Here is a 55,406-nt window from a genome sequence, read left to right as displayed (position 1 = left end):
CAGGCGAACGACCGCAGGCGTAGTAAAGCGGCATACCCCGCACCAGCTGGCCCAAAAATAGAGCAGTACGGGGCGTTCTTCGCTCAATGTCGCCAGAGTTGTCGACTCTCCCGTCAGCGTACGTAACGGTGTCGTGGCAAACGCCGGAGGCGCCTGCGGCGCGCGCCAGACGTCCATGACCACCATTATCGCGATGAGGAGCGCCAGAAAAACCGCGGCTTCACGCAGCCAACGCCGCAGTTTACCCGCCATTGGCAGCCGCCAGTTTTTCTTTCACCACCGCTTCCAGCGTATCCCAGGGCACTGCGCCCGGAATCAGCTCGTCGCCAATGATCGTCGCTGGCGTTCCTTGCACGCCGACCAGCCTTGCCAACTGCAAATTAGTGCGTATCGTTTCCATGCTTTTTTCATCCAGCGTCACTGGCGTAGCCCCTGCTTTCTGCTGGGCCTGTTTAATACTGTCATCCGTATGGTAACCGCGCTTTTGCATGAGTTTTTCATGTAGCGCGAGGAACTGTTGCGGATGCTCGCGCCAGGTGGTCAGCGCAATACGCGCCGCCAGTACGGAGCTCTCTCCTTTGAATGGCAGCGGTTTAATAATGACCGCAACGTCAGGATATTTCTGCACAATCTTTTCCAGCATCGGATCGAGCTGTTTGCAGTACGGGCAGTTGTAATCCGTAAAGTTCACCAGCGTCAGCTTAGGGTGTTTAGTGCCTATCCGCGGGCTGGCAGGATCGTTAAACAACGCCGCATGGATCAGATTTTCAATCTGCTTTTCCTGATCCGGCGTAAAAGGAGCAGTTTCTTGCGCGATGCTCAGCGTCGAAAACAGCGCCAGCAGTAAAACAATCATGTATTTCATTGGGTTATTCCTTTCGCTTTTTTCAACGTTTGTAATACCGCATCGCGGGTCAGCAAAGTGGGCAGTGCCTCCCCTTCCGGCAAGCCGGGGCCATATACCTGATTAAACGGCACGGCGACCTGACCACGCGTTTTCAGAAAATCTGTAATGGCATCGGACGGCAGCGTCCAGTCTCCCCGCAGCGCCACAACATCCGGCTGTTGCAAGGCGTCCTGCACATCCTCTTTTTGCAGGACGTTGTATTTATTCACTTTACAGGTAATACACCAGTCCGCAGTGACATCGACAAATACCCGCTTATGCTGCGCCAGCGCCGACTGGATTGCCTGTTCACTCAACGGTTGCCACTGAACCGTGTCTTGCGCGCTCTTTGACGCAGTGAAGCCGAAATGCGGCAGGAGTAACGTCGCCAGCCAGATAGCCGATCCCAGCATCATCAGACCGAGGATCCTGCGCAGGACATTCATCCAACGCCCGGGGCGCGGTAAACGTAGCGCAAGCCCTGGTCGTATCGCGACCAGTAGCCACGGCGCGCTCATTCCCAGGCCAAGCGCAAGGAACAGCCCCCATAGCGTCGGCAACGACGCCGTGAGCGCCACCGCCACCGCCGTACCCAGAAACGGCGCGCTACAAGGCGTCGCCAGCAGCGTGGCGAACGCCCCCTGCCAGAAATGTCCCGACATACCGTTACCGCCGTAAGTGGCCAGTTTCGTGGTCATAGATGAGGGAAGCCTGAACTCAAAAAGCCCGAACAGGCTGGCGCTAAACAACAACATCACCAGAGCCATAAAACCAATAAACCATGCATTCTGGAACTGGACTCCCCAGGCCAGCGCATGGTTTGACAGGCGAAGGAGGGTCATAAACGCCGCCAGCGCCATAAATGACGCAATGATACCGGCGACCGAAGCCAAAAATTGTCGCCTGATGTGAGAGCGGCTTTTTTCCTCTACCAATAAAATAGAGCCAAGTTTCATGCCCAGAACCGGCAGCACGCAGGGCATTAAATTAAGAATCAGTCCGCCGATCAGCGCCATCATTACAACTTGCCAGAAAGGTAGCGCCGCATTGTCCGGCGTTTGCGCTGGCGCAGCGCCAATGGTTTGCGTGCTCTCCTGGGCGATAGCGCCATCGGCTAACACGAGGGTCAGCGATTTGTTGCGCAAATCGGGCGCCTTTTCGCCCCAACTGTCCGTCACCGGCACCGTCGCCTGTAACCTGTCGCCCTCTACGCGCAGGCGAGGCTTCGCAAAATCGACGTCATCTATGGTGTCAAGATAGAGCCCGGGCGATGACCAGCCCGCCGCTCGCGCAGCAGTGACCACCAGTTCTCCCGGGCGATAGCCGACGTCAAGCGAGTCCGTTAGCCCACTGCGGAGCGGAACTTTACCCATCGCCCGCGCATAGTCATGGGCAAAATCGGCATTCTGCACAGTGGGCGTCACGGAAAAGGGGTAATCGGTCAACAGACAAACATTGCTGCAGGTTGATAACGTCAACACGCCGCTCAAGGTCGCCGGCGGCGTACCGCGCACGATCATCGGAAAGGTCACCTCGTCGTGATATCCCTGGGTGGTGATATTCGCCACATCAAAGCGCGAGGGGGTTGGCCAGAACCAGCTTACCTCAGGCATGTCGCCTTTCCAGGCGATAGAGGGTGCCACGCCCCCTTCCCCCGGCGCGCGCCAGTAGGTTTTCCAGCCGTTTTCCAGTTTGACATCCAGCAACAGCCGGGTCTCACCGTTAGCGGACGTATCGGCACGTAGCCGTATGCTGGCATGGTCGTTATCGGGCGAACGCAGCCAGCCGCTTTCCGCCGCCCAGGAGACGGGCAGCCAAAGCCATAACAGGCAGAACAGTATCCGCCTGAACAAAATCATCATATTTTTTCTCCGTGAATGAGTAAGTAACCGTTAGCAATAACCGGTCTGTCATTCACGGAAGACACAAAATCGTAGATGTACCCGTAATGTGGGCGGCGAAATAGCCCGTGGAGGCGAAAACGGCAGGCGCATGACCCGGACAGGCGCCAGTAAGGAAAGCAGTAGACAAAGCGCAAGGATAGCGCCTTCAAAGAGTACCGGAGGCGCCGCCAGCAGCGACTTGGCGCTTAATTCACAGGGAGTGACCGGCGAGCCGTCATCTGTCGAAGAGGGAGCGCTGACCACCGCAGCAGAGGCCGTCGCCTGCATCTGCAAGGCGTGCAGGCCCGCCATGCGTTGCGCGGTACAAACCATTACCACGACACATGCAAGGCAAAGAAACCACCAGCCCATCCGTTGTTGTTTCGCCATTGCGCCCTCACTGTTTAACGCGAGTTATCTTAGCCACTGGCGCGGTTTTGGCAACCTTTCCCCTGTAAAGTTATGTCGGCGCGCTGCGCAACCTTCTGATAGTCGAACAACGTAATTTATTCTTACTAATGATATAACTGGTGTTTTCATACGCACTTTTCAGGTTTACCCTACACTTAGTGGAGAAACCTTTTTGGGGTCCCTTCTGTATGTATTGATTTAGCGAGATGATGCTATGGAACTTAAGGATTATTACGCCATTATGGGCGTGAAACCGACGGACGATCTCAAGACGATTAAGACCGCCTATCGCCGACTGGCCCGCAAGTACCATCCAGATGTCAGCAAAGAACCCGATGCCGAAGCCCGTTTCAAAGAGGTTGCTGAAGCATGGGAAGTGCTGAGTGATGAGCAACGGCGCGCCGAGTATGACCAGTTATGGCAACACCGTAACGATCCACAATTTAATCGCCAGTTCCAGCAACACGAAGGCCAACCGTATAACGCCGAAGATTTTGATGATATTTTCTCGTCTATTTTTGGTCAGCACGGTCGCCATTCGCACCACCGCCACGCCGCACGCGGTCATGATATCGAAATTGAAGTGGCGGTATTCCTGGAAGAAACGCTGGAAGAGCACCAGCGTACGATTAGCTATTCCGTCCCCGTTTATAACGCGTTCGGTCTGGTGGAGCGGGAAATTCCCAAAACATTGAATGTGAAAATCCCGGCTGGCGTCAGCAACGGGCAACGAATCAGACTGAAAGGCCAGGGCACGCCGGGGGAAAACGGCGGACCTAATGGCGATTTATGGCTCGTTATCCATATTGCCCCGCATCCGCTCTTTGATATCGTCAATCAGGATCTGGAAGTCGTCCTTCCGCTTGCCCCATGGGAGGCGGCGCTCGGCGCGAAGGTGTCTGTGCCAACGCTTAAAGAGCGTATTTTGCTGACCATTCCCCCCGGCAGCCAGGCAGGTCAGCGGCTGCGTATCAAAGGAAAAGGATTAGCCAGTAAAAAGCACACTGGCGATCTCTATGCCATCATCAAAATCGTTATGCCGCCGAAACCTGACGAGAAAACAGCTGCCCTGTGGCAACAACTGGCGGACGCGCAGTCGTCCTTTGACCCACGCCAGCAATGGGGGAAAGCATAATGGCTAACATCACTGTCACCTTTACCATCACCGAATTTTGTTTGCACACCGGCGTGACGGAAGAGGAGCTAAACGAAATCGTCGGACTTGGGGTAATTGAGCCTTACGAAGACGATAACGCCGACTGGCAATTCGACGATCGCGCAGCGAGCGTGGTACAACGCGCGCTACGCTTACGCGAGGAGCTGGCGCTCGACTGGCCTGGGATCGCGGTCGCGTTAACGCTGCTGGAAGAGAATTCACGGCTGCGCGAAGAAAACCGGTTACTGCTGCAACGCCTTTCTCGCTTTATCTCGCATCCCTAATCCACGATAAAGGCAATAAACCGAGGGTGGGCTTTCTGCCCACCCCGGATTTACATGCACCCGGTATAATACCAGAATGCCTCTGACATACTTCCCCCAACGGAAGAAATATAGCCTTTCACCGCGCACAACCCGATCAACGAACCGCCAATGTCAGCCATTAATGCGCCATTGCGAAGATCATCGTTTAAATAAAGACCAGCCACAAGTTCACATTTTTTAGATACGTCGGTTATTTTTACACGTTAGCGATCATTTATTGCCTGAAGAATATATTCTTTCACTGTTTTGTACTCTCTGGTTGATACGTACCTTCTCCCTGTCAATGCCGGGTAAAATGAACCGCTGCGCTTACAGGTTGCAGTATTTATAAATAAGAAATACAACAGTCACTTACAGTTTAATAATTGAGCGTTATAACATCCACTGCCGCCCAATATTTACACCACGTATAAAATACAAAAATGTAATAGAATGTAAACAAAATAAGAGCATAAAATAAATAACTTATTAAAAAATCAATATAAATAGAGTGGTCAATAAAAAACGATCGTTTTCAACGAGTTATGTTTCTCAGATTTTCATCTATCCTGAATAGGCTTGCGGAAAATGTAATTTACACCATTGACTATTTCACTTAAAAGGTTTCTGTAATGGAATGGAAGGTCGTTGATACAGTTATAAGTCCCTCTACCGGAGTATCGTTCTCATGCATACATAGCCTAAAAAATCTTAGATTGACCTTATGGTATCAGGCAGACGTTTACATGCCTCCAGGTAGCATTATCATCCCCTTTAATAAGGGGGTCTTAATAAACGATAAACTTTATCCCGTTACTGTTTACAACGTTACCAGGTTTAATCCTGCTCTATGGAAATCGCTTAAAGAAAATAGCCACTGTCCTGGTAACTGCAATCCTAAACCAGAAGCCTGCAGTTATCCTTTCGAGTGTCTGGTATCCGTTTGTCCATTTGGTTTAACCAGAAATATTCAAATAGATAATAAGAAAGTTTAGGAAATAAAGTATGCATTAGCCATACTACTGATTAAGTGTATTCGCGCACGTTTGCAGTATTTTGCAGTTAAATATGTTTGATATAAAAATTGTACAGTTCGGATATTTTTTGATTCGTTTAATCTAACCTTCACTTTGGCAACGAGGAGCCGGTACAGAGGATATTACTGATGGCCGGCAGACAAAGAAACGCATTGCTTTTAACACTGTATAAATTCCATCCGTGACATTCTTATTTAGTAATATTTCACCAGAGCAATCATCTTACCTTTATTGTGCATAAAAATCAGCAAGTAGTGTTTAGAAAAAATAATGTTTTAGACAAAAGCTCTGCGTGTCATGCTGATCGCCAAAAGCATAACGGGCTGACATCATGTCAGCCCGTGGGTTTACCCCTGCCCTGATACTTACGGTACGCTTATCGTCATATTGTCATGACCGACAATGACAGGGCCCGGGTAATTTTTCATGGCTTCCTGTTGCCAGACGTCATCCGCAACCGTCGCAGGCACCAGATGACTTAACACCAGTTTTTTCACGTGGGCCTCGCGAGCAATCTTACCGACATCTTCAATCGTGGTGTGATGCGACGCAATCGCTTCAGCCAGCGTTTTTCCGTTGCCAATACTATTAGCCAGTTTTGCTACCGAAGGGACATGTACCGCCTCATGTACCAGGATATCCGCCCCTTGGGCAAACGTTGCAAGCGGCGGAAACCAGGACGTATCGCCAGAGAAGACGATTCGCTTACCTTGGGTATCAAAACGGTAAGCAAACGCTTCACCGTCCGGGAAAGGGGAATGAGGCACTTTCAGCGCGCTTATTGTAACCAGTTCATCTTTATAGATGACGCCCTGGCTAATATCGGTCGCCTTAACCAGGTTGCGCGGATCGGGTTTCCCCTCTTCTTCCATGCGTAGCGTGATATCCCTGTCAAAGACCTTCCAGCTAGCCTTCGTCATCGCCTGGGTTCCCGGCGGGCCATACACCTGTATGGTATGGTCTTTCAGACCACTTGCCCAGGCATTCATCAGCAAGGAAGGATAATCCAGTATGTGGTCGCTGTGCAGATGGGTGAGCAAAATAGTATTGATGTTGCGCAGTGGAATGCCGTTTTTCACCAGTTGCAGACTGGCGCCGTAGCCGGCATCTATCAGCCATATTTTATCGCCGATAGTGAGCGCCGTCGCTTGCGGTAGTCTGGCTGTATTGAGCAAAGAAGGCCCGCCTTTGGTGCCCAGTAAAACAATGTTGATCTCTTGAGGCGCAGGAGCACCAGCAGCAATAGCAAGGTGGCTTTGCGCCAGCATACAAACCGCCAGCATAGCGACGCTTTTTTTCATCATGTTTTTACTCTTCTTAGTTGAGAAAAGAGGGAACTTCACGTTGGCGAAACTGCGAAGGAGAACAGCCAGCAAGGCGATTAAAGAAACGGGCGAAATAAGCCGGATCTTTAAAACCTAATTGCCAGGCGATCTCGTTGACAGCATTGTCGGAAAAAAGCAGCAGTCGTTTCGCCTCGCGTAATTGCCGATCAAAAATCAGGCGTTTAGGCGGGCGATTAGCAAAACGTCGGCAAATATCGGTCAAACGAGATTCGGTAATATGCAACTCGCAGGCATAATCGGGCACCGTCCAGTGCTGATGGAAGTGGTTGTCAATTAACAGGGTAAAGCGCTGAAAAAGTTTCAGTTCACCGCGCATCCCGGTTGCGGCGTGATCGTCCAGCTTCGCATTACGCAACAGCAAGGTAAATACCGCCTGCGCCAGTAGCACCAGGGTATGTTCGCAGCCAGCCAGTTGTTCCGTGGACTCCCGCTCAATTAGCTGCCAGTAATGTTTGAGCGCCGCCAGCTCGTTGGGTTTATCCGCCAGCGACAGACAGATTCCCGGCAGGCCGAAGGCCTCTCTGGTGCCGGGATAAAGCACTTCCAGCAGCGGCCAAACCAGCTCTTCGCGTACCGTCAGAACATGACCATCGCTATCCGATTCGGTAATAAAAGCATGCGGCACCGAGGGCGGCGTAAGCACAAATAGCGGCGCCTGCACCGAATAGCGATGATCGTCGAGCTGTAGCTCAATCTGCCCGGTATCAAGAAAGTGCATTTGAAAAAACTGGTCGTGGCGATGCGCCTGCATATCACGACCAAAGAAATCCGCCATACGAGCAAACGACTGATAATGCACATCGTTACTGCCCATGCTTTCGTCATACTCTTTGCTGATATCAATATTGGCGATCGCACGTTGGCACATAGTTTCTCCTCAAGGGGTGGCGCGCGGACGCGATGCTTTCATGGGAATAAGCCAGATAATGGCGGCGCCGACGACTAACAGAGAAGCGACAAACCAGAGTCCGCTATTGAAGCTACCGGTGATATCTTTTAGCCAGCCAATCATAAACGGGCTGAGCGCGGAGCCAATATTGCCGGTGGCATTGATGACCGCAATGCCTATCGCCCTGGCGCGTAAACTGATCGACTGATCCGGCGTGGTCCAGAAGATCGCCATCGCGCTAAAGGAACCCGTGGATGCCATCACGATCCCCAGGAGCTGGATCAGGTTATGGTCGGTCGCCGACGCCAGCAGCCAGCCCGCGGCGGCAAACAGGAACGGCAACGCCGTGTGATGTTTACGTTCCTGATGTTTGTCCGAATGGCGGCTCCAGTAAATCATGCCCAGAATAGTACAAATCTGCGGGATCGCCGCCAGCAGGCCGATGGTGATATTGCTGCTGCCTTCATTAAAACTTTTCAGGATTTGCGGCGTCCAGATACTAATGGCGCTAAGCGTATTGGTAAGGCAAAAATAGGCCAGCGTATACATCAGTACAATTGGCGTGAATACTTCGCGCCACAGACTACGCTGCTGCATGGCGTTATGGCTGATGGCCCCCTCCGGCTGAACCAGCGTCAGGCGGTCATTATCCATCATCTCCTGCAAACATTTTTTATCCTCTGCCGTCAGCCATTTGGCTTTTGCCGGGGTATCATCCAGGTAAAACCAGACCATAATGCCTAACAAAACTGACGGAAATCCTTCCAACAGGAATAACCACTGCCATCCATGCAGATTGAATATGCCGTCCAGCGATAAAATATAGCCGGAGACAATCGACCCCAACGCGGTAGTGGCCGGCATGGCAATCATAAATAATGCGTTGGCGCGGGCGCGGAAAAATGCCGGGAACCAGTAGGTTAAATAGAGCAATATTCCTGGCAAAAAGCCCGCTTCGGTAATGCCCACCAGCATTCGCAGCACATACAGGCTTTTCGGTCCCACCGCGAACATCGTGGCGGTAGATGCAATGCCCCATAGCACCATAATGGTCGCAATCCAGCGGCGGGCGCCGACGATGCTCAACATCACGTTGCTGGGAATGCCGAAAATGACGTAGGTGGCGTAAAACAGCGTCGTGGCAAGGCCAAACATGGTGGCGCTTAACCCCAGATCCTGCCCCATCGTCAACCCGGCAAAACCGATGTTGATACGGTCTAAAAACGAGAAGATAAACAACACGAATAAAAATACGATCAGTCGGCGGAACAGTTTATTTATGACGGTTTGTTGACCCGTGCTGAGCGCGTTGTGCGAACTGACAGACTCGGGGCTTTCCGGAAGTGCAGATGATGTGTCGCTCATTTTTTTTCCTCTGATGGGAATTTTTGTAGGGTACTACGGTTGCCCGGTAGCGCTGCGCTTACCGGGCCAGGCTTAATAGACGCCGAACGCACCGGACAGCTTTTTTTCTGCGCCAAAGCGCGCCGCCAGCGCCTCCGCGCCGCGCGCCAGCAGCGTGGTGTCAACGCCGACGGCGACAAATAGCGCCCCCAGTTCCAGATAACGTTTCGCCAGTGCTTCATTGGCCATCAGAATCCCCGGCGCTTTCCCCGCCGCGCGTATCTGCACGATGGCGTTCTCAATCGCCGCCTGCACTTCCGGGTGCTGCGGATTGCCGGCAAAGCCCATATCGGCGCTGAGATCCGCCGGGCCAATAAACACGCCGTCAATGCCATCCACGTCGAGAATTGACGCCAGATTGCTCATCGCCTCACGCGTTTCAATCTGCACCAGTACGCACATAGCGTCGTTGGCCTGGTGGAGATAGTCCGGAATGCGATTCCAGCGCGATGCCCGCGCCAGCGCGCTGCCCACGCCGCGAATACCGGCAGGCGGATAACGCGTAGCCGCCACGGCGTTTCGCGCTTCATCGGCATTCTGCACCATCGGTATCAGCAGCGTTTGCGCGCCGACGTCGAGCAGTTGCTTAATCTGTACCGGATCGTTCCATGACGGACGCACCACCGGCTGGCTGGGATAAGGCGCAATCGCCTGCAACTGGGTCAACACCGTCTGCACGTTGTTTGGCGCGTGTTCACCGTCAATCAGTAGCCAGTCGAAGCCGGCGCCCGCTAACAGTTCAGCGCTGTAACTGTTGGCAAGCCCCAGCCACAAACCGATTTGCGGGCGCCCCGCTTTTAACGCGTCTTTGAAAGCATTTTTCATCGTTTTTTCCTTACACAAACCGGCAACTGATCGCGCCCATGTTGCCGTAATCGACATGGAAGGTGTCGCCCTTGCGCGCCGGCACCGGGCGGGTGAACGAGCCGCCGAGGATGATCTGCCCGGCTTCAAGCTGGACATCGTAGGGGGCAAGCTTGTTCGCCAGCCACGCTACGCCGTTGGCCGGATGATTCAGCACGCCTGCGGCGACGCCGGTTTCTTCGATCACGCCGTTGCGATAGAGCAGCGCGGAGATCCAGCGCAGATCCAGCTCGTCTGGTTTGATGGGACGACCACCGAGGATCACCCCGGCGTTGGCGGCGTTGTCGGAAATGGTGTCGAACACTTTGCGCGGACGCTGGGTTTCCGGGTCGATGTTGTGGCTGCGGGCGTCAATCAGTTCCAGCGCCGGAATCACATAATCCGTGGCGTTGTAGACGTCGAACAGCGTGCAGTGAGGGCCGCGCAGCGGTTTCGCCAGCACGAACGCCAGCTCCACTTCAATACGCGGGACGATAAAACGGTCGGTGGGGATATCGCCGCCGTCATGGAAGAACATATCGTCAAGCAGCGCGCCGTAATCCGGTTCGCTGATTTGCGAGCTGGCCTGCATCGCTTTTGAGGTCAGGCCGATTTTGTGGCCTTTGAGCGTGCGCCCTTCGGCGATCTTGATATTGACCCATTCACGCTGTACAGCATAGGCATCTTCAATAGTGATGTTGGGGTAATCCAGCGACACTGCGCGGATCTGTTCACGCTGTTTTTCAGCCTGATTAAGTCGCTGGGCGATCAGGGTATGGGTCTGTTTATCGAGCATAGTTGCTTCCTGTTACGTCATTCGGTGCTGCTGCGCCGGGTGGCGACGCGGGTGCGTCTTACCCGGCCTACGGTTCGGTATTGCTTCGTGCATCGTTTTTTTTGTAGGCCCGGTAAACGCAGCGCCACCGGGCGAAAGAGTGTGCTATTTAAATAACGCGTGTACGTTGTTTTGTTTGTAATTGAGCGTCGGATGTAACTCGGCAATCTCAAACGACAGCGCCAGATAGCGGTTCTCCATCAGGTCGGCGAAGTGGGCTTTAATCAGCCCAAACAGCATTTCGCCAACTTCCTGACGGCTCTCCAGGCTGCGCCCGGCGCCGATTTTCAGCGTCATATGCACAAACGCGTAATCATGCTTACCGTCAGCCATCTGCCAGGTATCCAGCCAGTGGGCGCGACTGCGGATACCGCCGATGGGGAAAATCCCGCTGGCGGCCAGCGCCTCGTTTACCTTGCTGAACAGGCCGGGTAAATCAGCCTGCTCGCGAATATTTTCAGTACATTCAGCAATAAAGTGCGGCATAAACACCCCTTACGCAGGCAGCGGGAAAACAGCGTTCACCTGGCCGGTACCGGAGCTGGCGAACAGATCGGTGATGAACTCCACCTTGCCGTCGTATTTGTCCCAACCCAGCATTCCCAGCAGCATGACCGTGTCGTGCATGTTGCCTTCGCCGTAGCAGTAGTCGGCGTACTCCGGCAACATGGTGCAAAACTCCTTGAATTTGCCTTCGCGCCACAGCTTGACCACGCGCTCGTCCATTTGATGATCGAACTCGCGGGTGTAGCTGTTCATCCCCTCTTCCGCCCGTTGGTCGTCAATAAAACGGTGCGACAGAGAACCACTGGCGAATACCGCTACGGTACCGTCATATTTCTCAATCGCCTTGAGAATGGCTTCGCCCAGTCTGCGGCTGTCGGCAAAATCATGCACAGTGCAGAACGCCGAAATGGAGACCACTTTGAAGTGCTTGTCGCTGTTCATGTAGCGCATCGGCACCAGCGTGCCATACTCCAGCTTCAGGCTCGGGATGTTATGCGCTTTAGCGCGCACGCCCAGTTTGACCGCCTCGTCGGCGATCAGGTGGCCGAGCTCCGGATTGCCGTCATAGTCATAGGTCATGTCGCGAATAAAGTGTGGCAATTCGTTGCTGGTATAGACGCCCTGGAAATGGTCGGCACAATTAATGTGGTAAGCGCTATTCACCAGCCAGTGGGTGTCGAATACGATAATGGTGTCAACGCCCATTTCGCGGCAACGCTTGCCAATTTCAATATGCCCATCAATGGCTGCCTGACGACAACCGTGATTTTTTCCCGGCAGTTCAGAAAGATACATCGACGGCACGTGGGTAATTTTTGCTGCTAACGCTAACTTGCCCATATCAAACTCCCCATTTTGGGATAGGATGGTCGCCCATTGAGATGCAGACGTTTTTCATTTCCGCAAACACTTCGAAGCTATATTCGCCGCCTTCGCGCCCGGTACCGGAGGCTTTCACGCCGCCGAACGGCTGGCGCAGGTCGCGGACGTTCTGGGTGTTGACGAAGACCATGCCGGCTTCAATCCCACGCGCCAGGCGCAACACTTTGCTCACGTCCTGGGTCCAGATATAAGAGGCCAGACCGTATTCCACGTCGTTCGCCAAACGTAACCCTTCCGCTTCGTCTTTGAATGGCAGCAGGCAGGCGACCGGCCCAAAGATCTCTTCCTGCGCGACGCGCATACGGTTGTCGACATCGGCCAGCACGGTTGGGCGCAGGAAGTTACCGCCTTTCAGATGCGCAGGCAGGTCAGTGGGTTTTTCCGCACCGCCCGCCAGCAGCGTTGCGCCCTCTTCAATGCCGAGGCGAATATAACCGGAGACTTTCTCCCAGTGCTGTTGGCTAATCAGCGCGCCGACCTGGGTATTCGGGTCGGTCGGATCGCCGACACGCAGGCGATTCGCGCGTTCGGCAAAGCGCTTCACGAACTCAGGGTAAATGCTCTGCTGGATAAAGATGCGCGACCCGGCGGTGCAGCGTTCGCCGTTGATCGAGAAGATGGTGAACAGCGCGGCGTCCAGCGCGCGCTCAATGTCGGCATCTTCAAAAATCAGCACCGGCGATTTGCCGCCCAGCTCCATCGAGTATTTTTTCAGGCCAGCATTTTTCATGATATTGCGACCGGTGGCGGTCCCGCCGGTAAACGACACCGCACGCACGTCATGGTGGCGTACCAGCGCATCGCCCGCCGTCGCGCCATAGCCCTGCACCACGTTCAGCACGCCTGCCGGAATTCCTGCCTCCAGCGCCAGCTCGCCCAGCCTGTCGGCAGTCAACGGCGACAGCTCGGACATTTTGAGCACCGCGGTGTTACCCAGCGCCAGGCACGGCGCGACTTTCCAGGTCGCGGTCATAAACGGCACGTTCCACGGCGACACCAGCGCGCAGACGCCGACGGGCTGCACCAGCGTATAATTGAGCATTTTATCGTCAACCGGATAGGTCTTGCCGTTCATCTGCTGGCACACTTCGGCGAAGAATTCGAAGTTATGCGAGGCGCGCGGAATCAGCACGTTTTTAGTCTGGTGAATAGGCAGGCCGGTGTCGGCGGTTTCCATCGCCGCGATTTCCGGCACATGCTGGTCAATCAGGTCGCCAAGGCGGCGCATCAGGCGCGCACGCTCTTTCATCGGCAGGTTGGCCCATTTCGGGAACGCCTCTTTGGCCGCCGCGACAGCCTGGTTCACTTCTGCTTCACCGCCGGAGGCCACTTCCGCCAGCACGTCACCAGTCGCCGGGTTAGTGGTTTGGAAGTAGTCGTTACCTGCAACATTTTTGCCGTTAATCCAATGATTTATTTTCTTCATTTTGCGCTCTCCTCACTGACGATTCGGTTAACCAGGCGACCCACGCCTTCTACTTCCACGACAACTTCATCCCCCGGCACCACATCGGACAACCCTTTCGGCGTACCGGTGGCAATCATGTCGCCCGGTTGCAACGTCATAAATTCGCTCAGATAAGAAATCAGGAACGGGATGCTGAAGATCAGATCGGCGGTCGTCCCTTCCTGCCGCAGCTCACCGTTGACAAAGGTGCGTAACGTCAGGTTATGCGGATCAGAAACCGCCTCTTTATCCACAATCCACGGGCCTATCGGCGTCAGGCCGTCGCGGCTTTTTACCCGCAGATTTGGACGGTAGTAGTTTTCCAGATAGTCGCGGATCGCGTAGTCGTTACAGACGGTGTAACCGGCCACATACTCCATGGCTTCGGCTTCGCTCACCTTACGCGCCGTTTTGCCAATTACCACGACCAGTTCGGCTTCATAGTGCATATATTCGACGTTGTTCGGGCGCACCGACGTTTGATGATGTTCGGTAAAGGTGTTTGGCGCTTTGATAAATACCAGCGGCTCTTTCGGCGGCGTAAATGCCAGCTCGCTGGCGTGATCGGCGTAGTTCAACCCCAGCGCAAATAGCGTTCCCGTTGCTGACAACGGCCACGTAAACGTCTGGTGGCGGGCGAATTCATCTTCTGCGACAACCGGATTTTCCAGAGCGGGTAAACCTTTCGCCAGAATACGCACCCGATCGCCGGGACGCAGCGCAACGCGATTCTGCGGCGTACCGAGTAAGATCGCATCGCCAGGGTTAAGCGTAGCGAACTCACTTAACGCGCTAAGCAGCTGTGCGGCGCTACGCTGTAAATCGGCAGTATTCCAGTGGTCCGCTTCTCGTCCGTTGATTTCAGTGATAATGGTGAGGTTATCCACATCACTCAGCGGCGCCATTTCACCCAGAGGGCAAAAGCCATCGCGACATTTCGCTTTAATCGCCGGGCGATAAAAGCTCTCTTCCGGCAGGCTGACCTCGTTAGCCAACGCATACCCGGCGATATAGTCCGCCGCCGCTTCAGGGCGTATCCGGCTGGCGGTTTTCCCCACAATGAGCGCCACTGTCGCGCCGCTCAGTACCTTTTCTCCCTGCGGATAAGGAATGGGTTCGCCGTGACGAATCACCGTATTACGCGGCTTGATGAACCACACTGCGGTTTTAGGCGGCGCATTATAGGGAGGCTGAGAGAAAGCCTCTTGCCAGGCATCAAGCTGGCTGCGATGGTTTAACGCAACGGCGAAAACAGTACCCTTCATACATAAACTCCTCAGGCCGATTTAACGGGCTGTGATTTCATTAATATATTAATGATTAGATTTATGCTTTCGCTGTACATTTAGCAAGCTGAAGTAAAGTATTTGTGATGTGATTAACAATATTTTCACAAATTTATTATCAAATACATATATATCAAAGAGTTAAATAAAACCCCTTGTTTCTGTTAAACTTTGGACATAAAACAGATGTCATAGCTCACATCGGTAAACACGATTATTCAGGTATTAATAATTCTGCAAAAGAGAAACGCTTATGCATGATTCATTAACCATCGCATTGCTTCAGGCGCGCGAAGCGGCAATGACCTATTTCCGCCCCATCGTTAAAAGCCACAATCTGACCGACCAGCAATGGCGCATTGTGCGAATCCTGGCCGATAGCCCCTCTATGGATTTTCACGAGCTGGCATTTCGTACCTGTATTTTGCGTCCAAGTCTGACCGGAATATTGACGCGCATGGAGCGAGACGGACTGGTGTTGCGACTCAAGCCGGTTAACGATCAGCGTAAGTTATATGTCATGTTGACGGAGCAGGGACAAACGTTGTACTCCCGTGCCCGGAGCCAGGTAGAAGAGGCTTATCGAAAAATTGAGGCCGATTTCACGCCCGAAAAAACACAGCAATTGATGCTGCTGCTGGACGATCTTATTGCCCTGGGGCGCCAGCATCCTGATAGCGAAGCGGAAGCATAGTATTATTACCTTCCCACGCCGCCGACACGGGAATCCCCTCCCGCTTACAACGTTGACGGCGATCGCATTTTACTCTTCTTCTTCGACGTTCATCTGAAAAGTACCCGCCGTTGTCCTGAAAGTCTCTTCACAGTTTACGCTTCTGCCTATTCAATTAAACAACAAATAAGAAACATATTATTAACAAAACATTCCGATTAACGAGGAAGAGGCCGCAATGAAACCTGAAGATTTTCGTACTGATAACAAGCGTCCGTTAACGGGCGAAGAGTATTTAAAAAGCCTGCAGGACGGGCGGGAAATTTATATTTACGGTGAACGCGTTAAAGATGTTACGACACATCCGGCATTCCGCAATGCCGCAGCCTCTGTCGCACAACTGTATGACGCATTACATAAACCATCGATGCAAGATACCCTGTGCTGGAATACCGATACCGGCAGCGGCGGTTATACACATAAATTTTTCCGCGTGGCGAAAAGCGCAGACGATCTGCGCCAACAGCGTGATGCTATCGCCGAGTGGTCACGCCTGAGTTACGGCTGGATGGGACGCACACCGGATTACAAAGCCGCCTTTGGCTGCGCTCTGGGCGCTAACCCAGCTTTCTACGGCCAGTTTGAGCAGAACGCCCGTAACTGGTACACCCGTATTCAGGAGACCGGCCTGTACTTTAACCATGCTATCGTCAACCCGCCCATTGACCGCCACAAACCTGCCGACGAAGTGAAAGACGTCTATATCAAGCTGGAGAAAGAGACGGACGCCGGGATTATTGTCAGCGGGGCGAAAGTTGTCGCCACTAACTCCGCCCTGACTCACTACAACATGATTGGTTTCGGCTCAGCCCAGGTGATGGGCGAAAACCCGGATTTTGCTCTGATGTTTGTCGCGCCAATGGATGCCGAAGGCGTAAAACTTATTTCGCGCGCCTCGTATGAAATGGTCGCGGGCGCGACGGGCTCGCCGTTTGATTATCCACTCTCCAGCCGCTTTGATGAAAACGATGCCATTCTGGTGATGGACAAGGTGCTGATCCCGTGGGAAAACGTGTTGATTTACCGTGATTTCGATCGTTGCCGTCGCTGGACGATGGAAGGCGGCTTTGCCCGTATGTATCCACTGCAAGCCTGTGTTCGTCTGGCGGTTAAACTTGATTTCATTACCGCGCTGCTGAAAAAATCGCTCGAATGTACGGGTACCGTAGAGTTCCGTGGCGTGCAGGCCGATCTCGGCGAAGTCGTGGCCTGGCGCAATATGTTCTGGGCATTGAGCGATTCTATGTGTTCTGAAGCAACCCCGTGGGTAAACGGCGCCTGGCTACCGGACCACGCCGCGCTGCAAACCTATCGTGTGATGGCCCCAATGGCCTACGCGAAAATTAAAAATATTATTGAACGTAACGTTACCAGCGGCCTGATTTACCTGCCTTCCAGCGCCCGCGATCTGAATAATCCGCAAATCGACCAGTACCTGGCGAAATACGTACGCGGCTCTAACGGAATGGACCATGTTGAACGTATCAAAATTCTTAAATTGATGTGGGATGCCATCGGCAGCGAGTTCGGCGGTCGCCATGAGCTGTACGAGATTAACTACTCGGGCAGCCAGGATGAAATTCGTCTGCAGTGCCTGCGTCAGGCCCAGAGCTCCGGCAATATGGATAAGATGATGGCAATGGTCGATCGCTGCCTCTCCGAATACGATCAGAATGGCTGGACGGTTTCGCATTTGCACAATAACGACGACATCAATCAACTGGATAAGCTGCTGAAATAACGCGGCAGGAGGTTCTCATGCAAGTAGATGAACAACGTCTGCGTTTTCGCGATGCGATGGCAAGTCTGGCGGCAGCGGTCAACATCGTAACCACGGCGGGTCACGCCGGACGCTGCGGTATCACCGCAACAGCGGTCTGCTCCGTCACCGATACGCCGCCCTCCGTAATGGTATGTATTAATGCCAATAGCGCCATGAACCCCGTTTTTCAGGGTAACGGCAGGCTGTGCATTAATGTACTTAACCATGAGCAGGAGCTGATGGCGCGCCACTTTGCCGGTATGACGGGGATGGCGATGGAGGAGCGTTTTCACCAGCCATGTTGGCAAAACGGACCGCTGGGCCAGCCGGTACTTAACGGCGCGCTGGCCGGTCTTGAAGGCGAGATCAGCGAGGTACAAACCATTGGCACGCATCTGGTGTATCTGGTGGCGATCAAAAATATTATCCTTAGCCAGGATGGGCATGGCCTGATTTATTTCAAACGCCGTTTTCATCCGGTCAGACTTGAGATGGAAGCGCCTGTTTAACCGTCACTCATGCCCACAAGCGGGATAACCACCGCTTGTGGGAGAAGAGTCGATACGCTGAAGATTTTTATTCCCGCCGCGATGTTTGATCGCCATAAATCGCGGCGATTAATACAATCTAAGAGCCTATCCCACCAGGCGTTATTGGCGCAGCCAGTTTGGACACGGACAGCGCGCAAAAACCGGAGCGTACACGTAGTACGTGAGGTTTGACTCGCTACGCTCGCCCTTCGGGCCGCCGCTAGCGGCGTTCAAAACGCTAACGCGTTTTGGCGAGCACTGCCCAGGTCCAAAATGGCAAGTAAAATAGCCCTAATGGGATAGGCTCTAAATTAGCTCCCGCGATAGGTTGAATAACCATACTGACTTAATAACAGCGGCACATGATAGTGCTCATTCGTTTTGCTGATATGAAACTCGACGGGAATCTCCGGGAAAAACGTATCCAGTTTTTTACTTTCAAAATACTGGCCGGTTTTAAAAATAACGCGATAATCCCCCGGCGCGGCAGCTTTTTCGGGCCACAGTGCTTTAATACGTCCGTCCTGGTCGGTATGCCCGGTATTTAATTGCGTCCATCCGTTATCCTTTTTCTGCTCCAGTACCACCTCCACGCCGGGCGCCGGTTTGCCTGTTTGCTGATCGAGAATATGTACGCTGAGAATATTGTTGCCAGCGGCCAGCGCCATTGCAGGGGCTGCAACAAGAGATGCTATCGCGGTAGCCAGTATATATCGTTTCATGCTTCACTCCTTTACGGTATTGATGCAGGAAAATATATCTGGCGCGTCCAGGATTAACCTTACACGGACATGACAATTATGTCATCTTGTTGGAGATTTACGGATTCGCTACCAAGCCTATGGCATACTGCGTTGATGAAGATTTTATTGATTGAAGATAACCAGAAAACCATTCAGTGGGTACGTCAGGGACTCACGGAGGCAGGCTATGTGGTTGATTATGCCTGTGATGGACGAGACGGATTACACCTGGCCCTTCAGGAACATTATTCATTGATTATTCTTGATATTATGCTGCCGGGGCTTGATGGATGGCAGGTTTTACGCGCGTTACGCACTGCGCATCAGTCCCCCGTTATTTGCCTGACGGCGCGCGACTCGGTTGAGGATCGCGTCAAAGGTCTTGAGGCAGGCGCTAATGATTACCTTGTTAAGCCTTTTTCCTTCGCCGAACTGCTGGCCCGGGTGAGAGCTCAACTCAGACAGCATGTCCCGGTCTTTACCCGACTGACGATCAATGGTCTGGACATGGATGCCACAAAGCAATCGGTGTCACGAAATGGCAAACCGATTTCCCTGACCCGCAAAGAATTCCTGCTCCTCTGGTTACTGGCCTCCCGGGCAGGAGAAATCGTGCCCCGAACCGCGATCGCCAGCGAGGTTTGGGGAATTAACTTTGATAGTGAAACCAACACCGTTGATGTCGCGATTCGTCGGCTGCGCGCCAAAGTAGACGATCCATTTGAAAAGAAGCTCATTATGACCGTCCGGGGGATGGGTTATCGATTACAGGCGGAAACGTCGCAGAATGGTTAAGTTATCAATGACGCTGCGCCTGACAATTTCTTTTATCGCCATACTTATCCTCGCCTGTACCGGCATTAGCTGGACGCTCTATAACGCGCTGAGCAAAGAATTAACGTATCGGGATGATATGACGCTAATAAATCGGGCGGCGCAAATGCAGCAACTGTTACTGGATGGCGCCAGGCCGGAAAATCTGCCGCTCTATTTCAATCGGATGGTGGATACGAAGCAGGATATCTTATTGATTCATTCAGCAACAGGCCACAAGGTTGCGATTAATCATAGCGGCATCCCCGACCAACGCTTTAACGAGATTCCGCTGGCTAAAAACATCACCCGCGAAACCTTATTTCGCCAGGCGGTACAAGGCACGGAACTGACCGCGGTACGAGTAAACGCCAGAAGCGGCGATGACCCGCTGACCCTTACTATTGCCAGGCTGGCGACGGAAAGACGGCAAATGCTGGCGCAATATCGCCGCAACAGTTTGCTGATTAGCCTTATCGCGATCCTCGTCTGTTCGGCGCTCAGTCCATTAGTCATCAGAAACGGGCTGCGGGCCATTACGTCGCTCAGCCGACTCACCGCGGCGACAGATAGCGGCACACTTCGCCAGCCGTTGGCGGAACAGGCGTTACCCGTCGAGCTCAGGCCGCTTGGACAAGCGCTAAATACCATGCGCCAGAAGCTTTCCGACGATTTTGAACGCCTGAACCAATTTGCCGACGATCTGGCGCATGAGCTGCGCACGCCTGTTAATATTTTACTGGGGAAGAATCAGGTGATGCTGAGTCAGGAACGCAGCGCCGAAGAGTATCAACAAGCCCTTGTCGATAATATTGAAGAGCTGGAGGGACTGTCGCGACTGACAGAAAATATTCTCTTTCTGGCACGCGCGGAGCACCAGAATATAGCGGTAAAAAAACAGCCTGTTTCGCTCAATGCGCTGGTCGAAAATATGCTGGATTATCTTAGCCCCCTTGCCGAGGAGAAGCGCATCTGTTTTATAAATCAATGTCAGGGAACGGTATGGGCTGACGAAATATTATTACAAAGAGTGCTCTCAAACCTGCTGACGAATGCCATCCGTTATTCTGATGAAAACGCCGTGATACGTATTGAAAGCGCTTATGATGATAACGTTGCAGAAATTCGGGTCGCTAATCCGGGCAGCCACCCCGCCGATGCGGATAAGCTTTTCCGGCGTTTTTGGCGAGGAGATAATGCCCGCCACACTGCCGGTTTCGGCCTGGGGTTATCGTTAGTTAACGCGATTGCTCTATTACACGGTGGTTCGGCATCTTACCGCTATGCCGATGAACATAATATCTTTTCGGTTCGTCTGCCTGATAGCGGTGATAGCTAAGGTCAGTACAGGTTCTGTTCCCCTTCCCTGCCACAGGGCTGTGGTTATCAATACAACCTCAATAAAGAGAAAATAAAGGATGCCGGCAAAGAATATTGCTGGCTCGATCACTTTCTCGGTTTCCAATCCAGGGTCAATTCATCCCATAACGCGTTATTCAGTGGGAACCTTTATGAAAAAGTATCTTGCATTCGCCGTTACGCTGCTGGGTATGGGTAAAGTCATCGCCTGTACTACCCTTTTGGTAGGCAATCAGGCTTCGGCTGACGGCTCCTTTATTATCGCGCGCAACGAGGATGGCTCGGCAAATAACGCCAAGCATAAGGTTATTCATCCCGTCGCGTTTCATCAACAAGGCGAGTATAAAGCACATCGGAACAATTTTAGCTGGCCGCTTCCGGAGACAGCGATGCGCTATACGGCGATTCATGACTTTGATACTAACGATAACGCCATGGGTGAAGCCGGTTTCAATTCGGCGGGCGTCGGAATGAGCGCAACGGAAACCATTTATAACGGCAGAGCGGCGCTGGCTGCCGATCCTTACGTGACAAAAACGGGAATCACGGAAGACGCCATTGAGTCCGTGATCCTGCCAGTGGCGCAATCGGCGCGTCAGGGCGCCAAATTACTGGGAGACATTATTGAACAAAAAGGCGCGGGCGAAGGTTTCGGCGTCGCGTTTATTGATAGCAAAGAGATATGGTATCTGGAGACGGGAAGCGGTCATCAATGGCTGGCAGTAAGACTTCCGGCAGATAGCTATTTCGTTTCCGCCAATCAGGGACGTTTACGGCATTACGATCCGAATGATAACGCGAATTATATGGCGTCACCAACGTTAGTAAGCTTTGCGAAAAAGCAGGGATTATATGATCCGGCCCGCGGCGAATTCGACTTTCATCAAGCCTATTCGCAGGATAACAAAAACGATACCACCTATAATTATCCGCGCGTCTGGACGCTACAACACCAGTTTAATCCGCATCTGGATACGGTCGTTAGCGAAGGGGAAACATTTCCTGTTTTTTTAACGCCAATAACGAAGATCAGCGTGGCGGCAGTAAAAAACGCGTTACGCAATCACTATCAGGGTACGTCGCACGACCCTTATGCCAGTCATAATCCACAAGAACCATGGCGACCTATATCCGTTTTTCGTACCCAGGAGTCACATATTTTACAGGTCAGACCGAAATTACCGCAGGCTATCGGCAACGTAGAATACATCGCCTATGGAATGCCATCTCTTAGCGTCTATCTCCCCTATTATCAGGGGATGCGTCATTATCAACCCGGAGATGATAAAGGAACCGATCGGGCGAGCAACGACTCTACCTACTGGACATTCCGCACGCTGCAAACGCTGGTTATGCAGGACTACAATGCGTTTGCGCCAGATGTGCAACACGCCTGGAAAACATTTGAACAGCAAACAGCTAAGCAGCAGTATAAGATGGAACAGAGCTATCTGAGATTATATGCGTCGCATCCGAAAGAAGCGCAACGCTTACTGCAAAATTTTGAAGATAAAACGATGCAAAATGCGCAGACGCTCGCCCGTCGCCTGACCAATAATATTATTACGACAATGACTTACCGCACAGATATGAAATATCACTTTTCAAGTACGCAACCATAAATTTAATGACAATCTATTAGCCACTCATACACAATAAGATAAAGCGGCACCAGAATTAGCCAGATATAAAAGACAATAATTATTATGGATTCATAGAGAGGATAGTTTATGACACTCCAGGCAAATATCAGCAGAGAGACAAAAGCGGCAAAAACCCAGGAGGTATATAAGCACGTTGTTCTTTTCAAAATGGCCGCCTCCTCTCGCATAAAACGATAACTACAACTTATGTCCCGTGTTACATAACTTTTCCCGACAGGCCTCTTTTACCCACGCTGAAAAATTCCGCGTCTTTTCAGATTTCAACGCGAATTCTATCTGTTCAAGCATGGAATAGGAAAAACGAATATTCTTCGTCACGGTCTTACTTGTCCGGGGCTTTGCTGGCATACACACACCTGTATAACATTTGATGTAACGCCGTTACTTTACGCAGGAGTAAATCGGTGAATTTGATCTGAGTCAAGAAGGTGGGTTTTCAATAAAAGTTGTGCCCTAAATTGTGAAGTTTGTAGATTTTATGAACATTTGATGCGCCGTTCCCCCCCATGATCGCCACTACGTATGCACGTCAGGACACCTCCCCGCCTGATCAGAAGCGTTTCCTCATTAAAAAGGACATTTTTTTAAAGTTCCTGGCGCATAAAAGTCACATTCTTTTAAAGGGTTGTTAACCCTGTTGAATGTTCCCACTCCCCTATTCAGGAATATTAAAAACGCTATGCAAATACAGAGCTTCTATCACTCAGCTTCACTAAAAACCCAGGAGGCTTTTAAAAGCCTACAAAAAACCTTATACAACGGAATGCAGATTCTCTCAGGCCAGGGCAAAGCGCCGGCTAAAGCGCCCGACGTTCGCCCGGAAATTATTGTCCTGCGAGAACCCGGCGCGACATGGGGGAATTATCTACAGCATCAGAAGACGTCTAACCACTCGCTGCATAACCTCTATAACTTACAGCGCGATCTTCTTACCGTCGCGGCAACCGTTCTGGGTAAACAAGACCCGGTTCTAACGTCAATGGCAAACCAAATGGAGTTAGCCAAAGTTAAAGCGGACCGGCCAGCAACAAAACAAGAAGAAGCCGCGGCAAAAGCATTGAAGAAAAATCTTATCGAACTTATTGCAGCACGCACTCAGCAGCAAAATGGCCTACCTGCAAAAGAAGCTCATCGCTTTGCGGCAGTAGCGTTTAGAGATGCTCAGGTCAAGCAGCTTAATAACCAGCCCTGGCAAACCATAAAAAATACACTCACGCATAACGGGCATCACTATACCAACACGCAGCTCCCTGCCGCAGAGATGAAAATCGGCGCAAAAGATATCTTTCCCAGTGCTTATCAGGGAAAGGGGGTATGCAGTTGGGATACCAGGAATATTCATCACGCCAATAATTTGTGGATGTCCACGGTGAGTGTGCATGAGGACGGTAAAGATAAAACGCTCTTTTGCGGGATACGTCATGGCGTGCTTTCCCCCTATCATGAAAAAGATCCGCTTCTGCGTCAGGTCGGCGCTGAAAACAAAGCCAAAGAAGTATTAACTGCGGCACTTTTTAGTAAACCTGAGTTGCTTAACAGAGCCTTAGAGGGCGAAGCGGTAAGCCTTAAACTGGTATCCGTCGGGTTACTCACCGCGTCGAATATTTTCGGCAAAGAGGGAACGATGGTCGAGGATCAAATGCGCGCATGGCAATCGTTGACCCAGCCGGGAAAAATGATTCATTTAAAAATCCGCAATAAAGATGGCGATCTACAGACGGTAAAAATAAAACCGGACGTCGCCGCATTTAATGTGGGTGTTAATGAGCTGGCGCTCAAGCTCGGCTTTGGCCTTAAGGCATCGGATAGATATAATGCCGAAGCGCTACATCAGTTATTAGGCAATGATTTACGCCCTGAAGCCAGACCTGGTGGCTGGGTTGGCGAATGGCTGGCGCAATACCCGGATAATTATGAGGTCGTAAATACATTAGCGCGCCAGATTAAGGATATCTGGAAAAATAACCAACATCATAAAGATGGCGGCGAACCCTATAAACTCGCACAACGCCTTGCCATGTTAGCCCATGAAATTGGCGCGGTACCCGCCTGGAATTGTAAAAGCGGCAAAGATCGTACAGGGATGATGGATTCAGAAATCAAGCGAGAGCTCATTTCTTTCCATCAGACCCATATGTTAAATACTCCTGGCAGTCTTCCGGATAGCGGTGGGCAGAAAATTTTCCAAAAAGTATTACTGAATAGCGGTAACCTGGAGATTCAGAAACAAAATACGGGTGGAGCGGGAAACAAAGTAATGAAAAATTTATCGCCAGAGGTGCTCAATCTTTCCTATCAAAAACGAGTTGGGGATGAAAATATTTGGCAGTCAGTAAAAGGCATTTCTTCATTAATCACATCTTGAGTCTTGAGGTAACTATATGGAAAGTCTATTAAATCGTTTATATGACGCGTTAGGCCTGGATGCGCCAGAAGATGAGCCACTGCTTATCATTGATGATGGGATACAGGTTTATTTTAATGAATCCGATCATACACTGGAAATGTGCTGTCCCTTTATGCCATTGCCTGACGACATCCTGACTTTGCAGCATTTTTTACGTCTGAACTACACCAGCGCCGTCACTATCGGCGCTGACGCAGACAATACTGCTTTAGTGGCGCTTTATCGCTTGCCGCAAACCAGTACCGAAGAAGAGGCGCTCACTGGTTTTGAATTATTCATTTCAAACGTGAAGCAATTGAAAGAGCATTATGCTTAATTTAATACGTCAACATACTTTCTTAATGAGATAAAACGCGATACGTATGCCCTTTACAAGAGACAAAACCAGAATCTTTGGTGGAAATGTAAGGGGCAAACGTTCCTCTTTCTCATTTTGCTCTGTTTGCGGGAGCATTTTTAGTGTGTAAGTATTTCTGCTCGTCAGGTTTTTACGCCATCTACGCACATTTATTCTGCTATAAGTTGAAATACTGCAAAAAAAATATTAAGGCTTATTATTTTTTCTTTAGGTAAATTTTCGCTCAACAAACTTAATTGTTTATTCATTGATGATGAAGCGTAAGCTATGCTGGAAATGAAGGAAGTCAATAGTAAGGATAATCTTATTATTCACGGGTGATATTACTTCTGCTTCACCGTTATGGCAGATATCATCGCCTCTTGTCAGATGCCAGACACCTACTCATACTCAACCAAAGCTCTAAATACAAAAATCACCTTATATCTTTTTTTATTATTCCTTGTATAAATGTGACTTGACTCACACCTATAAGGAATCGACTCACTTCCATAAGAAGGAATCAAAATGCCAATAACTAACGCGTCCCCAGAAAATATATTAAGATATTTGCATGCGGCCGGTACCGGTACGAAAGAAGCAATGAAAAGTGCAACTTCACCACGCGGTATACTGGAATGGTTTGTCAATTTTTTTACCTGTGGTGGAGTAAGAAGAAGCAATGAAAGATGCTTTCAGGAGGTAATTGGAAAACTGACCACATCATTATTATATGTAAATAAAGATGCTTTCTTCGATGGTAATAAAATATTTCTGGAGGATGTCAACGGGTGTACTATATGTCTGTCATGTGGAGCAGCATCCGAAAATACGGATCCCATGGTCATTATTGAAGTGAACAAAAGTGGAAAAACTGTAACGGATAACGTTGATAGTGAGAGATTTTGGAATGTATGTCGAATGTTAAAGCTGATGAGTAAACATAATATACAACAGCCTGATTCACTTATAACCGAAGATGGTTTTCTGAACCTGCGCGGAGTAAACCTGGCTCATAAAGATTTCCAGGGGGAAGATTTGTCAAAAATAGATGCTTCTAATGCAGATTTCCGGGAAACAACTCTTTCTAATGTAAATTTAGTCGGTGCAAATTTGTGTTGTGCAAATCTACACGCTGTAAATCTAATGGGTTCAAACATGACTAAAGCAAACCTGACTCACGCAGACCTGACTTGCGCTAACATGTCCGGTGTAAACTTAACCGCTGCAATTCTATTCGGCTCAGACTTAACTGACACCAAACTAAATGGTGCAAAATTAGATAAGATAGCTCTAACTTTAGCGAAAGCATTAACAGGAGCCGATCTGACAGGTAGTCAACATACCCCTACTCCACTCCCGGATTACAATGATAAAACGCTTTTCCCCCATCCAATATTTTAGTCGAGATAAAGGGATTTTATAAACAAGAAGTATTCAAACAGAAGCCCCCTTGTTTTATTAAATAAACCCCGCCCCTAAGTTTCATTATAAATAACATTTTCAGCGTATTTTTACATTGTTGATATGAGAGCGTAGCAGAATAAGCTCTTTGATTAAAAATATCCAGGCTGTGGAGTACCTTATCTTAGGCGCGGGTGGAATAGACCCTGATACAGAAATTGATGACGACACTTATGACGAATGCTACGATGAACTATCCTCCGTACTTCAAAATGCGTATACCCAAAGCGAAACATTCCGCAGACTGATGAATTACGCATATGAAAAAGAACTACATGATGTGGAGCAGCGCTGGCTACTGGGGGCAGGCGAAGCCTTTGAAACTACCGTGGCTCAGGAACACTTCAAACTTTCAGAAGGCAGGAAAGTTATTTGTCTCAATCTGGACGATTCTGATGATTCATATACCGAACATTATGAAAGTAACGAAGGAAGACAACTTTTTGACACAAAACGTTCATTTATTCATGAAGTTGTACATGCACTGAGCCATCTTCAGGATAAAGAAAAAAATCATCCAGGAGACCCTGTTGTCGAATATACCAACATTATTCTGAAAGAGATGGGGCATCCTTCACCTCCTGGAATGGTCTACATCTTCAATAAATAGACACATCAGGAAACGAAAAGAAACTAAAAACCCACGTAGTCCGTTTTTTCGGGAAATGTTCTAGTAGTATTTTCTAACTATATTCTAAGCGCCCAAAAAACAAAGGGGTTACCTTTCGGTAACCCCTTGTTTAATCTGGCGGAAGCGCAGAGATTCGAACTCTGGAACCCTTTCGGGTCGCCGGTTTTCAAGACCGGTGCCTTCAACCGCTCGGCCACACTTCCGGAATGAGGCGCACTATAAACATCCCGGTGCGTCATGTAAAGACCGAATGTGTTCGTTTGCGTGAAAAACAGGCAAAATTTCGTTAATTGCCTGAAATAGCGGCACATTGACCATTTCTTCAACACAAAAACTGGCTTAATACGTGTTGATCGTCCCCACTGTTTTACCTCTGTGATTATCAATTTTTTATCGGTAGCGCGTAGTTGGCGCTGCCGCCTGTTTTATGGCGTAGCGCCAGGCATGAGCAGACCGTTTTAACGACGGTAATCACCTGAAATCTCTTAAGGAAACTAAACGTAAACGAATGCGTAAAGATGGGTAAAACCACTGGGTGACAGTGACTGTTTTTATTATTCTCCTTTATTAATTACATCTGTCATAAGAGAGTGACTAATGGATCGTATCATTACATCATCGCGTGATCGTAGCTCGCTACTGAGTACGCACAAAGTACTGCGCAACACCTATTTTCTGTTGAGCCTGACGCTGGCTTTCTCCGCAATTACCGCGACAGCCAGTACGGTACTGATGCTGCCCTCCCCCGGCCTGATTCTGACGCTGGTCGGTATGTATGGGCTGATGTTCCTGACCTATAAAACCGCCAATAAGCCGGTCGGTATCCTGTCTGCTTTTGCGTTTACCGGCTTCCTCGGCTATATCCTGGGCCCGATTCTTAACGCCTATCTGTCAGCAGGCATGGGCGATGTCATTGGCCTGGCGCTGGGTGGTACCGCGTTAGTATTTTTCTGCTGCTCCGCTTACGTTCTGACCACCCGTAAGGATATGTCTTTCCTGGGCGGTATGTTAATGGCCGGGATCGTCGTCGTGCTGATTGGTATGGTGGCGAATATTTTCCTGCAACTGCCTGCATTGCACCTGGCGATTAGCGCGGTGTTTATCCTGATTTCCTCGGGCGCTATCCTGTATGAAACCAGTAACATCATTCACGGCGGTGAAACCAACTATATTCGTGCGACCGTCAGTCTGTACGTTTCGCTGTACAACATCTTTGTCAGCCTGCTCAGCATCCTGGGCTTCGCCAGCCGCGACTAATCGACATTCCCCTCTTCCAGCCCTGCTTATGCAGGGCTTTATTTTTTGCTACACTGCCGTCCGTGTTGATTACGCAGTGAAACGTTATGTTGATCTTTGAAGGTAAAGAAATCAGTACTGATAGCGAAGGCTATCTGAAAGAGACGACGCAGTGGAGTGAAGCGCTGGCAGTCGCTATCGCCGCCAATGAAGGCATTGAGCTCTCTGCGGAACACTGGGAAGTCGTGCGCTTCGTGCGCGAATTTTACCTGGAGTTTAATACCTCTCCCGCCATCCGAATGCTGGTAAAGGCGATGGCGAATAAGTTCGGCGAAGAAAAAGGCAACAGCCGCTATCTGTATCGTCTGTTCCCGAAAGGCCCGGCAAAGCAAGCGACCAAAATCGCCGGTCTGCCCAAGCCGGTAAAATGTATTTAATACCGAATACTAAAGCCTGTTAGCGTCTCGCGAGGGCTGTGCGGTTCAGTAAGGATTTTGTCCACACGAGCAGAGCGCGGCCCGCCCTCTTTCAGCCACTTGATGAGTTTTTCCACCTGCGCCGCGTCGCCACAGGCCACCACTTCTACGCTTCCGTCATCCATATTCTTCGCATAGCCGGTTAACCCCAGCCGCTGCGCCTCATGCTGCGTGGTATAGCGAAACCCGACTCCCTGAACGCGACCATAAACCCAGGCGATAATGCAGACGTTCGACATGATGGTTCTCCTTTCATAATCAGTGGTGGAGGCTCATACAGGACATACTTAACGTACCTGACTGGGCAGACACCCATAATGCTGGCGGAATCTGGCCGTAAATCGCGACCCCGACAGGTAGCCGCACCGTAGCGCTATTTCGCCGATCGGCAGCGTCGTCGATTGCAGTTGAGAAAGCGCGCAGGACATGCGCACCTCTTCAACAATTTGTCGATAACTCTGCGATTCGCGCTGCAAACGTCGACGCAGCGTCGATGTTCCCATAGCAAGGCGGCGGGCTATCTCCTGGGCTGTCCATAGCTTAGCAGGTGAGAGCATAATCAGTTGCCGCACCTGCTCCGTGAGGGTGTAACGCCGTTCAATAAGCAGCGGTCCCGCCGCGCCATCATGTAAAAGCGCTAACAGTAACCCCATCGCCTGATGTTCCTGTAGCCCAACGGGTAAACCCTGGCGCACAGCATCCAACACGTTCTCCCACATAAATGTCAGGCTACGGCTCATCGGCGTACACAGCGATGTCAGGTTTGCCGGTGGATAATCCTGAACGTACATCGTTTTAAAGCGAGCAATAATCTCCGGTGAAAGTAACAACAGGTCGGAGCGAAAACCGTTCTGCGCAGGCTGATTAATAATCTCCAGCGGCGTGTTCGCCGGAATAATAATCAACTCGCCCGGCCCGGCGACAAGGCGGCTATCATCCTGAATGATGACTTTACTGCCCTGCGTAATATGGCAGATAGCGGCGGAAAAAAGCGTAACACGATGCAAACGGTGCAGATGACTGGAACGCACCTCTGCCGTCGTAAGATCCTGATGTCGAATATGCATCTCCTGCACCGTGCCGTCCTCTATTTTATCTTCCGTATGTGGCCGTGAATTGTGCTTTCGCAATCACATGCGCGTTAAGCATAAACCCTACCAACGCGCCACTCGACTCACTGTGGAGCGGCAGTGTTGCCGTATTCAGCGCCCACACAGTAAACTGATAGCGATGAGGCTTATCGCCCGGCGGCGGACAGGCGCCGCCAAAGCCAGCATAACCGAAATCATTCCGTCCCTGCACCACTCCAGCGGGTAACGTTTTTTTATCAGCCCCCGTCGGCAGGTCGTGAATCTGCGCAGGAATATTCACCATCGTCCAGTGCCACCAGCCGCTTCCGGTGGGCGCATCAGGATCGAAGACGGTAATAGCGTAGCTTTTGGTTCCGGCAGGCGGATTGCGCCAGCTCAGCTGCGGCGAAATATTTTCTCCGCTACAACCAAATCCTTTAAAGACATGCTGTTGCGTTAAACGAAAATCCGCCGGAATATCCGCGCTACTGAGGCTAAACGCCGATGCGGCAGATACGCTGCCACTCAATGCCATCATTGCGGCTGCGGTCAAAGAGAAGACTGTTTTCATTGTATTTCCTTCTTCATATAAAGAAATAACACTATAAAAAGCGCCCGCTGAAGAAACTGTGCCTTTACGATTCTATTTTGTGCAGAAACGCTCACCACCATACGCTGATGATTGCCCCTCTTATCTGTGCTACCCTACGCGCCATTTCGTTTTCACGGTCCCTGGCTGGAGCTATCATCCGGCTCGCGTTACTGTTTGTGAGAGGTTACTCCGCATGACTGAATCTACATTTTCGCAATATCCCCGTTTAGTCCTCAGCAAAGGGCGAGAAAAATCTTTACTCCGCCGCCACCCATGGGTCTTTTCCGGCGCCGTATCCCGCCTGGAAGGCAAAGCCAACCTCGGTGAAACTATCGATATCGTCGACCATCAGGGAAAGTGGTTAGCACGCGGCGCCTGGTCGCCAGCATCCCAGATCCGCGCGCGCGTCTGGACATTTGATAAAGCAGAATCCATTGATATTGCGTTTTTCACCCGCCGCCTGCGCCAGGCGCAGCAGTGGCGCGACTGGCTGGCGAAAAAAGACGGCCTGGATAGCTATCGTCTGATCGCCGGTGAGTCCGATGGCCTGCCTGGCGTCACTATCGATCGTTTTGGTCATTTTTTGGTGCTGCAACTGCTCAGCGCCGGGGCCGAATATCAACGCGCCGCATTAATTAGCGCTCTGCAAACATGCTATCCGGATTGCGCTATTTACGATCGCAGCGACGTCGCCGTGCGGAAAAAAGAAGGGATGGCGCTGACGCAAGGCCCGGTCACTGGCGAACTGCCGCCTGCGCTTCTGCCAATTGAAGAACACGGTATGAAATTGCTGGTCGATATCCAGGGCGGCCACAAAACCGGTTATTATCTTGATCAGCGCGACAGTCGTCTGGCGACGCGCCGCTACGTGGAAAATCAGCGGGTACTGAACTGCTTCTCTTATACCGGCGGTTTTGCCGTGTCGGCATTAATGGGCGGTTGTCGCCAGGTTGTCAGCGTGGATACCTCACAGGATGCGCTGGATATCGCCAGGCAAAACGTTGAACTGAACCAACTGGATTTGAGCAAAGCCGAATTCGTGCGCGATGACGTGTTTAAGTTGCTGCGCGCTTACCGTGAACACGGCGAAAAATTCGACGTCATCATCATGGACCCGCCCAAATTCGTCGAAAATAAAAGCCAGTTAATGGGTGCCTGCCGGGGCTATAAAGACATTAACATGTTAGCGATTCAACTGCTCAATCCGGGCGGCATACTGCTGACATTCTCTTGCTCCGGACTGATGACCAGCGATTTATTTCAGAAAATCATTGCCGATGCCGCAATAGATGCCGGTCGTGATGTACAATTTATAGAGCAGTTCCGTCAGGCCGCCGATCACCCGGTGATCGCCACCTACCCGGAAGGGCTGTATCTGAAAGGGTTTGCCTGTCGCGTCATGTAACTTGAAAAGTGGAATAGTATCCTCATATAAAGGGTATCTATTTCCCGGGAGGTGACTATGATAGCCAGCAAATTCGGTATCGGCCAACAGGTCCGCCATTCCCTGTTAGGTTACCTCGGAGTGGTCGTCGATATCGACCCGGAATATTCGCTTGATGAGCCGTCGCCTGATGAACTGGCGGTTAACGACGAACTTCGCGCCGCTCCGTGGTACCACGTGGTAATGGAAGATGATGATGGTCAGCCAGTGCATACTTATCTGGCCGAGGCCCAGTTGCGAAGCGAAATGCGGGACGAGCATCCAGAACAGCCATCGATGGATGAACTGGCGCGAACCATTCGCAAGCAGCTTCAGGCACCGCGACTACGTAACTGATTGTATTTAAAAGGCCGGAGAGCGATATCCGGCCTTTTAAACTTTTATTTCGCCAGCCCCAGGCGAGGGATCTCAATCGCCGGACAACGATCCATCACCACGGTCATGCCTGCATCCCGCGCCAGTACCGCCGCCTGTTCGTTGATCACACCAAGCTGTAGCCACAGCGTTTTTGCGCCGATGGCGATAGCTTCCTGTGCGACGCCCCATGCAGCTTCAGAGTTGCGAAAAACATCCACCATATCGACTTTTTCGGGAATGTCCGCCAGCGTGGCATACCCCTGTTGCCCCAGCAATGTCTTACCCGCGACTTTTGGCGCAACCGGAATCACATGGTAACCCTGCTCAAGCAGGTATTTCATTACCCGATAACTTGGACGATCGGGTTTATCGCTCGCACCTACCAGCGCGATAGTGCGAGTGGACGTCAATACATCAGCAATATCGGTCTCTTTCATCATCTTTCTCCTGGCTGTTTTGCAAAGTGTACGACAAACCTGACATAGCAACCATTCATCCCATACCGATGTATGAGAGCAAAACGCCAAAATATGTCTATATGTTAGTAAACATGATCTAAGAAAAATTTCGATACATTATTAGCCAGACGGCCTTTGGACAGGAGAACCTTATGAAAACCGGCGCGCTAACCACCTTCCTTGCTCTCTGTTTGCCGGTGACTGTTTTTGCCACAACGCTCCGTCTGTCGAATGAGGTTGATCTGCTGGTGCTGGACGGCAAAAAGGTGTCCAGCTCTTTATTACGCGGCGCAGAGAGCATCGAACTGGAAAACGGGCCGCATCAACTCGTTTTCCGGGTGGAAAAAACCATCCGCCTGCCCGGTAATGAAGAGCGGCTTTATATTTCTCCGCCGCTGGTGATAAGTTTCGATACCCAACTGATAAATCAGGTCAATTTCCAGCTCCCACGGCTGGAAAACGAGCGCGAAGCCTCGCATTTTAACGCGGCGCCGCGTCTGGCGCTTTTGGACGGCGACGCCATGCCCATTCCGGTAAAACTCGATATTCTGGCCATTACTTCTACGGCTAAAGTGGTCGATTATGAAATAGAGACCGAGCGTTATAATAAATCGGCGAAACGCGCCTCGCTTCCTCAGTTCGCCACGATGATGGCAGACGACAGCACATTACTTTCCGACGTCTCAGAGCTTGATACCGTACCGCCGCAATCACAAACTCTGACAGAACAGCGGCTGAAATATTGGTTCCGACTGGCCGACCCGCAGACACGCCATCATTTTCTGCAATGGGCAGAAAAACAGCCGCCCTCTTGATGTGAGTTGTCCCAGCGCGCAATTTTTTTGTCTTTCTCTTGCAGCATCAAGCGCTTCCAGTAATCTGTAGACAGGTTAACTACGGAATCGAATTATGGAACTGACGACTCGCACCTTGCCGACGCGCAAACATATCGCGTTGGTTGCTCACGACCACTGCAAACAGATGTTAATGAACTGGGTGGAACGCCATCAGCCGTTGCTGGAAAAACACGTTCTTTATGCAACCGGCACCACGGGGAATCTGATCCAGCGCGCAACCGGTATGGACGTTAATGCGATGCTGAGCGGCCCGATGGGCGGCGACCAGCAGGTTGGCGCACTCATTTCAGAAGGGAAAATCGACGTGTTGATTTTCTTCTGGGACCCGCTTAACGCGGTACCGCACGACCCCGATGTCAAAGCGCTACTGCGTCTGGCCACCGTATGGAATATCCCTGTCGCCACTAACGTCTCAACGGCGGACTTTATCATCCAGTCCCCGCATTTTAATGACGCTGTAGATATTCTTATTCCGGATTATGCGCGTTATCTGGCCGAGCGCCTGAAATAACCGCTACGCGGGCGGGATGCTGTACCGCCCGCGCTTTAGGCCTTCCTCGCCACTGGCACATCCAGCTGTTTAAGCGCCTCCACAAAGCGCGAGGGATTATCTTTATTGAAAAGCAGCCAGACCCGCGCACGCGCGCGCGTCAACGCCACATATAACAAACGCCGCTCTTCAGCGTCCGGAAAATCCTCAACCTGAGGAAGAAGCGCACTTTCCATAATGGATTCTCGCGCCGGGGCGGGGAAACCGTCGTTACCCTCCTGCAATCCGACAAGAATCACGTAATCGGCCTGTTGGCCTTTGCTGGCATGGATAGTCATGAAGTCTATCTGTAACTTCGGCCAGCGAGTCGCCGCTTTTTGTAGACTCGCGGGTTTCAGATGATGATAGCGCGCCAGCACCAGGATACGTTCATCTTCCTTCGCATAGCCGGATAATTTATCCAGTAACGCGTCCAACTGGCTTTCATCCAATAACGTCACCGCTTTTTTATCGCCTGGGGTCAGACTATTTAACGGTTTTTTAAGCTGGTGCGGATTCTGCTGTACAAAGCGATTGGCAATATCGCCAATCCGACTGTTAAAACGGTACGTGGTGTCCAGGTGGCAATGCTCGCCCTCGCCGAACGTCTGATGAAACGCCGTCGTTAAGGAGAGCTGCGCCCCGCTAAAACGGTAAATCGCCTGCCAGTCATCGCCAACGGCAAACAGCGTAGTCTGGCTATTCTGCTTGCGCAGCGCCTCTAACAGCGCCGCCCGTTGCGGGGAAATATCCTGAAATTCATCGACCAGAATATGCTTCCACGGGCTGATAAAACGCCCTTTTTCGAGGATCACCATTGCCTGATGGATCAGCCCGGAGAAATCAACGGCATTTTCCGCTTTCAACGCGCTTTTCCAGGCCTTTAGCAGCGGCGCCATCAGCTTAATGCGTTTGCCAAACAGCTCGCGGCACTCCTCTGGCGCGCCAGCGATCATTTCTGCCTGCGCGCCGCCGTGCATACGCATCAAACTGACCCAACGATCCAGGCGAGGGGCCAGACGCCGCTGTAATGTCTCATCGTCCCAGAAATTACCTTCCGGCACTACCCACTGCATCTCCTCTTCCAGCCACTGACGCCAGCCTTTGGCCTGCGCTTTTTTCTCGCTACACTGCTGACGCCAGGTGTGCAGAAATAGCTGATGCCGCGCGGTGGCGTCACTTTCCAGCTTACTGACAACCGGCGCTTTTTTACTGCCTTGCTGAATAATATACAGCGCCAGCGAATGGAACGTACGGGCAGTAATCTCTTCCGTATGTAAGCGCTCGCGGATACGCTCATCCATCTCCTCTGCCGCCTTGCGACCAAACGCCAGTAAAAGAATTTGCCCCGCATCGGCTTGTCCGCGCGCCAACAGCCAACCCGCGCGCGCCACCAGCACCGAGGTCTTGCCGCTTCCCGCGCCCGCCAGTACCAGTAACGATGATTCGCCGTTAACCACCGCCCTGGCCTGGGAAGGATTAAGCGGAGAGGATTCTATCTGCGTAAAAAAGTCGGCATGCGCTTCCAGCATGGCATCAGCATACGCCTGATTATGCTGCTGCCGACTTCCCTCGCTATCCTGTAACCAGCCCAGACACTTACGCCATATCTCGCGACAGTGAGCAAACTCCTCCAGACGTGAGACCGGTAGCGGCAAGGCGGCAAACGTCTGGCGAATTTCGTGTTCCAGCCCCCGAACGCGTTCACGGGTAAGCCATTGGTTTTCGCCCGTTCGCTCACTAATACGCGCCCATTGCTCTTGTAATGCCTGCGCGGCGACATCACTCATCTCCTGGCTCCAGCGACGCCAGTGCGCGTCCAGATAGCGATGGAATTGCTGGGTTTCCGACCACTCGGTACCGTGCAAACGCACGACTTTATCCTCCGGCAGGACAAACTCCAGCTCGCCCCATACCAGCCCACGCTTACAGTGAATCGCCAATAACTGATTGAATGGAATAAGATATTCATGCCTGTCGCCAGACACTTTCACCCCAGCGTTGAGGATCACGGCACGATCATACGGGTGTTGCGCCAGACGTTTTCCAAGAGAAGTTGCTTTCAGTTCCATGACTCAGCGAATCCAGACGTAAAGATGTGCTTATCAGTGTAACCGCCAGAGAAAACGTGCTCCAGTCTAAAAAAACGTTACAATTGCCCGCAGTGATAGAAAACCGGAATGAACTGAGGGTTTATGCGTACCGTTCTGAATATTTTAAACTTTGTACTGGGCGGCTTTGCCACTACGCTGGCCTGGCTGCTGGCGACGCTGGTCAGTATTGTGCTTATTTTTACCCTGCCGTTGACCCGCTCCTGCTGGGAGATAACCAAACTGTCCCTGTTCCCTTACGGTAATGAAGCCATTCACGTTGACGAACTTAATCCGGCGGCGAAAAGCGTATTAATGAATACTGGCGGTACCTTGCTGAATATTTTCTGGTTACTTTTTTTCGGCTGGTGGCTATGCCTGATGCACATTGCCTCCGGTATCGCGCAGTGTGTCACTATCATCGGGATACCTGTCGGTATTGCGAACTTTAAAATTGCCGCGATTGCGCTTTGGCCTGTCGGTCGCCGCGTCGTCTCTGTAGAAACCGCTCGCGCCGCGCGAGAAGCTAACGCGCGCCGCCGTTTTGAATGATCGGGACAAATAGCCTTTATGTTAAGTCCGTTGATTCGCCGTTATACCTGGAACAGTACCTGGCTGTATTACATCCGCATTTTTATCGCTCTGTGCGGCACCACCGCCCTGCCCTGGTGGCTGGGCGACGTCAAACTGACCATCCCGCTCACGCTCGGTATGGTTGCCGCGGCGCTAACCGATCTCGACGACCGCCTTGCCGGACGCTTGCGTAATTTAATCATTACCTTAATTTGCTTTTTTATCGCGTCGGCTTCTGTTGAGCTGCTCTTTCCCTGGCCGTGGCTATTTGCGTTGGGCTTAACGTTATCCACCAGCGGGTTTATTCTGTTGGGAGGACTAGGGCAACGCTATGCCACCATCGCGTTCGGCGCGTTACTCATTGCCATCTATACGATGCTGGGTACCTCTTTATATGCGCACTGGTATCAGCAACCACTGCTCCTGCTGGCAGGCGCAGTATGGTATAACCTACTGACGCTAACCGGGCATCTGCTATTTCCGATCCGTCCGTTGCAGGATAATCTGGCACGCAGTTACGAACAGTTAGCGCACTATCTGGAACTGAAATCACGTCTGTTTGATCCTGATATTGAAGATGAAAGCCAGGCGCCGCTCTATGATTTAGCGTTAGCGAACGGGCAGTTAATGGCGACGCTGAACCAAACGAAAGTGTCGTTGTTGACTCGCCTGCGCGGCGATCGCGGTCAACGCGGTACGCGCCGCACCCTCCATTACTATTTTGTGGCGCAGGATATTCATGAACGCGCCAGTTCTTCGCATATTCAATACCAGACGCTGCGCGATTATTTTCGCCATAGCGACGTCATGTTCCGCTTTCAACGTCTGATGTCGATGCAGGCGCAGGCCTGTACGCAGCTGGCGCGCTGTATCTTACTGCGTACGCCGTACCAGCATGATCCGCGTTTTGAACGCGCCTTTACCCACATTGACGCCGCGCTTGAACGTATGCGCGCCAGCGGCGCTTCTTTAGAGCTGTTAAATACGCTTGGGTTCTTATTAACCAACCTACGCGCCATTGATGCGCAACTGGCGACGATCGAGTCGGAGCAGGCCCAAGCAATGCCGCGCAATGAGTCAGAAAACCAGTTGGCTGATGATAGCCTGCACGGGTTTAGCGACATCTGGCTGCGTCTGAGCCGTAATTTTACCCCGGAGTCCGCTCTCTTTCGCCATGCGGTACGCATGTCGCTGGTATTGTGCATCGGTTATGCTCTCATCCAAATTACCGGGATGCGCCACGGGTACTGGATATTGCTCACCAGCCTGTTCGTTTGTCAGCCTAACTATAACGCGACCCGCCATCGCCTTGCGCTCAGGATTATCGGTACGTTGGTAGGCGTTGCGATCGGCCTGCCGATTTTATGGTTTGTCCCTTCGCTTGAAGGACAGTTAGTTCTGCTGGTGATTACCGGCGTGCTTTTCTTCGCATTCCGTAATGTGCAGTATGCCCATGCGACGATGTTCATCACCCTGCTGGTATTACTCTGCTTTAACCTCCTGGGCGAAGGCTTTGAGGTAGCGTTACCGCGCGTCGTCGACACGTTAATTGGCTGCGCTATCGCCTGGGCTGCGGTCAGCTTTATTTGGCCGGACTGGCGCTTTCGCAACCTTCCCCGGGTACTCCAGCGCGCCACCGATGCTAATTGCCGCTACCTTGATGCGATCCTTGAGCAATATCACCAGGGACGGGATAACCGCCTGGCCTATCGCATTGCCAGACGCGACGCGCACAACCGCGATGCAGAACTGGCATCCGTGGTTTCTAATATGTCGAGCGAACCCGACGTCACGGCTGAAACCCGGGAGGCGGCGTTCAGGCTGCTTTGCCTCAATCACACTTTTACCAGCTATATCTCCGCCCTCGGCGCGCACCGCGAAAAGCTCAGTAATCCGGACGTGTTGGGGCTTCTGGATGACGCGGTCTGCTACGTTGATGATGCGCTTCATCATCAACCTGAAGACGAACAGCGCGTACACCAGGCGCTGGAGGGTTTAAAGCAGCGAGTTCAGTCGCTGGAAACACGTCCGGACAGCAAAGAACCTCTGGTTGTTCAACAAATTGGTTTGCTCATTGCCTTACTGCCCGAGATTGGACGCTTGCAACGGCAAATTTCACCGCCGACTTCTACATTAATTACCCAGCCGTAAGCGAATGAGCCCAGTCGGCAAGCTCCTGGCGACGACTCGCCGGGAGCGCCGCTTCATGTACGCCGACAATTGCGCCTTCCAGGGCATACAAAACTTTCACCGTCAGCAAGGGATTGCTTTGTCGCAACCTTAGCCAGCACATTTTCGCGCCCAGTATGCGTAACATATTTTCGTCCTTTATCCCTGACTCATTGAGCAATGTTTCCAGATGGAAGGTCATATTGGGGAGATCTTTGAGTCTGTGCTGTAAAATACGGCTGTGTTTTTCCTTCATTGCCGCGTCAAGAGAATACTTCGATAAACGTACCAGCTGCTGCTGATCGCGCCACAGGCTTTCATCCACCCGGTAATAGTTGAGCATAACGGGACGTCCACATTTCATAAACATGAGCCAGGCGGGAGGATGCTTCACACAGTAGGGTACGCTTTCTTCACAGGCGCGGAGATAAAGCTCGCCATTAGCCACCATCGCAAAGACGGTATCCTCCACGGTCAGACTATAGCTACCGAATAAAGATCGATACTGGATCGTCCCCAAAGAGGCCAAATATTCTTGCGATTTATAGATCCTGTCATAAGAGAGTGCTCTCATAAAATTCCTTTTAAATCATAAAGTAAAAGAATGATTTGCAGTAACGGATCCGTTAATGACGAAAATAGGCAACTTATACTCCGCGAGCAAGATGATTTTTATTTTTGACGCCACTAAGAATAAAAATTGCGAGACAGTTTCCGAAAATAGAGTTGATCTTTCATCGCCACAGGGGTACTGTATGAATATACAGTAACTCACAGGGCTGGATTGATTATGTACACTTCAGGTTATGCAAATCGTTCTTCGTCATTTCCTACCACTACCCACAACGCTGCGCGCACCGCTACGGAAAATGCCGCGGCAGGACTGGTCAGTGAAGTTGTCTACCACGAAGACCAGCCCATGATGGCGCAGCTCCTGCTTTTGCCTTTACTCCGTCAGTTAGGCCAACAATCACGCTGGCAGCTCTGGCTCACGCCACAGCAAAAGCTCAGCCGAGAGTGGGTACAGTCTTCAGGTTTGCCATTAACGAAAGTGATGCAAATTAGCCAGCTTGCGCCTCGTCATACGCTGGAGTCGATGATCCGCGCTTTGCGTACAGGAAATTACAGCGTGGTAATTGGTTGGATGACTGAAGAACTGACAGAAGAAGAACATGCCAGCCTGGTTGAAGCAGCGAAGGTAGGTAATGCGGTAGGGTTTATCATGCGCCCTGTACGTGCGCACGCTTTACCCAGGAGACAGCATTCCGGGCTAAAAATTCACTCTAATTTGTATCATTAAGTAAAATTAGGATTTATCCTGGACTTTTTTTTACGCGAACGCATCTCCTTTGAGTGGTAACGTTTTTTTTGCGAGAAAGCTTGCCAGAAGCGGTTTCCGCAATTTTTGCTGTACGATTTATCATCTGAAACTGTTAAATGATGTGTATATCCATCATGTTTTTTTCACATGTCTGACGGAGTTCACACTTGTAAGTTTCCAACTACGTTGTAGACTTTACATCGCCAGGGGTGCTCAGCATAAGCCGTAGATATCGGTAGAGTAACTATTGAGCAGATCCCCCGGTGAAGGATTTAACCGTGTTATCTCGTTGGAGATATTCATGGCGTATTTTGGATGATAACGAGGCGCAAAAAATGAAAAAGACAGCTATCGCGATTGCAGTGGCACTGGCTGGTTTCGCTACCGTAGCGCAGGCCGCTCCGAAAGATAACACCTGGTACGCTGGTGCTAAACTGGGCTGGTCTCAGTACCATGACACCGGCTTCATTAACAATGATGGCCCGACTCATGAAAACCAACTGGGCGCAGGTGCTTTTGGTGGTTACCAGGTTAACCCGTACGTTGGCTTTGAAATGGGCTACGACTGGTTAGGCCGTATGCCGTACAAAGGCGACAACATCAATGGCGCTTATAAAGCTCAGGGCGTTCAGTTGACCGCTAAACTGGGTTATCCAATCACTGACGATCTGGACGTTTATACCCGTCTGGGTGGTATGGTATGGCGTGCAGACACCAAGTCTAACGTCCCTGGCGGCGCGTCTACTAAAGACCACGACACCGGCGTTTCCCCGGTATTCGCGGGCGGTATCGAGTATGCCATCACCCCTGAAATCGCAACCCGTCTGGAATACCAGTGGACTAACAACATCGGTGATGCCAACACCATCGGCACCCGTCCGGACAACGGCCTGCTGAGCGTAGGTGTTTCCTACCGTTTCGGCCAGCAAGAAGCTGCTCCGGTAGTAGCTCCGGCACCGGCTCCGGCTCCGGAAGTACAGACCAAGCACTTCACTCTGAAGTCTGACGTACTGTTCAACTTCAACAAAGCAACTCTGAAACCAGAAGGCCAGCAGGCTCTGGATCAGCTGTACAGCCAGCTGAGCAACCTGGATCCGAAAGACGGTTCCGTCGTCGTTCTTGGCTTCACTGACCGTATCGGTTCTGACGCTTACAACCAGGGTCTGTCCGAGAAACGTGCTCAGTCTGTTGTTGATTACCTGATCTCCAAAGGTATTCCGTCTGACAAAATCTCCGCACGTGGTATGGGCGAATCTAACCCGGTTACCGGCAACACCTGTGACAACGTGAAACCTCGCGCTGCCCTGATCGATTGCCTGGCTCCGGATCGTCGCGTAGAGATCGAAGTTAAAGGCGTTAAAGACGTGGTAACTCAGCCGCAGGCTTAAGTTTCCGTCTGATAAAAAACCCCGCGTCGCGGGGTTTTTTGCTCTGGTCTGGATGACAACGCCTTTCAGCGTTACTTCTTGCCTAATAACGCCTGTAAATCCTGCTTTAACGTGGTCATTTGCGTGGCATATTTCTCTTTATGCTCCGCGTCTTCTATCAGTTGCACTATCGTTTCGGATAATGTTTTACCGCGTCGCTGCGCAAGGCCTGCCAGACGCTGCCAGACCATAAACTCTAAATCGATAGATTTTTTGCGCGTATGCTGATGTTCCGCATTGAAGTGTCGTTTGCGTCTTGCCCGAATGGTTTGTTTCATCCGATTAAGCAAGGCAGGATTCATATGCCTGTCTATCCAGACATTTACCCGCACCGGTTCATTTTCGAGGGCCAACAACAAATTGACGGCTTCCTGGGCAGCACTGGCTTCCACGTAGCGGGTGATCAACTCCCCTTCGCGGTGCTTTTTCACCAGATATTTCCATTTCCAACCGCTTTCAAGATTTTCAAGTTGTTGATATTTCATTGTGATCCCAATGTTACCGTGTAACTGTTATCAGAATATCAGTTTTTTAGCCATCTGAAGAAAAGAATCTCGAACCTGTGAATGGTTACACGTCTTCATATTACTTTGCATTCGCTTTCCGCGTGTGCAGCGTGACGGGTTAGGCTATAATCCCCCCTTTTACAACAGACTAAAAAACCTCAACTTTGACCATTACGAAACTTGCATGGCGTGATCTGGTTCCGGATAGCGAAAGCTATCAGGAGATATTTGCACAGCCACACGCGACTGACGAAAACGACACCTTACTCAGTGATACTCAGCCACGACTGCAATTTGCGCTTGAGCAGCTTATTCAGCCGTGGAGTTCATCCTCTTTTATGCTGACTAAAGCGCCTGAAGAGCAAGAGTATCTCACTTTACTTTCAGATGCCGTCCGCGCTCTGCAAACCGATGCCGGACAATTAACCGGCGGACATTATGACGTTTCCGGGCATACTGTTCATTACCGCGCCGCGCAGAATGCGCAAGACAACTTTGCCACCGTCACACAAGTCGTCAGCGCGGACTGGGTCGAAGCCGAACAGCTCTTTGGTTGCCTGCGGCAGTATAACGGCGACATTACCCTGCAGCCGGGACTGGTTCATCAGGCGAACGGCGGCGTGCTGATTATTTCCTTACGAACCCTTCTGGCGCAGCCGTTGCTATGGATGCGTCTGAAAGCCATCGTTAGCCGCGAGCGTTTTGACTGGGTGGCGTTTGACGAGTCGCGTCCATTACCGGTCTCCGTGCCATCAATGCCGCTCAAACTGAAGGTGATTCTAGTTGGCGAACGTGAATCACTGGCTGATTTTCAGGAAATGGAACCGGAGCTCGCGGAACAGGCTATCTACAGTGAATTTGAAGACAATTTACAGATAGCGGACGCAGAAGCTATGACCCTATGGTGTCAATGGGTGACGCGTATCGCTTTACGCGATAATTTGCCCCCTCCGGCACCAGACGCCTGGCCCGTCCTGATACGCGAGGCTGTGCGCTATACCGGCGAACAGGATACGCTGCCTCTTTGCCCACTGTGGATAGCCCGCCAGTTTAAGGAGGCATCGCCTTTATGCGAAGGCGATACCTGCGGCGCAGAAGCGCTCAGTCTGATGCTTGCCCGACGCGAATGGCGAGAAGGCTTTCTGGCGGAACGGATGCAGGATGAGATTCTGCAAGAGCAGATCCTGATTGAAACCGAAGGCGAACGCGTTGGACAAATCAATGCGCTTTCCGTCATTGAGTTTCCCGGGCATCCGCGCGCCTTTGGCGAACCGTCGCGAATTAGCTGTGTTGTGCATATCGGCGATGGCGAATTTAACGATATTGAGCGCAAGGCCGAACTTGGCGGAAATATCCACGCTAAGGGAATGATGATTATGCAGGCCTTCCTGATGTCGGAGTTGCAGCTGGAGCAACAAATTCCCTTCTCTGCCTCGTTAACCTTTGAGCAATCCTACAGCGAAGTGGATGGCGATAGCGCCTCAATGGCGGAATTATGTGCGCTTATCAGCGCGCTGGCCAATGTGCCAGTGAATCAAAACATTGCGATTACCGGCTCGGTCGATCAGTTTGGTCGCGCGCAACCGGTGGGCGGGCTAAACGAAAAAATTGAAGGTTTCTTCGCCATCTGCGAGCAGCGGGAATTAAACGGTAAACAGGGCGTGATTATCCCTGCCGCCAATGTCCGCCATCTCAGTCTTAAATCTGAACTGCTGCAAGCGGTTAAAGAAGAGAAGTTCACTATCTGGGCGGTAGACGACGTGACCGACGCCTTACCGCTACTGTTAAATCTGGTGTGGGATGGCGAAGGTCAAACGACGTTGATGCAGACTATCCAGGAGCGTATCGCGCAGGCGACGCAACAGGAAGGCCGTCATCGTTTCCCGTGGCCATTACGTTGGCTGAACGCTTTTATTCCGAACTGATCGGACTTGTTCAGCGTACACGTGTTAGCTATCCTGCGTGCTTCAATAAAATAAGGTTTACATAAAACATGGTAGATAAACGCGAATCCTATACAAAAGAAGACCTTCTTGCCTCTGGTCGTGGTGAACTGTTTGGCGCTAAAGGGCCGCAACTCCCTGCGCCGAACATGCTGATGATGGACCGCGTCGTTAAGATGACCGAAACGGGCGGCAATTTCGACAAAGGCTATGTCGAAGCCGAGCTGGATATCAATCCGGATCTATGGTTCTTCGGATGCCACTTTATCGGCGATCCGGTGATGCCCGGTTGTCTGGGTCTGGATGCTATGTGGCAATTGGTGGGATTCTACCTGGGCTGGTTGGGCGGCGAAGGCAAAGGCCGCGCTCTGGGCGTGGGCGAAGTGAAATTTACCGGCCAGGTTCTGCCGACAGCCAGGAAAGTCACCTATCGCATTCATTTCAAACGTATCGTAAACCGTCGCCTGATCATGGGCCTGGCGGACGGTGAGGTTCTGGTGGATGGTCGTCTGATCTATACCGCACACGATTTGAAAGTCGGTTTGTTCCAGGATACTTCCGCGTTCTAAGTGTTGAATTGATATTCCGCGCTATCGGTATCATGCTTGCAAAACCAATAAAGGCGAAACCTCCGCACTGCGGAGGTTTCTTTTTCTAAAGAGACAGAATCAGGCCATTACCGCCCTGTCCTCCATGGCTTGTCGCCAACCTCCCAACCAGTATGACCGTTGATTCAGCGTCTGATAGGGACACATTTCTTTTGATCGTCCGGCGATGCCGGCCTGATATCCACGTTGATGTGCCCGTTCCAGGCGATCTCGTTTTTGTCTCTTCATGCCTCGTTTCCCTCATATTTGTATCTGGTGGAAAAGAAAACAGTGATTACAAAATGTGCAATCACACTACACGAATACCTCTAAATGGATCGCCCGTCAATGCGCAAAATTCACACCAATGTCATATTTGTGAGCTATACGGTAAATCATTTGTACAAAAAATGTGAGCCATAACAACTATTTTTCCGGCGTCAAAAATAAAAAAACCGCCTCAGGCGCACGACCTGAAGCGGTTAAATTTACATTACTTTTATCTCAGGGAAGGCGCTTTATCTCATCTGCGATAGCGGCTGCTTCCTGACTCCATGCGCTTGCCAGTACTTTGACCATCTCATCATAGCCATCTTTCTGCTGGCTGGCTTCGATATGGAAAGGCCGCTTAATCAGTTGTCCGTTGTGGTTTAATAGCCACTCCCCGCTGACGATAACCTTACCATCGTAACGTCCATGGAATCCGGTTACGGTAACGTTTAACGTATCCTGGGTGGTTCCCAACGGCTGGGAAGCGACGACCCAGCCAGGAAGCCGGGCGCTAAGATTCGCCACCAGCGTGTTACGCAATTGCTGATCCAGCGGGCTGGCCCACAGATTGTTATTGGCAATCACATACTGAACATCACTGGTTTGATACACCACGCCGTTACCTGCCAGATAGTCAGGTACGGAAACCTGCTCTACCCATAAGAGACGGTTGCCCTGGCTTGCGGTGCTTTGCACACCGCTTTGCGCTATCGGGAGCTGATAATAGCTTTTATTCTCTCCGCCGGAGCTACATGACGCCAGCCAGAACGCCATTATCACGACTAGCCATTTTTTCATTGTTTCGCCCTCTTAGGCTCAGGATCTTTTTTATCCTTCGCTTCAAATACCAGCGCGTTGCTCTTCTCGTTCAGAGTTTTCAACACCGGTTGTAACTCACGAAGCACCTGATCGAGACGCTGCATATCCGCCACCATTTTGTTATACGCCGCCGATCCAGGCTGGAAGCCTTGCATACTGCGGTTAAGTTCGCGTAACGTCGTTTGCATATCCGCCGGAAGCTGCTGCATCGACTGACTGGAGGTAATCTTGTTCATATTATCCAGCGTGGTTTGCAGCCGACGCATAGTACGCTGGCTTTCAGACAACGTATTGGTCGCTTGTTCAATCATCGGATTCAGCGGCAGGTTGTTGATCTTATCCAACGTTTCCACCAGTCGCTGTTGAATTTGCGCCAGGCCGCTGCTGACGGTGGGAATAATTTCATAACCATCAAATTCGCGTAGCCCGGTAATCGGCGGTTCCTTAGGATAAAAGTCCAGATCGACATACAGCGCTCCGGTCACCAGATTACCGGTTTTAAGCGATGCACGCAGACCGCGCTTAAGCAGTTCCGCCAAATGCGCGGCAACATCCGCATTTTCTCCCAGTTGCGCTTTCAGACGCTCCGGTTCAATGCGCACCAGCACAGGAATACGGTAATCATCGTTAAATACCTGGCGCATTTTAGACGCAAAGAAAGGCACTTTGCTTACCGTCCCCAGACGAATACCGCGGAACTCCAGCGGCGCGCCAGGTTGTAATCCGCGCACCGAATCTTTAAAGAACATCAGGTAATCGATATGATCGGTGTACAGCGAATCCTGAATACTTTTTTGATCGTCGTAGAGATTAAACGCCGTTTTTTCGGCGACAGGTTGCCCCTGCTCAAGTCCTTCCGGCACATCAAAACTCACGCCGCCGCCAAACAATGTCGTCAACGATCCCATTTCCACGCGCATTCCCGCCGATGTCAGATCCACAGCGATACCGCTATCTTTCCAGAATCGGACATTACTGGTAACCAATCGATCGTTTGGTGCCTTAATGAACAACTGATAACTCATTGTCCGTTTTTGCGGATCGAAAGAGCTGGTTTCAACGGATCCTACCCGATAGCCCCGGAACAGAACGGGATCGCCAGGACTGAGCTGACCGGCCTTTTTGCTGTCCAGAATCACACGAATACCTTTGGCATCGGGCGGCGCCAACGGCGGTGAGTCAAGAAGCTGATAGCTTTCCGGCTGACTGCCCTTACTTCCTGGTTGTAGTTCAATATACGCGCCTGATAGCAGCGTCCCAAGCCCGCTGATGCCTTCACGCCCCACCTGCGGTTTTACGACCCAAAATACCGAGTCTTTATGCAGCAACTTTTCCATACCGGAATGAAGCCGCGCTTTGATTTGTACATGGGTCAGATCGTCAGTCAGCGTCGCGCTTTCAACCACGCCAACATCCACGCTGCGACTTTTGATCGTCGTTTTTCCGCCTTCAATACCTTCCGCATTGGTGGTAATTAAGGTAACTTCCGGCCCCTGGTGGCTGTAGTGATAAAACAGAATCCAGGCTCCGATAAGCGCAGTAACAATCGGGAATATCCAGACAGGCGACCAATTTTTCACCTTTTGTACTTTGGCTTCCCCTTTTTTAGGTTCCATGCTATCAGGACTCCTCATGGCCTGGTTCGTATTCACGATCCCACGACAGACGCGGATCAAAGGTCATCGCAGAAAACATTGTCATTATGACGACTAAAGCAAACATCAACGCACCCATCGCAGGATAAATATTCATTAACCCTCCCATACGCACCAGCGCAGAGAGTACGGCAATGACAAAGACATCAATCATTGACCAGCGCCCCACAAACTCCACTACTTCATAAATAAAATGCATCCGTTCACTGTCGCGCTTACCGTGGCCCTTCGCATCCCAACAAAGCCAGGCAATAGCGATCATTTTTAGCGTCGGCACCATAATACTGGCGAGAAAGATAACCGCCGCCACCGGATAAGACCCCTCGCTCCACAGCAAAATCACGCCAGCCAGAATGGTCGACGGCATTTTAGAGCCCAGTAAGTCGGTAATCATAATCGGCAAAATATTGGCGGGCAGATAAAGCATGATCGAGGTAAATAATAACGCCAGCGTCCACTGCAAACTGTTTTTACGCCGGACATAGCCTTTCGTATGGCAACGCGGACAGACGAGACTCTCCGCAGGCAGGATCGCCGTGCAGCAGGCGCAAGAACGCAAAGACTGCCGGATACCGGTAATCCCCGGCGTTAACGGCTGCGCCAGTGCAGGCTGCGGGGCGATATCATCCCACAACCAGCGGCGATCGACACACTGGAACGCCCGCAGTTGAACGAGACAAAATAAGCACCAGGGAATAAAACTGCTGCCGATGCCGATATCGCCGTAGGCCATCAGCTTAACAAAACTGACCAACACCCCGGCGAGAAATATTTCCGCCATTCCCCACGATTTGAGGAGGAAAAAGATCCTTGCCAGCGTTTTTTTTACCGACAACGGCAGATTGGCGCGGTTGACAAGTAATAGAATGGTCACCAGGCAAAATGCCGGCACCAGTTGGACAAATAATAAAAAGAACGTGCCGAGGCTGGCGTAATCTTCAGAAAACATGACGCCGGGGATTTCCAGAAGCGTGACTTCGCTGGTGACGCCCGCGACATTCATATTCACGAAGGGAAAAAGGTTAGAAAGCAGCAACATAAATAGTGCCGCTAACGCATAGGCGGTAGGACGCTGCCGGGGCGCGTCCCACTCGGTCGTTAACGTTGCGCCGCATCGTGGACATGCTGCTTTTTGCCCATGCGAGAGGCGGGGTAAAGCCACCAGCATGTCGCATTGCGGGCACAATATGTGCTTCGCAGCATGGTGATGTTCACACATAGGCGCTCCTTTCGTTATGCCCCGTTTTTCAGGCCTTCAAGATACTCCCAACGTTCGAAGGCTTGCTCAAGTTCTTGCTCCGCCTGACTTAAATCGGCCAGAACTTTTTGCGTTTGCTCATGGGGTTGGCTAAAAAAGGCCGCATCCGCAACCTGCGCCTGTAGCGCTTCCAGCTTCGCTTCCAGGTCTTCAAGCTGACCGGGTAACAGCTCCAGCTCGCGCTGCAGTTTATAGCTTAGTTTGCTACTGCCACGTTTTACAATTTCTGCTTTAGGGGCAATAACTTCCTCATTTTTTTTCGCCATCGGCTGTTTCGTCGCCAGATGCTGCTCTTGCTGCGCACGCGCATCATGGTAGCCGCCGATATAACGTCCGATTTTGCCGCCGCCCTCGAAAATCCAGCATTCCGTCACTGTATTATCGACAAATTGCCGATCGTGGCTGACCAGTAGTACCGTGCCCTGATAGCCATCAATTAATTCTTCTAATAGTTCCAGCGTTTCGACGTCAAGATCGTTCGTTGGTTCATCGAGAATTAAAAGATTGCTCGGCTTGAGGAACAGTCGCGCCAGCAGCAGACGGTTACGTTCGCCGCCAGAAAGCGCGCGAACGGGCGTCATCGCCCGTTTGGGATGAAACAGGAAGTCCTGCAAATAGCCCAGTACATGGCGCGGCTTACCGTTTACCATCACCTCTTGCTTGCCTTCCGCAAGGTTATCCATCACGGTTTTTTCCGGATCCAGTTCGGCGCGATGCTGATCGAAGTAGGCGACTTCCAGCTTCGTTCCTACGTGGATGCGCCCGCTGTCAGCCTGAAGCTGTCCCAGCATCAGTTTCAGTAGCGTGGTTTTACCGCAGCCGTTCGGGCCAATTAACGCAATCTTGTCGCCGCGCTGCACCTGAGCGGAGAAATCTTTTACCAGTTGTTTTCCTTCTACCTGGTAATCGACATTCTCCATCTCAAAAACGATTTTACCGGAGCGCGTCGCCTCTTCGACCTGCATCTTCGCCGTGCCCATCACTTCCCGGCGCTCGCTGCGTTCACGACGCATCGCTTTTAACGCCCGCACGCGCCCTTCATTACGGGTGCGGCGCGCCTTGATACCCTGGCGAATCCAGACTTCTTCCTGCGCCAGTTTGCGATCAAATTCCGCGTTTTGTAATTCTTCTACGCGCAGCGCTTCTTCTTTCTCCAGCAGGTATTGATCGTAATTTCCCGGATAGGTGACAAGTTTGCCACGATCGAGATCGACAATGCGGGTCGCCATATTGCGAATAAACGAACGATCGTGAGAGATAAAAATAATCGTTCCGTTAAAGGTTTTCAGAAACCCTTCCAGCCAGTCGATAGTTTCGATATCCAGATGGTTAGTCGGTTCATCCAGTAACAATACGCGCGGATTGCTGACCAGCGCCCGACCCAGCGCGGCTTTACGCAGCCAGCCGCCGGAGAGCGACGACAGCGCGGCGTTAGGATCGAGTCCAAGCTGCGCCAGCACTTCATTAATACGGTTTTCCAGCTGCCACAGATTATGATGATCGAGCTGTTCCTGTACGCGCGCCATTTCATTGAGGTTTTTCTCGCTGGGATCGGTCATCACCAGACGGGAAATCTCATGATAGCGCTTGAGGTATTCCGCTTGTTCTTCGATACCTTCGGCGACAAAGTCATAGACGCTGCCCGCAATATTACGGGGCGGGTCCTGTTGCAGACGCGCGACGATCAGATCCTGCTCATAAATAATACGCCCATCGTCCAGACCCTGTTCGCGGTTGAGGATCTTCATCAAGGTGGATTTCCCGGCGCCGTTACGCCCCACCAGACAGACGCGTTCGTTATCTTCGATATGCAACTCTGCGTTATCGAGAAGCGGCGCGTCGCTGAACGACAGCCATGCGCCATGCATACTGATTAATGACATTTACTTTTCCTTTCAGGCGGCGCGGATCAGCCAACAGTTATGAATCTGACGGTTACGGGCAAAATCCGGGGAAAGCGTTTTTTGCGTAATTTCTTGTGCGGTAAGCCCCAGCTCAGCCAGCCCTTCCAGATCCATACGGAATCCGCGCTTATTATTTGAGAACATGATGGTGCCGCCTTTACGCAGCAGGCGTTTTAAATCTTTCATTAACGCAACATGATCGCGCTGAACATCAAACGACTCTTCCATACGTTTTGAGTTAGAGAACGTTGGCGGATCGATAAAGATCAAATCGAACTGTTCATTCGCCTCGCGCAGCCAGCCCAGGCAGTCGGCCTGAATCAGGCGATGCGCGCGGCCACTCAGTCCGTTCAGACGCAAATTACGTTCGGCCCACTCCAGATAGGTGCGGGACATATCCACCGTTGTGGTGCTGCGCGCGCCGCCCAGCCCCGCATGTACGCTGGCGCTGCCGGTATAAGAAAAGAGATTCAGGAAATCTTTGCCTTTGCTCATTTCTCCCAGCATTCTGCGGGCAATACGGTGATCGAGGAACAGACCGGTGTCGAGATAATCCGTCAGATTTACCCATAAGCGCGCATTATATTCGCTGACCTCAAGGAACTCGCCCTTCTCGCTCATTTTCTGATACTGGTTTTTTCCTTTTTGTCGTTCACGGGTTTTTAACACCAGTTTATTCGGCGGAATACCGAGCACTGACAAGGTTGCCGCAATAATATCGAACAGACGTTGCCGCGCTTTTTGCGCATCCACCGTTTTCGGCGGCGCATATTCCTGAATCACTGCCCAGTCGCCGTAACGGTCTACCGCCACGTTATATTCCGGCAGGTCGGCATCATACAAGCGATAGCATTCAATCCCTTCCTGGCGCGCCCATTTCTCCAGCTTTTTAAGATTTTTACGCAGGCGATTAGCGTAATCTTCCGCCACCGTCGCCGGTTTACTGTCCGCCGTGGTTTCCGCAATATGATAGTTTTTCTGCACGCAGTCCAGCGGGCCATTCTTGGCTTTAAACTGTTTGTCGGCACGTAATTGCAGGCTGCCCAGCAAATCGGGCGAAGCGCTGAACAGCGACAGGTTCCAGCCGCCAAACTGATTTTTCATGGTACGGCCCAGCAGACTGTGCAACGCAATCAGCGCCGGTTCGCTGTCCAGACGTTCGCCGTAAGGCGGGTTACTGATCACCGTACCATACGGGCCTTTCGGCAATGGATTACTCAGTTGCGCCACATCTTTCACTTCAAAGGTGATAAGCTCGCCGATACCGGCGCGACGGGCGTTGCTGCGCGCCCGCTCAATGACGCGCGCATCGCTGTCGGAACCGTAGAAATGAGAGGAATACTCCGCCAGTCCCTTACGCGCCCGGGTCTGCGCTTCGGCTTTCACTTCCTGCCAGATAGCCTCGTCATGCTGCGCCCAGCCGCTAAATCCCCAGTGACCACGGTGCAGGCCCGGCGCGCGATCGGTCGCCCACATCGCGGCCTCAATCAATAGTGTCCCCGAACCACACATAGGGTCGAGCAGCGGCGTACCTGGTTGCCAGCCGGAACGCATAACAATCGCTGCCGCCAGCGTCTCTTTAATTGGCGCCAGCCCGGTGCGATCGCGATAACCGCGCAGGTGCAGGCCATCACCACTGAGATCCAGCGCAATGCTGGCAGTTTCTTTATTCAGCCAGACGTTAATACGGAGGTCCGGTGATTCGCGGTCCACATTTGGACGCGGAAGATTTTTCCGCGTAAATGCATCGACAATCGCGTCTTTAACTTTCATCGCGCCATACTGACTATTACGGATGGTGTCGTTCAGGCCGCTGAAATGCACCGCAAACGTCGCGCCAGGATTAAAAATCTCTGTCCAGTTTATCGCCTGAACGCCGAGGTAAAGATCGAGATCGCTGTAGACCTTGCACTCACCCATCGGCAGGATAATACGCGAGGCCAGGCGGCTCCACATCAGGCTCTGGTAAATAAGCCGCGTGTCGCCCTGAAAATGGACCCCACCCTGAACAACCTGACACCCTACGGCGCCCAGTTTTTCCAGTTCAGTTTTTAACAGCTCTTCCAGCCCGCGGGCCGTACTGGCAAACAGAGAATTCATATTGTCACTTTTACGCTAAGAAAATTGTTGCGCATTATAGCTAATCTCACGCCCATGTCATAAAGTTGAAGGCTTATTTTCATTTGAGGGACTGTACGGTGGCGACGTTATCACGGCTCTTTATTCATCCGGTCAAATCCATGCGCGGCATTGGTCTGACTCATGCGCTGGCAGATATCAGCGGCCTGGCTTTTGATCGCATCTTCATGATAACCGAGCCTGACGGCACATTTATCACCGCCCGCCAGTTTCCACAAATGGTACGTTTTACCCCCTCCCCCTTACACGACGGCCTTCATTTGACCGCGCCAGACGGCAGTAGCGCGCTGGTTCGCTTTACGGATTTCACCCTGCAGGATGCGCCGACCGAGGTCTGGGGAAACCATTTTACCGCTCGCGTCGCCCCGACGGCGATTAATCAATGGTTGAGCGGCTTTTTCTCCCGCGATGTCCAGTTGCGCTGGGTTGGGCCGCAGTTGACGCGCCGGGTTAAACGGCATAACGCGGTGCCGCTGGGATTTGCCGATGGCTACCCGTATTTATTGACCAACGAAGCCTCGCTGCGCGATCTGCAACAGCGTTGTCCGGCAGGCGTACAAATGGAACAATTCCGCCCAAACTTAGTGGTTTCCGGCGTAGCGGCCTGGGAGGAAGATAGCTGGAAAGTGCTTCGCATTGGCGATGTGATTTTTGACGTCGTGAAGCCCTGTAGCCGCTGTATTTTTACAACCGTCAGCCCTGAAAAGGGGCAAAAACATCCTTCCGGAGAACCGCTGGCGACACTGCAAGCTTTTCGTACCGCCCAGGACAATGGCGATGTGGATTTCGGTCAGAATCTGATTGCCCGCAATAGCGGCGTCGTTCGCGTCGGCGATGAAGTGGAGATTCTGGCGACAGCTCCGGCAAAAGCTTATGGCGCCACAACGGTCGACGACAGCGTTACGCCAGATAAACACCCGGACGCGAGTGTAACCATCGACTGGCAGGGGCAAACCTTCTGCGGGAATAATCAACAGGTACTACTGGAACAGTTGGAGAATCAGGGAATTCGTATTCCGTATTCTTGCCGGGCAGGTATCTGTGGTTGCTGCCGGATACGTTTGCTGGAAGGCGAAGTAAGTCCGCTGAAAAAATCGGCTATGGGTGACGATGGTACGATTCTGAGCTGTAGCTGCGTGCCTAAGACCGCGTTACGACTGGAAAATTAAACCGCTTGTTCAAGGCTGAAACTGTGACAGTGAACCTGCGGTTTCAGCCTGTCGTTCATAATTTTAATCGCATCGCCAAGCTGCATGGTTCGGCCTGCTATCACCACGCCCGGCTGGGCCAGCAGACACAACGCGGCATTTTCTCCCGGCTCAACGACCAGCAAATTAACCTGTTCCGCCGTATCGCTTAACCAGACGCTTGCGGCATCGCCCGTTCCCGGGGTCCACATTTCGCCATGCGCCACAAAATGCCAGCTTTTTGGCATCTGCGGTTTGAGATAGCGAATCGCCACCAGCGCATTCAACACCAGCTCCGCGCGTTGCTCTTTAGTTAATTCGAAATCCCGGCATTTTTCTTCAAAGGAAAAATAGAGCGCGGCATCATCCACACAAAAACCGGTCGGGCAAAACGCGTCCGGCGTAAGCATTTTACGAGAGAAGCGCGAGCGAAAAAGCATACCATTGGCGAGATCGAGCATCATACGATCGTGCTCTTCATCATAATACCAGCGCCAGTTATCGTCAGGTTTAATTCGCATTGGCCTCTCTCCCGCTTTTAAGCAACTCGTAACAGCATTGTCCTTTCGCCGCTTCGTTTATTACCCCAATAATAAAAGCCTAAAATGTCTAAATAAGCAACAGTGGAGAAATATAAAACAACCAGCGCTGGAAATAAAGCCCTGGTTGTCTGATAAAGGGTAAAGTTTAGATATGCGTTACGATTTCTTTAATCAATGGCGGGCCTTTAAAAATAAAGCCGGAATAAATTTGTACCAGCGTAGCTCCTGCCGCTATCTTCTCGCGCGCGGCGATAACTGAGTCAATGCCGCCGACGCCGATAATAGGCAATTGTCCTTTTAACTCCTGGGATAAACGGCGAATAATTTCTGTGCTTTTTAATTGTAATGGCCGGCCACTTAATCCCCCCGTTTGCTGGCAATTTTTCATTCCTTGTACCAGAGAACGATCGAGGGTGGTATTTGTCGCAATCACCCCA

56 protein-coding genes, 1 tRNA gene and 2 pseudogenes (2 of these 59 running past the window's edge) are annotated in these 55,406 nt (G+C 51.5%); 27 read left to right on the top strand and 32 right to left on the bottom strand.

The window, feature by feature from the left end; all coding sequences use genetic code 11:
* The 4 genes in view from ACLJRH_RS16380 to ACLJRH_RS16365 are tightly spaced (at most 48 nt apart) and all read right to left on the bottom strand, a layout consistent with a single transcriptional unit that may run on beyond the window.
* Window positions 1–252: the 5' portion of a protein disulfide oxidoreductase gene (locus tag ACLJRH_RS16380; RefSeq protein ID WP_023137356.1), read on the bottom strand. It extends 255 nt beyond the left edge of the window; 252 of the gene's 507 nt are visible here — the first part of the coding sequence; its start codon is at window positions 250–252; its stop codon lies beyond the left edge, outside the window.
* On the bottom strand, window positions 242–865 hold the full coding sequence (locus ACLJRH_RS16375; RefSeq protein WP_000876694.1) for a DsbA family protein: 624 nt from the start codon (window positions 863–865) through the stop codon (window positions 242–244). Before ACLJRH_RS16375 ends, ACLJRH_RS16380 begins: the two co-directional genes overlap by 11 nt.
* Window positions 862–2,748 carry a protein-disulfide reductase DsbD family protein gene (locus ACLJRH_RS16370; protein WP_023137357.1) on the bottom strand — a complete coding sequence of 629 codons (1,887 nt, stop codon included), beginning with the start codon at window positions 2,746–2,748 and terminating at the stop codon, window positions 862–864. The genes ACLJRH_RS16375 and ACLJRH_RS16370 overlap by 4 nt, the downstream gene beginning before the upstream one ends.
* 48 nt (window positions 2,749–2,796) lie before the next feature.
* Window positions 2,797–3,159: a copper resistance protein gene (locus ACLJRH_RS16365; protein ID WP_001118902.1), complete on the bottom strand. Its 363-nt coding sequence runs from the start codon at window positions 3,157–3,159 to the stop codon at window positions 2,797–2,799.
* Between the two features lie 235 nt (window positions 3,160–3,394).
* On the opposite strand from ACLJRH_RS16365, the gene cbpA reads away from it, so the two are divergent.
* The 3 genes from cbpA to ACLJRH_RS16350 all read left to right on the top strand — a co-directional run bounded on the left by cbpA (window position 3,395) and on the right by ACLJRH_RS16350 (window position 5,636).
* A complete protein-coding gene (gene cbpA / locus ACLJRH_RS16360) occupies window positions 3,395–4,315 on the top strand; it encodes a curved DNA-binding protein (RefSeq protein WP_000420603.1) in 921 nt (306 codons plus the stop codon).
* Window positions 4,315–4,620, top strand: a complete 306-nt coding sequence (cbpM, locus tag ACLJRH_RS16355) for a chaperone modulator CbpM (protein ID WP_001284251.1) — start codon at window positions 4,315–4,317, stop codon at window positions 4,618–4,620. Before cbpA ends, cbpM begins: the two co-directional genes overlap by 1 nt.
* 653 nt (window positions 4,621–5,273) lie before the next feature.
* Window positions 5,274–5,636 carry an anti-adapter protein IraM gene (locus ACLJRH_RS16350; RefSeq protein WP_001542612.1) on the top strand — a complete coding sequence of 121 codons (363 nt, stop codon included), beginning with the start codon at window positions 5,274–5,276 and terminating at the stop codon, window positions 5,634–5,636.
* A gap of 407 nt (window positions 5,637–6,043) precedes the next feature.
* Here the strand turns inward: ACLJRH_RS16350 and ACLJRH_RS16345 are convergent, their stop codons facing one another.
* The 9 genes from ACLJRH_RS16345 to hpaG form a co-directional block, all read right to left on the bottom strand.
* Window positions 6,044–6,982: an MBL fold metallo-hydrolase gene (locus ACLJRH_RS16345; RefSeq protein ID WP_000976558.1), complete on the bottom strand. Its 939-nt coding sequence runs from the start codon at window positions 6,980–6,982 to the stop codon at window positions 6,044–6,046.
* A 13-nt stretch (window positions 6,983–6,995) separates the two neighbouring features.
* Entirely contained in the window at window positions 6,996–7,892 is an 897-nt protein-coding gene (hpaA, locus tag ACLJRH_RS16340; protein WP_000336602.1) for a 4-hydroxyphenylacetate catabolism regulatory protein HpaA, read from the bottom strand.
* 9 nt (window positions 7,893–7,901) lie between these two features.
* Complete coding sequence (hpaX, locus tag ACLJRH_RS16335; RefSeq protein ID WP_001285803.1) at window positions 7,902–9,278, bottom strand: 4-hydroxyphenylacetate permease; 1,377 nt, start codon at window positions 9,276–9,278, stop codon at window positions 7,902–7,904.
* Between the two features lie 72 nt (window positions 9,279–9,350).
* Complete coding sequence (hpaI, locus tag ACLJRH_RS16330) at window positions 9,351–10,142, bottom strand: 4-hydroxy-2-oxoheptanedioate aldolase (RefSeq protein ID WP_000785060.1); 792 nt, start codon at window positions 10,140–10,142, stop codon at window positions 9,351–9,353.
* 10 nt (window positions 10,143–10,152) lie between these two features.
* A complete protein-coding gene (gene hpaH / locus ACLJRH_RS16325) occupies window positions 10,153–10,956 on the bottom strand; it encodes a 2-oxo-hept-4-ene-1,7-dioate hydratase (protein WP_000884795.1) in 804 nt (267 codons plus the stop codon).
* 144 nt (window positions 10,957–11,100) lie between these two features.
* Window positions 11,101–11,481, bottom strand: coding sequence for a 5-carboxymethyl-2-hydroxymuconate Delta-isomerase (locus ACLJRH_RS16320; RefSeq protein WP_001119849.1), 381 nt, complete (start codon window positions 11,479–11,481; stop codon window positions 11,101–11,103).
* Between the two features lie 9 nt (window positions 11,482–11,490).
* Window positions 11,491–12,342, bottom strand: coding sequence for a 3,4-dihydroxyphenylacetate 2,3-dioxygenase (gene hpaD, locus ACLJRH_RS16315; protein ID WP_000516978.1), 852 nt, complete (start codon window positions 12,340–12,342; stop codon window positions 11,491–11,493).
* Window position 12,343: 1 nt separating this feature from the next.
* Complete coding sequence (hpaE, locus tag ACLJRH_RS16310; RefSeq protein ID WP_000723524.1) at window positions 12,344–13,810, bottom strand: 5-carboxymethyl-2-hydroxymuconate semialdehyde dehydrogenase; 1,467 nt, start codon at window positions 13,808–13,810, stop codon at window positions 12,344–12,346.
* The gene (gene hpaG / locus ACLJRH_RS16305) at window positions 13,807–15,096 is read right to left on the bottom strand and encodes a 4-hydroxyphenylacetate degradation bifunctional isomerase/decarboxylase (RefSeq protein ID WP_000679210.1); all 1,290 of its coding nucleotides are present in this window, start codon (window positions 15,094–15,096) and stop codon (window positions 13,807–13,809) included. The genes hpaE and hpaG overlap by 4 nt, the downstream gene beginning before the upstream one ends.
* 274 nt (window positions 15,097–15,370) lie before the next feature.
* On the opposite strand from hpaG, the gene hpaR reads away from it, so the two are divergent.
* The 3 genes from hpaR to ACLJRH_RS16290 all read left to right on the top strand — a co-directional run bounded on the left by hpaR (window position 15,371) and on the right by ACLJRH_RS16290 (window position 18,121).
* Window positions 15,371–15,811, top strand: a complete 441-nt coding sequence (gene hpaR / locus ACLJRH_RS16300; protein ID WP_000543924.1) for a homoprotocatechuate degradation operon regulator HpaR — start codon at window positions 15,371–15,373, stop codon at window positions 15,809–15,811.
* Between the two features lie 217 nt (window positions 15,812–16,028).
* Window positions 16,029–17,591, top strand: coding sequence for a 4-hydroxyphenylacetate 3-monooxygenase, oxygenase component (gene hpaB, locus ACLJRH_RS16295; protein ID WP_000801496.1), 1,563 nt, complete (start codon window positions 16,029–16,031; stop codon window positions 17,589–17,591).
* Between the two features lie 17 nt (window positions 17,592–17,608).
* Window positions 17,609–18,121, top strand: a complete 513-nt coding sequence (locus ACLJRH_RS16290; protein WP_001195556.1) for a 4-hydroxyphenylacetate 3-monooxygenase reductase subunit — start codon at window positions 17,609–17,611, stop codon at window positions 18,119–18,121.
* A 332-nt stretch (window positions 18,122–18,453) separates the two neighbouring features.
* On the opposite strand, the gene hiuH is transcribed toward ACLJRH_RS16290, so the two are convergent.
* Window positions 18,454–18,864 (bottom strand): hydroxyisourate hydrolase, encoded by a 411-nt coding sequence (gene hiuH / locus ACLJRH_RS16285; RefSeq protein ID WP_000833182.1) that lies wholly within the window; start codon window positions 18,862–18,864, stop codon window positions 18,454–18,456.
* Window positions 18,865–18,999: 135 nt separating this feature from the next.
* Here hiuH and hprR point away from each other — a divergent pair, with 135 nt between their 5' ends.
* The 4 genes from hprR (at window position 19,000) to ACLJRH_RS16265 (ending at window position 22,898) form a co-directional block, all read left to right on the top strand.
* Window positions 19,000–19,680 carry a response regulator transcription factor HprR gene (gene hprR, locus ACLJRH_RS16280; protein WP_000698217.1) on the top strand — a complete coding sequence of 227 codons (681 nt, stop codon included), beginning with the start codon at window positions 19,000–19,002 and terminating at the stop codon, window positions 19,678–19,680.
* Window positions 19,673–21,037 (top strand): heavy metal sensor histidine kinase, encoded by a 1,365-nt coding sequence (locus tag ACLJRH_RS16275; RefSeq protein WP_023137466.1) that lies wholly within the window; start codon window positions 19,673–19,675, stop codon window positions 21,035–21,037. The genes hprR and ACLJRH_RS16275 overlap by 8 nt, the downstream gene beginning before the upstream one ends.
* 172 nt (window positions 21,038–21,209) lie before the next feature.
* The gene (locus ACLJRH_RS16270) at window positions 21,210–22,679 is read left to right on the top strand and encodes a C69 family dipeptidase (protein WP_000760235.1); all 1,470 of its coding nucleotides are present in this window, start codon (window positions 21,210–21,212) and stop codon (window positions 22,677–22,679) included.
* Between the two features lie 108 nt (window positions 22,680–22,787).
* The gene (locus ACLJRH_RS16265) at window positions 22,788–22,898 is read left to right on the top strand and encodes a hypothetical protein (RefSeq protein ID WP_000174815.1); all 111 of its coding nucleotides are present in this window, start codon (window positions 22,788–22,790) and stop codon (window positions 22,896–22,898) included.
* Here the strand turns inward: ACLJRH_RS16265 and ACLJRH_RS16260 are convergent, their stop codons facing one another.
* Window positions 22,899–23,069 carry a YlcI/YnfO family protein gene (locus ACLJRH_RS16260; protein WP_001111006.1) on the bottom strand — a complete coding sequence of 57 codons (171 nt, stop codon included), beginning with the start codon at window positions 23,067–23,069 and terminating at the stop codon, window positions 22,899–22,901. It abuts the gene before it with no gap.
* Between the two features lie 331 nt (window positions 23,070–23,400).
* Between ACLJRH_RS16260 and sopB the strand changes: the two genes are divergently transcribed.
* Both sopB and sigE read left to right on the top strand, forming a co-directional pair.
* Window positions 23,401–25,086, top strand: coding sequence for an SPI-1 type III secretion system effector inositol phosphate phosphatase SopB (gene sopB, locus ACLJRH_RS16255; RefSeq protein ID WP_001529176.1), 1,686 nt, complete (start codon window positions 23,401–23,403; stop codon window positions 25,084–25,086).
* A 16-nt stretch (window positions 25,087–25,102) separates the two neighbouring features.
* Window positions 25,103–25,444 carry a type III secretion system chaperone SigE gene (gene sigE / locus ACLJRH_RS16250; protein WP_000444724.1) on the top strand — a complete coding sequence of 114 codons (342 nt, stop codon included), beginning with the start codon at window positions 25,103–25,105 and terminating at the stop codon, window positions 25,442–25,444.
* 9 nt (window positions 25,445–25,453) lie between these two features.
* Here the strand turns inward: sigE and ACLJRH_RS16245 are convergent.
* A pseudogene (locus ACLJRH_RS16245) lies at window positions 25,454–25,776 on the bottom strand (hypothetical protein).
* 217 nt (window positions 25,777–25,993) lie between these two features.
* Here ACLJRH_RS16245 and pipB point away from each other — a divergent pair.
* Together pipB and pipA are read left to right on the top strand one after the other, a co-directional pair.
* Window positions 25,994–26,869, top strand: a complete 876-nt coding sequence (pipB, locus tag ACLJRH_RS16240) for an SPI-2 type III secretion system effector PipB (protein WP_023137464.1) — start codon at window positions 25,994–25,996, stop codon at window positions 26,867–26,869.
* A gap of 169 nt (window positions 26,870–27,038) precedes the next feature.
* Window positions 27,039–27,539 (top strand): annotated as a pseudogene (gene pipA, locus ACLJRH_RS16235) (type III secretion system effector protease PipA); the annotation flags it as partial.
* Window positions 27,540–27,675: 136 nt separating this feature from the next.
* Here pipA and ACLJRH_RS16230 read toward each other — a convergent pair.
* A tRNA-Ser gene (locus ACLJRH_RS16230) sits at window positions 27,676–27,763 on the bottom strand.
* Between the two features lie 394 nt (window positions 27,764–28,157).
* On the opposite strand from ACLJRH_RS16230, the gene yccA reads away from it, so the two are divergent.
* Both yccA and tusE read left to right on the top strand, forming a co-directional pair.
* Window positions 28,158–28,817, top strand: coding sequence for an FtsH protease modulator YccA (gene yccA, locus ACLJRH_RS16225; RefSeq protein WP_000374046.1), 660 nt, complete (start codon window positions 28,158–28,160; stop codon window positions 28,815–28,817).
* Window positions 28,818–28,903: 86 nt separating this feature from the next.
* Window positions 28,904–29,233 carry a sulfurtransferase TusE gene (tusE, locus tag ACLJRH_RS16220; protein WP_000904446.1) on the top strand — a complete coding sequence of 110 codons (330 nt, stop codon included), beginning with the start codon at window positions 28,904–28,906 and terminating at the stop codon, window positions 29,231–29,233.
* Here tusE and yccX read toward each other — a convergent pair.
* From yccX to ACLJRH_RS16205, 3 genes are read right to left on the bottom strand one after another with little or no spacing between them, the layout of a single operon-like run.
* Window positions 29,230–29,511 carry an acylphosphatase gene (yccX, locus tag ACLJRH_RS16215; protein WP_000072884.1) on the bottom strand — a complete coding sequence of 94 codons (282 nt, stop codon included), beginning with the start codon at window positions 29,509–29,511 and terminating at the stop codon, window positions 29,230–29,232. The genes tusE and yccX overlap by 4 nt on opposite strands.
* Before the next feature lie 48 nt (window positions 29,512–29,559).
* Window positions 29,560–30,339, bottom strand: coding sequence for a helix-turn-helix transcriptional regulator (locus tag ACLJRH_RS16210; RefSeq protein WP_000548082.1), 780 nt, complete (start codon window positions 30,337–30,339; stop codon window positions 29,560–29,562).
* 25 nt (window positions 30,340–30,364) lie between these two features.
* Window positions 30,365–30,913, bottom strand: a complete 549-nt coding sequence (locus ACLJRH_RS16205; RefSeq protein ID WP_000859427.1) for a YbhB/YbcL family Raf kinase inhibitor-like protein — start codon at window positions 30,911–30,913, stop codon at window positions 30,365–30,367.
* Window positions 30,914–31,127: 214 nt separating this feature from the next.
* Here ACLJRH_RS16205 and rlmI point away from each other — a divergent pair, with 214 nt between their 5' ends.
* Both rlmI and hspQ read left to right on the top strand, forming a co-directional pair.
* Entirely contained in the window at window positions 31,128–32,339 is a 1,212-nt protein-coding gene (gene rlmI, locus ACLJRH_RS16200) for a 23S rRNA (cytosine(1962)-C(5))-methyltransferase RlmI (protein ID WP_000140488.1), read from the top strand.
* Between the two features lie 57 nt (window positions 32,340–32,396).
* Window positions 32,397–32,714, top strand: a complete 318-nt coding sequence (gene hspQ / locus ACLJRH_RS16195) for a heat shock protein HspQ (protein WP_000561983.1) — start codon at window positions 32,397–32,399, stop codon at window positions 32,712–32,714.
* 44 nt (window positions 32,715–32,758) lie between these two features.
* Here hspQ and ACLJRH_RS16190 read toward each other — a convergent pair whose 3' ends face one another.
* A complete protein-coding gene (locus ACLJRH_RS16190; RefSeq protein WP_001537782.1) occupies window positions 32,759–33,172 on the bottom strand; it encodes a CoA-binding protein in 414 nt (137 codons plus the stop codon).
* Window positions 33,173–33,345: 173 nt separating this feature from the next.
* Between ACLJRH_RS16190 and ACLJRH_RS16185 the strand changes: the two genes are divergently transcribed.
* On the top strand, window positions 33,346–34,008 hold the full coding sequence (locus tag ACLJRH_RS16185; protein WP_000847729.1) for a DUF2057 family protein: 663 nt from the start codon (window positions 33,346–33,348) through the stop codon (window positions 34,006–34,008).
* A 94-nt stretch (window positions 34,009–34,102) separates the two neighbouring features.
* Window positions 34,103–34,561: a methylglyoxal synthase gene (gene mgsA, locus ACLJRH_RS16180; protein WP_000424187.1), complete on the top strand. Its 459-nt coding sequence runs from the start codon at window positions 34,103–34,105 to the stop codon at window positions 34,559–34,561.
* Window positions 34,562–34,596: 35 nt separating this feature from the next.
* On the opposite strand, the gene helD is transcribed toward mgsA, so the two are convergent.
* Complete coding sequence (gene helD / locus ACLJRH_RS16175; protein WP_023137047.1) at window positions 34,597–36,651, bottom strand: DNA helicase IV; 2,055 nt, start codon at window positions 36,649–36,651, stop codon at window positions 34,597–34,599.
* A gap of 123 nt (window positions 36,652–36,774) precedes the next feature.
* On the opposite strand from helD, the gene ACLJRH_RS16170 reads away from it, so the two are divergent.
* Both ACLJRH_RS16170 and yccS read left to right on the top strand, forming a co-directional pair.
* Window positions 36,775–37,221, top strand: coding sequence for a YccF domain-containing protein (locus ACLJRH_RS16170; protein WP_001261222.1), 447 nt, complete (start codon window positions 36,775–36,777; stop codon window positions 37,219–37,221).
* An 18-nt stretch (window positions 37,222–37,239) separates the two neighbouring features.
* Window positions 37,240–39,393: a YccS family putative transporter gene (yccS, locus tag ACLJRH_RS16165; RefSeq protein WP_023137048.1), complete on the top strand. Its 2,154-nt coding sequence runs from the start codon at window positions 37,240–37,242 to the stop codon at window positions 39,391–39,393.
* On the opposite strand, the gene ACLJRH_RS16160 is transcribed toward yccS, so the two are convergent.
* The gene (locus ACLJRH_RS16160) at window positions 39,380–39,985 is read right to left on the bottom strand and encodes a TfoX/Sxy family DNA transformation protein (protein WP_001202375.1); all 606 of its coding nucleotides are present in this window, start codon (window positions 39,983–39,985) and stop codon (window positions 39,380–39,382) included. The genes yccS and ACLJRH_RS16160 overlap by 14 nt on opposite strands.
* 216 nt (window positions 39,986–40,201) lie before the next feature.
* On the opposite strand from ACLJRH_RS16160, the gene sulA reads away from it, so the two are divergent.
* A complete protein-coding gene (sulA, locus tag ACLJRH_RS16155) occupies window positions 40,202–40,711 on the top strand; it encodes an SOS-induced cell division inhibitor SulA (protein WP_000288732.1) in 510 nt (169 codons plus the stop codon).
* 356 nt (window positions 40,712–41,067) lie between these two features.
* On the top strand, window positions 41,068–42,120 hold the full coding sequence (gene ompA / locus ACLJRH_RS16150; protein WP_001562588.1) for a porin OmpA: 1,053 nt from the start codon (window positions 41,068–41,070) through the stop codon (window positions 42,118–42,120).
* A 71-nt stretch (window positions 42,121–42,191) separates the two neighbouring features.
* Here ompA and matP read toward each other — a convergent pair whose 3' ends face one another.
* Entirely contained in the window at window positions 42,192–42,644 is a 453-nt protein-coding gene (matP, locus tag ACLJRH_RS16145) for a macrodomain Ter protein MatP (RefSeq protein WP_000877172.1), read from the bottom strand.
* Between the two features lie 185 nt (window positions 42,645–42,829).
* Here matP and ACLJRH_RS16140 point away from each other — a divergent pair, with 185 nt between their 5' ends.
* A complete protein-coding gene (locus ACLJRH_RS16140) occupies window positions 42,830–44,590 on the top strand; it encodes a Lon protease family protein (RefSeq protein WP_000156458.1) in 1,761 nt (586 codons plus the stop codon).
* Window positions 44,591–44,658: 68 nt separating this feature from the next.
* Complete coding sequence (gene fabA, locus ACLJRH_RS16135; protein WP_000227928.1) at window positions 44,659–45,177, top strand: bifunctional 3-hydroxydecanoyl-ACP dehydratase/trans-2-decenoyl-ACP isomerase; 519 nt, start codon at window positions 44,659–44,661, stop codon at window positions 45,175–45,177.
* A 99-nt stretch (window positions 45,178–45,276) separates the two neighbouring features.
* On the opposite strand, the gene rmf is transcribed toward fabA, so the two are convergent.
* From rmf to rlmKL, 6 genes are all read right to left on the bottom strand, one after another.
* Window positions 45,277–45,444: a ribosome modulation factor gene (rmf, locus tag ACLJRH_RS16130; RefSeq protein ID WP_001537784.1), complete on the bottom strand. Its 168-nt coding sequence runs from the start codon at window positions 45,442–45,444 to the stop codon at window positions 45,277–45,279.
* Window positions 45,445–45,699: 255 nt separating this feature from the next.
* Window positions 45,700–46,263: a membrane integrity-associated transporter subunit PqiC gene (gene pqiC, locus ACLJRH_RS16125; protein WP_000759136.1), complete on the bottom strand. Its 564-nt coding sequence runs from the start codon at window positions 46,261–46,263 to the stop codon at window positions 45,700–45,702.
* On the bottom strand, window positions 46,260–47,900 hold the full coding sequence (pqiB, locus tag ACLJRH_RS16120) for an intermembrane transport protein PqiB (RefSeq protein WP_000433412.1): 1,641 nt from the start codon (window positions 47,898–47,900) through the stop codon (window positions 46,260–46,262). The genes pqiC and pqiB overlap by 4 nt, the downstream gene beginning before the upstream one ends.
* Window positions 47,901–47,904: 4 nt before the next feature.
* The gene (gene pqiA / locus ACLJRH_RS16115; protein WP_000333143.1) at window positions 47,905–49,158 is read right to left on the bottom strand and encodes a membrane integrity-associated transporter subunit PqiA; all 1,254 of its coding nucleotides are present in this window, start codon (window positions 49,156–49,158) and stop codon (window positions 47,905–47,907) included.
* A gap of 14 nt (window positions 49,159–49,172) precedes the next feature.
* Window positions 49,173–51,080, bottom strand: a complete 1,908-nt coding sequence (locus ACLJRH_RS16110; RefSeq protein ID WP_000053043.1) for an ABC transporter ATP-binding protein — start codon at window positions 51,078–51,080, stop codon at window positions 49,173–49,175.
* A gap of 12 nt (window positions 51,081–51,092) precedes the next feature.
* Window positions 51,093–53,201: a bifunctional 23S rRNA (guanine(2069)-N(7))-methyltransferase RlmK/23S rRNA (guanine(2445)-N(2))-methyltransferase RlmL gene (rlmKL, locus tag ACLJRH_RS16105; RefSeq protein ID WP_001086481.1), complete on the bottom strand. Its 2,109-nt coding sequence runs from the start codon at window positions 53,199–53,201 to the stop codon at window positions 51,093–51,095.
* Window positions 53,202–53,299: 98 nt separating this feature from the next.
* Between rlmKL and ACLJRH_RS16100 the strand changes: the two genes are divergently transcribed.
* Window positions 53,300–54,409 (top strand): YcbX family protein, encoded by a 1,110-nt coding sequence (locus tag ACLJRH_RS16100; RefSeq protein WP_023136397.1) that lies wholly within the window; start codon window positions 53,300–53,302, stop codon window positions 54,407–54,409.
* On the opposite strand, the gene zapC is transcribed toward ACLJRH_RS16100, so the two are convergent.
* Together zapC and pyrD are read right to left on the bottom strand one after the other, a co-directional pair.
* Entirely contained in the window at window positions 54,406–54,948 is a 543-nt protein-coding gene (gene zapC, locus ACLJRH_RS16095; RefSeq protein WP_001220671.1) for a cell division protein ZapC, read from the bottom strand. The genes ACLJRH_RS16100 and zapC overlap by 4 nt on opposite strands.
* Window positions 54,949–55,114: 166 nt before the next feature.
* On the bottom strand, window positions 55,115–55,406 hold the 3' end of the coding sequence (pyrD, locus tag ACLJRH_RS16090; protein ID WP_000291723.1) for a quinone-dependent dihydroorotate dehydrogenase. The gene runs 719 nt beyond the window's last position; only the last 292 of its 1,011 coding nucleotides appear in the window; its start codon lies off the right edge, out of view; its stop codon occupies window positions 55,115–55,117.

This window comes from Salmonella sp. SAL04162 (genome assembly GCF_046551535.1).
GTDB lineage: Bacteria > Pseudomonadota > Gammaproteobacteria > Enterobacterales > Enterobacteriaceae > Salmonella > Salmonella enterica.
This window is presented reverse-complemented; position numbering and strand designations above follow the sequence as displayed.

What these genes read in the sequence shown, in the direction of transcription:
- ACLJRH_RS16185 (WP_000847729.1), top strand. Translation starts at nt 33,346, where the DNA reads ATGAAAACCGGCGCGCTAACCACCTTCCTTGCTCTCTGTTTGCCGGTG.
- ACLJRH_RS16320 (WP_001119849.1), bottom strand. Translation starts at nt 11,481, where the DNA reads ATGCCGCACTTTATTGCTGAATGTACTGAAAATATTCGCGAGCAGGCT.
- hpaH (WP_000884795.1), bottom strand. Translation starts at nt 10,956, where the DNA reads ATGCTCGATAAACAGACCCATACCCTGATCGCCCAGCGACTTAATCAG.
- hspQ (WP_000561983.1), top strand. Translation starts at nt 32,397, where the DNA reads ATGATAGCCAGCAAATTCGGTATCGGCCAACAGGTCCGCCATTCCCTG.
- hpaI (WP_000785060.1), bottom strand. Translation starts at nt 10,142, where the DNA reads ATGAAAAATGCTTTCAAAGACGCGTTAAAAGCGGGGCGCCCGCAAATC.
- cbpA (WP_000420603.1), top strand. Translation starts at nt 3,395, where the DNA reads ATGGAACTTAAGGATTATTACGCCATTATGGGCGTGAAACCGACGGAC.
- fabA (WP_000227928.1), top strand. Translation starts at nt 44,659, where the DNA reads ATGGTAGATAAACGCGAATCCTATACAAAAGAAGACCTTCTTGCCTCT.
- ACLJRH_RS16290 (WP_001195556.1), top strand. Translation starts at nt 17,609, where the DNA reads ATGCAAGTAGATGAACAACGTCTGCGTTTTCGCGATGCGATGGCAAGT.
- ACLJRH_RS16345 (WP_000976558.1), bottom strand. Translation starts at nt 6,982, where the DNA reads ATGATGAAAAAAAGCGTCGCTATGCTGGCGGTTTGTATGCTGGCGCAA.
- hpaA (WP_000336602.1), bottom strand. Translation starts at nt 7,892, where the DNA reads ATGTGCCAACGTGCGATCGCCAATATTGATATCAGCAAAGAGTATGAC.
- yccS (WP_023137048.1), top strand. Translation starts at nt 37,240, where the DNA reads ATGTTAAGTCCGTTGATTCGCCGTTATACCTGGAACAGTACCTGGCTG.
- hpaX (WP_001285803.1), bottom strand. Translation starts at nt 9,278, where the DNA reads ATGAGCGACACATCATCTGCACTTCCGGAAAGCCCCGAGTCTGTCAGT.
- rmf (WP_001537784.1), bottom strand. Translation starts at nt 45,444, where the DNA reads ATGAAGAGACAAAAACGAGATCGCCTGGAACGGGCACATCAACGTGGA.
- tusE (WP_000904446.1), top strand. Translation starts at nt 28,904, where the DNA reads ATGTTGATCTTTGAAGGTAAAGAAATCAGTACTGATAGCGAAGGCTAT.
- mgsA (WP_000424187.1), top strand. Translation starts at nt 34,103, where the DNA reads ATGGAACTGACGACTCGCACCTTGCCGACGCGCAAACATATCGCGTTG.
- matP (WP_000877172.1), bottom strand. Translation starts at nt 42,644, where the DNA reads ATGAAATATCAACAACTTGAAAATCTTGAAAGCGGTTGGAAATGGAAA.
- sigE (WP_000444724.1), top strand. Translation starts at nt 25,103, where the DNA reads ATGGAAAGTCTATTAAATCGTTTATATGACGCGTTAGGCCTGGATGCG.
- sulA (WP_000288732.1), top strand. Translation starts at nt 40,202, where the DNA reads ATGTACACTTCAGGTTATGCAAATCGTTCTTCGTCATTTCCTACCACT.
- hpaB (WP_000801496.1), top strand. Translation starts at nt 16,029, where the DNA reads ATGAAACCTGAAGATTTTCGTACTGATAACAAGCGTCCGTTAACGGGC.
- ACLJRH_RS16190 (WP_001537782.1), bottom strand. Translation starts at nt 33,172, where the DNA reads ATGAAAGAGACCGATATTGCTGATGTATTGACGTCCACTCGCACTATC.
- ACLJRH_RS16365 (WP_001118902.1), bottom strand. Translation starts at nt 3,159, where the DNA reads ATGGCGAAACAACAACGGATGGGCTGGTGGTTTCTTTGCCTTGCATGT.
- hpaE (WP_000723524.1), bottom strand. Translation starts at nt 13,810, where the DNA reads ATGAAGAAAATAAATCATTGGATTAACGGCAAAAATGTTGCAGGTAAC.
- ACLJRH_RS16160 (WP_001202375.1), bottom strand. Translation starts at nt 39,985, where the DNA reads ATGAGAGCACTCTCTTATGACAGGATCTATAAATCGCAAGAATATTTG.
- pqiC (WP_000759136.1), bottom strand. Translation starts at nt 46,263, where the DNA reads ATGAAAAAATGGCTAGTCGTGATAATGGCGTTCTGGCTGGCGTCATGT.
- ACLJRH_RS16210 (WP_000548082.1), bottom strand. Translation starts at nt 30,339, where the DNA reads ATGCATATTCGACATCAGGATCTTACGACGGCAGAGGTGCGTTCCAGT.
- ACLJRH_RS16265 (WP_000174815.1), top strand. Translation starts at nt 22,788, where the DNA reads ATGACACTCCAGGCAAATATCAGCAGAGAGACAAAAGCGGCAAAAACC.
- yccX (WP_000072884.1), bottom strand. Translation starts at nt 29,511, where the DNA reads ATGTCGAACGTCTGCATTATCGCCTGGGTTTATGGTCGCGTTCAGGGA.
- rlmKL (WP_001086481.1), bottom strand. Translation starts at nt 53,201, where the DNA reads ATGAATTCTCTGTTTGCCAGTACGGCCCGCGGGCTGGAAGAGCTGTTA.
- ACLJRH_RS16370 (WP_023137357.1), bottom strand. Translation starts at nt 2,748, where the DNA reads ATGATGATTTTGTTCAGGCGGATACTGTTCTGCCTGTTATGGCTTTGG.
- pipB (WP_023137464.1), top strand. Translation starts at nt 25,994, where the DNA reads ATGCCAATAACTAACGCGTCCCCAGAAAATATATTAAGATATTTGCAT.
- yccA (WP_000374046.1), top strand. Translation starts at nt 28,158, where the DNA reads ATGGATCGTATCATTACATCATCGCGTGATCGTAGCTCGCTACTGAGT.
- sopB (WP_001529176.1), top strand. Translation starts at nt 23,401, where the DNA reads ATGCAAATACAGAGCTTCTATCACTCAGCTTCACTAAAAACCCAGGAG.
- ACLJRH_RS16170 (WP_001261222.1), top strand. Translation starts at nt 36,775, where the DNA reads ATGCGTACCGTTCTGAATATTTTAAACTTTGTACTGGGCGGCTTTGCC.
- ACLJRH_RS16350 (WP_001542612.1), top strand. Translation starts at nt 5,274, where the DNA reads ATGGAATGGAAGGTCGTTGATACAGTTATAAGTCCCTCTACCGGAGTA.
- rlmI (WP_000140488.1), top strand. Translation starts at nt 31,128, where the DNA reads ATGACTGAATCTACATTTTCGCAATATCCCCGTTTAGTCCTCAGCAAA.
- ACLJRH_RS16270 (WP_000760235.1), top strand. Translation starts at nt 21,210, where the DNA reads ATGAAAAAGTATCTTGCATTCGCCGTTACGCTGCTGGGTATGGGTAAA.
- helD (WP_023137047.1), bottom strand. Translation starts at nt 36,651, where the DNA reads ATGGAACTGAAAGCAACTTCTCTTGGAAAACGTCTGGCGCAACACCCG.
- pqiA (WP_000333143.1), bottom strand. Translation starts at nt 49,158, where the DNA reads ATGTGTGAACATCACCATGCTGCGAAGCACATATTGTGCCCGCAATGC.
- zapC (WP_001220671.1), bottom strand. Translation starts at nt 54,948, where the DNA reads ATGCGAATTAAACCTGACGATAACTGGCGCTGGTATTATGATGAAGAG.
- pqiB (WP_000433412.1), bottom strand. Translation starts at nt 47,900, where the DNA reads ATGGAACCTAAAAAAGGGGAAGCCAAAGTACAAAAGGTGAAAAATTGG.
- hprR (WP_000698217.1), top strand. Translation starts at nt 19,000, where the DNA reads ATGAAGATTTTATTGATTGAAGATAACCAGAAAACCATTCAGTGGGTA.
- hpaG (WP_000679210.1), bottom strand. Translation starts at nt 15,096, where the DNA reads ATGAAGGGTACTGTTTTCGCCGTTGCGTTAAACCATCGCAGCCAGCTT.
- hpaD (WP_000516978.1), bottom strand. Translation starts at nt 12,342, where the DNA reads ATGGGCAAGTTAGCGTTAGCAGCAAAAATTACCCACGTGCCGTCGATG.
- hpaR (WP_000543924.1), top strand. Translation starts at nt 15,371, where the DNA reads ATGCATGATTCATTAACCATCGCATTGCTTCAGGCGCGCGAAGCGGCA.
- cbpM (WP_001284251.1), top strand. Translation starts at nt 4,315, where the DNA reads ATGGCTAACATCACTGTCACCTTTACCATCACCGAATTTTGTTTGCAC.
- ACLJRH_RS16110 (WP_000053043.1), bottom strand. Translation starts at nt 51,080, where the DNA reads ATGTCATTAATCAGTATGCATGGCGCATGGCTGTCGTTCAGCGACGCG.
- ACLJRH_RS16275 (WP_023137466.1), top strand. Translation starts at nt 19,673, where the DNA reads ATGGTTAAGTTATCAATGACGCTGCGCCTGACAATTTCTTTTATCGCC.
- ompA (WP_001562588.1), top strand. Translation starts at nt 41,068, where the DNA reads ATGAAAAAGACAGCTATCGCGATTGCAGTGGCACTGGCTGGTTTCGCT.
- ACLJRH_RS16205 (WP_000859427.1), bottom strand. Translation starts at nt 30,913, where the DNA reads ATGAAAACAGTCTTCTCTTTGACCGCAGCCGCAATGATGGCATTGAGT.
- ACLJRH_RS16375 (WP_000876694.1), bottom strand. Translation starts at nt 865, where the DNA reads ATGAAATACATGATTGTTTTACTGCTGGCGCTGTTTTCGACGCTGAGC.
- hiuH (WP_000833182.1), bottom strand. Translation starts at nt 18,864, where the DNA reads ATGAAACGATATATACTGGCTACCGCGATAGCATCTCTTGTTGCAGCC.
- ACLJRH_RS16260 (WP_001111006.1), bottom strand. Translation starts at nt 23,069, where the DNA reads ATGCCAGCAAAGCCCCGGACAAGTAAGACCGTGACGAAGAATATTCGT.